General features: G+C 53.1%; 49 protein-coding genes and 1 riboswitch (2 of these 50 running past the window's edge). Of the genes, 21 read left to right on the top strand and 28 right to left on the bottom strand.

Annotated elements, in window-relative coordinates; all coding sequences use genetic code 11:
- From mutT to leuO, 24 genes are all read right to left on the bottom strand, one after another.
- On the bottom strand, positions 1-285 hold the 5' portion of the coding sequence (gene mutT, locus A9180_RS00765) for an 8-oxo-dGTP diphosphatase MutT (RefSeq protein WP_064525167.1). It extends 105 nt beyond the left edge of the window; the window shows 285 of its 390 coding nt (coding positions 1-285); the start codon lies at positions 283-285; its stop codon lies off the left edge, out of view.
- A gap of 59 nt (positions 286-344) precedes the next feature.
- Entirely contained in the window at positions 345-3,050 is a 2,706-nt protein-coding gene (gene secA, locus A9180_RS00770) for a preprotein translocase subunit SecA (RefSeq protein ID WP_064525170.1), read from the bottom strand.
- Between the two features lie 61 nt (positions 3,051-3,111).
- Complete coding sequence (gene secM, locus A9180_RS00775) at positions 3,112-3,624, bottom strand: secA translation cis-regulator SecM (protein WP_064525173.1); 513 nt, start codon at positions 3,622-3,624, stop codon at positions 3,112-3,114.
- Between the two features lie 230 nt (positions 3,625-3,854).
- On the bottom strand, positions 3,855-4,772 hold the full coding sequence (gene lpxC, locus A9180_RS00780) for a UDP-3-O-acyl-N-acetylglucosamine deacetylase (protein WP_000595482.1): 918 nt from the start codon (positions 4,770-4,772) through the stop codon (positions 3,855-3,857).
- A gap of 100 nt (positions 4,773-4,872) precedes the next feature.
- Positions 4,873-6,024: a cell division protein FtsZ gene (gene ftsZ / locus A9180_RS00785; RefSeq protein WP_064525175.1), complete on the bottom strand. Its 1,152-nt coding sequence runs from the start codon at positions 6,022-6,024 to the stop codon at positions 4,873-4,875.
- A gap of 60 nt (positions 6,025-6,084) precedes the next feature.
- On the bottom strand, positions 6,085-7,347 hold the full coding sequence (ftsA, locus tag A9180_RS00790) for a cell division protein FtsA (protein ID WP_000588474.1): 1,263 nt from the start codon (positions 7,345-7,347) through the stop codon (positions 6,085-6,087).
- Positions 7,344-8,174, bottom strand: a complete 831-nt coding sequence (ftsQ, locus tag A9180_RS00795) for a cell division protein FtsQ (protein WP_000075731.1) — start codon at positions 8,172-8,174, stop codon at positions 7,344-7,346. Before ftsQ ends, ftsA begins: the two co-directional genes overlap by 4 nt.
- 1 nt (position 8,175) lies before the next feature.
- A complete protein-coding gene (gene ddlB / locus A9180_RS00800) occupies positions 8,176-9,096 on the bottom strand; it encodes a D-alanine--D-alanine ligase (protein WP_064525179.1) in 921 nt (306 codons plus the stop codon).
- Positions 9,089-10,564: a UDP-N-acetylmuramate--L-alanine ligase gene (murC, locus tag A9180_RS00805; RefSeq protein WP_064525182.1), complete on the bottom strand. Its 1,476-nt coding sequence runs from the start codon at positions 10,562-10,564 to the stop codon at positions 9,089-9,091. Before murC ends, ddlB begins: the two co-directional genes overlap by 8 nt.
- Before the next feature lie 53 nt (positions 10,565-10,617).
- Positions 10,618-11,685 (bottom strand): undecaprenyldiphospho-muramoylpentapeptide beta-N-acetylglucosaminyltransferase, encoded by a 1,068-nt coding sequence (murG, locus tag A9180_RS00810; protein WP_064525184.1) that lies wholly within the window; start codon positions 11,683-11,685, stop codon positions 10,618-10,620.
- Complete coding sequence (gene ftsW / locus A9180_RS00815) at positions 11,682-12,926, bottom strand: cell division protein FtsW (RefSeq protein ID WP_064525187.1); 1,245 nt, start codon at positions 12,924-12,926, stop codon at positions 11,682-11,684. Before ftsW ends, murG begins: the two co-directional genes overlap by 4 nt.
- A complete protein-coding gene (gene murD / locus A9180_RS00820; protein ID WP_064525191.1) occupies positions 12,926-14,242 on the bottom strand; it encodes a UDP-N-acetylmuramoyl-L-alanine--D-glutamate ligase in 1,317 nt (438 codons plus the stop codon). The genes ftsW and murD overlap by 1 nt, the downstream gene beginning before the upstream one ends.
- A gap of 2 nt (positions 14,243-14,244) precedes the next feature.
- Entirely contained in the window at positions 14,245-15,327 is a 1,083-nt protein-coding gene (gene mraY / locus A9180_RS00825) for a phospho-N-acetylmuramoyl-pentapeptide-transferase (RefSeq protein ID WP_000964124.1), read from the bottom strand.
- Entirely contained in the window at positions 15,321-16,679 is a 1,359-nt protein-coding gene (murF, locus tag A9180_RS00830) for a UDP-N-acetylmuramoyl-tripeptide--D-alanyl-D-alanine ligase (RefSeq protein ID WP_064525194.1), read from the bottom strand. Before murF ends, mraY begins: the two co-directional genes overlap by 7 nt.
- A complete protein-coding gene (gene murE / locus A9180_RS00835; RefSeq protein ID WP_064525197.1) occupies positions 16,676-18,163 on the bottom strand; it encodes a UDP-N-acetylmuramoyl-L-alanyl-D-glutamate--2,6-diaminopimelate ligase in 1,488 nt (495 codons plus the stop codon). The genes murF and murE overlap by 4 nt, the downstream gene beginning before the upstream one ends.
- Positions 18,150-19,916 carry a peptidoglycan glycosyltransferase FtsI gene (ftsI, locus tag A9180_RS00840; protein ID WP_064525201.1) on the bottom strand — a complete coding sequence of 589 codons (1,767 nt, stop codon included), beginning with the start codon at positions 19,914-19,916 and terminating at the stop codon, positions 18,150-18,152. The genes murE and ftsI overlap by 14 nt, the downstream gene beginning before the upstream one ends.
- A gap of 15 nt (positions 19,917-19,931) precedes the next feature.
- The gene (ftsL, locus tag A9180_RS00845) at positions 19,932-20,297 is read right to left on the bottom strand and encodes a cell division protein FtsL (protein WP_000625658.1); all 366 of its coding nucleotides are present in this window, start codon (positions 20,295-20,297) and stop codon (positions 19,932-19,934) included.
- Complete coding sequence (rsmH, locus tag A9180_RS00850) at positions 20,294-21,235, bottom strand: 16S rRNA (cytosine(1402)-N(4))-methyltransferase RsmH (RefSeq protein ID WP_064525204.1); 942 nt, start codon at positions 21,233-21,235, stop codon at positions 20,294-20,296. Before rsmH ends, ftsL begins: the two co-directional genes overlap by 4 nt.
- A 1-nt stretch (position 21,236) precedes the next feature.
- The gene (mraZ, locus tag A9180_RS00855) at positions 21,237-21,695 is read right to left on the bottom strand and encodes a division/cell wall cluster transcriptional repressor MraZ (protein WP_064525207.1); all 459 of its coding nucleotides are present in this window, start codon (positions 21,693-21,695) and stop codon (positions 21,237-21,239) included.
- A gap of 600 nt (positions 21,696-22,295) precedes the next feature.
- Positions 22,296-23,300, bottom strand: a complete 1,005-nt coding sequence (gene cra, locus A9180_RS00860) for a catabolite repressor/activator (protein WP_064525210.1) — start codon at positions 23,298-23,300, stop codon at positions 22,296-22,298.
- 81 nt (positions 23,301-23,381) lie between these two features.
- Positions 23,382-23,468: a hypothetical protein gene (locus tag A9180_RS00865; protein ID WP_064525414.1), complete on the bottom strand. Its 87-nt coding sequence runs from the start codon at positions 23,466-23,468 to the stop codon at positions 23,382-23,384.
- Positions 23,469-23,479: 11 nt separating this feature from the next.
- Positions 23,480-23,971 (bottom strand): acetolactate synthase small subunit, encoded by a 492-nt coding sequence (gene ilvN, locus A9180_RS00870; RefSeq protein ID WP_010355142.1) that lies wholly within the window; start codon positions 23,969-23,971, stop codon positions 23,480-23,482.
- A gap of 2 nt (positions 23,972-23,973) precedes the next feature.
- Positions 23,974-25,698: an acetolactate synthase 3 large subunit gene (gene ilvI / locus A9180_RS00875; protein ID WP_064525213.1), complete on the bottom strand. Its 1,725-nt coding sequence runs from the start codon at positions 25,696-25,698 to the stop codon at positions 23,974-23,976.
- Between the two features lie 316 nt (positions 25,699-26,014).
- Complete coding sequence (leuO, locus tag A9180_RS00880) at positions 26,015-26,959, bottom strand: transcriptional regulator LeuO (RefSeq protein WP_064525214.1); 945 nt, start codon at positions 26,957-26,959, stop codon at positions 26,015-26,017.
- Positions 26,960-27,616: 657 nt separating this feature from the next.
- On the opposite strand from leuO, the gene leuL reads away from it, so the two are divergent.
- The 5 genes from leuL (at position 27,617) to leuD (ending at position 32,477) form a co-directional block, all read left to right on the top strand.
- Positions 27,617-27,703: a leu operon leader peptide gene (leuL, locus tag A9180_RS00885; protein WP_001300467.1), complete on the top strand. Its 87-nt coding sequence runs from the start codon at positions 27,617-27,619 to the stop codon at positions 27,701-27,703.
- 92 nt (positions 27,704-27,795) lie between these two features.
- On the top strand, positions 27,796-29,367 hold the full coding sequence (leuA, locus tag A9180_RS00890; RefSeq protein WP_064525216.1) for a 2-isopropylmalate synthase: 1,572 nt from the start codon (positions 27,796-27,798) through the stop codon (positions 29,365-29,367).
- Positions 29,367-30,458, top strand: coding sequence for a 3-isopropylmalate dehydrogenase (gene leuB / locus A9180_RS00895; RefSeq protein WP_064525219.1), 1,092 nt, complete (start codon positions 29,367-29,369; stop codon positions 30,456-30,458). Before leuA ends, leuB begins: the two co-directional genes overlap by 1 nt.
- A gap of 2 nt (positions 30,459-30,460) precedes the next feature.
- Positions 30,461-31,861, top strand: coding sequence for a 3-isopropylmalate dehydratase large subunit (gene leuC / locus A9180_RS00900; RefSeq protein WP_064525221.1), 1,401 nt, complete (start codon positions 30,461-30,463; stop codon positions 31,859-31,861).
- A gap of 10 nt (positions 31,862-31,871) precedes the next feature.
- A complete protein-coding gene (gene leuD, locus A9180_RS00905; RefSeq protein ID WP_064525224.1) occupies positions 31,872-32,477 on the top strand; it encodes a 3-isopropylmalate dehydratase small subunit in 606 nt (201 codons plus the stop codon).
- 105 nt (positions 32,478-32,582) lie between these two features.
- Here the strand turns inward: leuD and sgrT are convergent, their stop codons facing one another.
- The gene (sgrT, locus tag A9180_RS00910; protein ID WP_064525417.1) at positions 32,583-32,714 is read right to left on the bottom strand and encodes a glucose uptake inhibitor SgrT; all 132 of its coding nucleotides are present in this window, start codon (positions 32,712-32,714) and stop codon (positions 32,583-32,585) included.
- An 88-nt stretch (positions 32,715-32,802) separates the two neighbouring features.
- On the opposite strand from sgrT, the gene sgrR reads away from it, so the two are divergent.
- The 4 genes from sgrR to thiQ all read left to right on the top strand — a co-directional run bounded on the left by sgrR (position 32,803) and on the right by thiQ (position 37,873).
- Positions 32,803-34,458 (top strand): DNA-binding transcriptional regulator SgrR, encoded by a 1,656-nt coding sequence (gene sgrR, locus A9180_RS00915; protein ID WP_064525227.1) that lies wholly within the window; start codon positions 32,803-32,805, stop codon positions 34,456-34,458.
- 33 nt (positions 34,459-34,491) lie between these two features.
- Positions 34,492-34,591: riboswitch (TPP riboswitch) on the top strand.
- 30 nt (positions 34,592-34,621) lie between these two features.
- On the top strand, positions 34,622-35,605 hold the full coding sequence (gene thiB / locus A9180_RS00920; protein WP_064525230.1) for a thiamine ABC transporter substrate binding subunit: 984 nt from the start codon (positions 34,622-34,624) through the stop codon (positions 35,603-35,605).
- The gene (thiP, locus tag A9180_RS00925; protein WP_064525233.1) at positions 35,581-37,191 is read left to right on the top strand and encodes a thiamine/thiamine pyrophosphate ABC transporter permease ThiP; all 1,611 of its coding nucleotides are present in this window, start codon (positions 35,581-35,583) and stop codon (positions 37,189-37,191) included. Before thiB ends, thiP begins: the two co-directional genes overlap by 25 nt.
- Positions 37,175-37,873: a thiamine ABC transporter ATP-binding protein ThiQ gene (thiQ, locus tag A9180_RS00930; RefSeq protein WP_064525236.1), complete on the top strand. Its 699-nt coding sequence runs from the start codon at positions 37,175-37,177 to the stop codon at positions 37,871-37,873. Before thiP ends, thiQ begins: the two co-directional genes overlap by 17 nt.
- Before the next feature lie 111 nt (positions 37,874-37,984).
- Here thiQ and A9180_RS00935 read toward each other — a convergent pair whose 3' ends face one another.
- On the bottom strand, positions 37,985-38,749 hold the full coding sequence (locus A9180_RS00935; protein ID WP_064525239.1) for a DedA family protein: 765 nt from the start codon (positions 38,747-38,749) through the stop codon (positions 37,985-37,987).
- Positions 38,750-38,834: 85 nt separating this feature from the next.
- Positions 38,835-39,713 (bottom strand): arabinose operon transcriptional regulator AraC, encoded by an 879-nt coding sequence (gene araC, locus A9180_RS00940; protein ID WP_064525420.1) that lies wholly within the window; start codon positions 39,711-39,713, stop codon positions 38,835-38,837.
- A 337-nt stretch (positions 39,714-40,050) separates the two neighbouring features.
- Between araC and araB the strand changes: the two genes are divergently transcribed.
- The 6 genes from araB (at position 40,051) to rluA (ending at position 50,252) form a co-directional block, all read left to right on the top strand.
- Positions 40,051-41,751, top strand: coding sequence for a ribulokinase (gene araB / locus A9180_RS00945; protein ID WP_064525242.1), 1,701 nt, complete (start codon positions 40,051-40,053; stop codon positions 41,749-41,751).
- Between the two features lie 10 nt (positions 41,752-41,761).
- Positions 41,762-43,264, top strand: coding sequence for an L-arabinose isomerase (araA, locus tag A9180_RS00950; RefSeq protein WP_064525246.1), 1,503 nt, complete (start codon positions 41,762-41,764; stop codon positions 43,262-43,264).
- Between the two features lie 124 nt (positions 43,265-43,388).
- Positions 43,389-44,084, top strand: coding sequence for an L-ribulose-5-phosphate 4-epimerase (gene araD, locus A9180_RS00955; protein ID WP_064525250.1), 696 nt, complete (start codon positions 43,389-43,391; stop codon positions 44,082-44,084).
- A gap of 74 nt (positions 44,085-44,158) precedes the next feature.
- Positions 44,159-46,510, top strand: a complete 2,352-nt coding sequence (polB, locus tag A9180_RS00960) for a DNA polymerase II (RefSeq protein WP_064525253.1) — start codon at positions 44,159-44,161, stop codon at positions 46,508-46,510.
- Between the two features lie 164 nt (positions 46,511-46,674).
- On the top strand, positions 46,675-49,581 hold the full coding sequence (gene rapA, locus A9180_RS00965; protein ID WP_064525256.1) for an RNA polymerase-associated protein RapA: 2,907 nt from the start codon (positions 46,675-46,677) through the stop codon (positions 49,579-49,581).
- A gap of 11 nt (positions 49,582-49,592) precedes the next feature.
- Entirely contained in the window at positions 49,593-50,252 is a 660-nt protein-coding gene (gene rluA, locus A9180_RS00970; RefSeq protein ID WP_064525260.1) for a bifunctional tRNA pseudouridine(32) synthase/23S rRNA pseudouridine(746) synthase RluA, read from the top strand.
- A 116-nt stretch (positions 50,253-50,368) separates the two neighbouring features.
- Here rluA and djlA read toward each other — a convergent pair whose 3' ends face one another.
- Positions 50,369-51,184 carry a co-chaperone DjlA gene (gene djlA, locus A9180_RS00975; RefSeq protein ID WP_064525264.1) on the bottom strand — a complete coding sequence of 272 codons (816 nt, stop codon included), beginning with the start codon at positions 51,182-51,184 and terminating at the stop codon, positions 50,369-50,371.
- Positions 51,185-51,438: 254 nt separating this feature from the next.
- On the opposite strand from djlA, the gene lptD reads away from it, so the two are divergent.
- The 6 genes in view from lptD to apaH are tightly spaced (at most 52 nt apart) and all read left to right on the top strand, a layout consistent with a single transcriptional unit that may run on beyond the window.
- On the top strand, positions 51,439-53,796 hold the full coding sequence (gene lptD / locus A9180_RS00980; protein ID WP_064525266.1) for an LPS assembly protein LptD: 2,358 nt from the start codon (positions 51,439-51,441) through the stop codon (positions 53,794-53,796).
- 52 nt (positions 53,797-53,848) lie between these two features.
- Positions 53,849-55,135: a peptidylprolyl isomerase SurA gene (gene surA, locus A9180_RS00985; protein ID WP_064525269.1), complete on the top strand. Its 1,287-nt coding sequence runs from the start codon at positions 53,849-53,851 to the stop codon at positions 55,133-55,135.
- Positions 55,135-56,124, top strand: coding sequence for a 4-hydroxythreonine-4-phosphate dehydrogenase PdxA (gene pdxA / locus A9180_RS00990; protein ID WP_064525272.1), 990 nt, complete (start codon positions 55,135-55,137; stop codon positions 56,122-56,124). Before surA ends, pdxA begins: the two co-directional genes overlap by 1 nt.
- Positions 56,121-56,942, top strand: a complete 822-nt coding sequence (gene rsmA, locus A9180_RS00995; RefSeq protein WP_064525275.1) for a 16S rRNA (adenine(1518)-N(6)/adenine(1519)-N(6))-dimethyltransferase RsmA — start codon at positions 56,121-56,123, stop codon at positions 56,940-56,942. Before pdxA ends, rsmA begins: the two co-directional genes overlap by 4 nt.
- A 2-nt stretch (positions 56,943-56,944) precedes the next feature.
- Positions 56,945-57,322, top strand: a complete 378-nt coding sequence (gene apaG / locus A9180_RS01000) for a Co2+/Mg2+ efflux protein ApaG (protein WP_064525278.1) — start codon at positions 56,945-56,947, stop codon at positions 57,320-57,322.
- A 6-nt stretch (positions 57,323-57,328) separates the two neighbouring features.
- Positions 57,329-57,671, top strand: partial view of a bis(5'-nucleosyl)-tetraphosphatase (symmetrical) ApaH gene (gene apaH, locus A9180_RS01005; RefSeq protein WP_064525282.1) — the beginning only. The gene runs 506 nt beyond the window's last position; only the first 343 of its 849 coding nucleotides appear in the window; the start codon lies at positions 57,329-57,331; the stop codon falls past the right edge of the window.

Below are 57,671 nucleotides of genomic sequence, written 5' to 3' on the forward strand. Positions count from 1 at the left end.
CCATGGCTTCCCTTCCCAGCTTTCGACCAGCCAGAACCACAGAGTGATATGCCTGTCCGGGAACTCATATTCCAGTTTTTCAAATAGATAAAAATGTTGTGGGGTAATCCCGACTTCTTCCTGAAGCTCCCGCACCATCGCTTGTTCTGCCGTTTCTCCCGTTTCTATTTTACCGCCCGGAAACTCCAGCTTATTTGCCATGTGCGCATCTGCGGCGCGACGGGTTATAAAGATTTCGTTGTTTTCGTTGCGAATAATACCTACCGCGATTTGCAGTTTTTTCATTGTCTTAAGCCTATAAAAAAGGCGCAGAATCCTGCGCCTTTTATTTCAACAATTAGCTTTTATTGCAGGCGACCATGGCACTGCTTGTATTTTTTACCAGAACCGCACGGGCAAGGATCGTTACGTCCAACTTTACGGTCGCCGGTTTGCGCTGCCAACGCAGCTGCGGCTGCAGCGTCGTCATCCTGATGACTAAGCTGCTGCATTTGCGCTAAACGCTCAGCTTCCATACGACGCTGCTGCTCAAGCTCTTCAACTTCTTCCGGCATGCGTACTTGTACTTTGCTCAACGTGCTGATGACTTCATATTTCAACGATTCCAGCATCGCCGCAAACATGGAGAACGATTCACGTTTGTATTCCTGCTTCGGATCTTTCTGCGCATAGCCACGCAGGTGGATACCCTGACGCAGATAGTCCATCGCCGCCAGATGCTCTTTCCACAGGGAGTCAAGCGTTTGCAGCATCACTCCTTTCTCGAAGTGACGCATCATCTCAGCACCAACCACTTCTTCTTTACGCTGATACACTTCGATGGACTGCTCCAGGATACGCTCACGCAGCGTCTCTTCATGCAGTTCCGGCTCTTTGTCCAGCCACTCGGCAATCGGCAAATCAAGATCGAAGTCGTTTTTCAAACGCTCTTGCAGACCTGGAATGTCCCACATTTCTTCCAGTGACTGTGGCGGAATGTAGGCATCGATGGTCGCTTTGAACACATCTTCACGAATGCTGTTGATGGTTTCGCTCACATCGCTGACATCCAGCAGTTCGTTACGCTGGGAGTAAATGGCGCGACGCTGATCGTTAGCCACGTCATCGTATTCCAGCAGCTGTTTACGAATGTCGAAGTTACGGCTTTCAACTTTACGCTGGGCGTTGGCGATCGCTTTGGTTACCCACGGGTGCTCAATGGCTTCGCCTGGTTTCATACCCAGTTTACGCATCATGCCGGACACGCGGTCAGAGGCAAAAATACGCATCAGCGCATCTTCCATCGACAGGTAAAAACGGGAAGAACCGGCATCCCCCTGACGACCAGAACGGCCGCGCAGCTGGTTATCGATACGACGAGATTCGTGACGCTCAGTACCGATGATATGCAAGCCACCTGCCGCCAGTACCGCGTCGTGACGCACCTGCCAGTCGGCTTTAATTTTTTCAATTTGCTCTGCGGTCGGGTTTTCCAGCGCGGCAACTTCCGCCTGCCAGCTACCACCAAGCACAATGTCAGTACCACGACCCGCCATGTTGGTCGCGATGGTCACCGCAGCCGGATAGCCTGCCTGAGCAACGATTGCCGCTTCGTTGGCGTGGAATTTAGCATTCAGAACGTTGTGTTTGATACCGGCTTTGGTTAGCTCGTTTGATACCAGTTCCGATTTCTCGATAGAAATAGTACCAACCAGCACTGGCTGACCTTTCGCGGTACATTCTTTGATATCTTCAATGATCGCCTGAATTTTTTCCGCTTCGGTCATGTAGACCAGATCTGGCAGATCTTTACGAATCATCGGGCGGTTGGTCGGAACGACTACAGTATCCAGCTTGTAGATGGAACTGAACTCGAAGGCTTCGGTATCAGCAGTACCGGTCATCCCCGCCAGTTTTTCATACAGACGGAAGTAGTTCTGGAAGGTGATCGAAGCCAGCGTTTGGTTTTCGTTCTGGATCTGCACACCTTCTTTCGCTTCCACAGCCTGGTGCAGACCATCGGACCAGCGACGACCCTGCATGGTACGACCGGTGTGTTCGTCAACGATGATAACTTCGCCATCTTTAACGATGTAATCGACGTCGCGGGTAAACAGCGCGTGAGCACGCAGCGCCGCCGTTACGTGGTGCATCAGCATAATATTGGCCGGAGAGTACAGCGACTCACCTTCATCCATAATGCCTTCTTTCACCAGCAGCTCTTCAATAAGTACCAGACCACGTTCGGTCAGGTTCACCTGGCGAGATTTTTCATCCACCGAGAAGTGCCCTTCGCCCTGGAAGGTTTCGGAGTCTTCTTTTTCCTGACGGATCAGGTGCGGAATGATTTTATTTACGCGCTTATACATTTCCGAGCTGTCTTCTGCCGGGCCAGAAATGATCAGCGGTGTACGCGCTTCATCGATCAGGATGGAGTCCACTTCGTCCACCAGCGCATAGTGCAGTTTACGCTGTACACGTTCTTCAGGGCTGAACGCCATGTTGTCGCGAAGGTAGTCAAAGCCGTATTCGTTGTTCGTACCGTAAGTGATGTCAGCCGCGTAAGCTTCACGCTTTGCCGGTGCTGGCATGCCCGGCAGGTTAATGCCGACGGTCAAGCCGAGGAATTCAAACAGCGGACGGTTGTTTTCGGCATCACGTTGCGCCAGGTAATCGTTGACGGTAACAACGTGTACGCCTTTACCGGTTAATGCGTTCAGGTAAGCAGGCAGCGTTGCGGTCAGGGTTTTACCTTCACCAGTACGCATTTCCGCGATGCAACGTTCATTAAGAACCATACCGCCGAGCAACTGTACATCGAAGTGACGCATACCAAAGACGCGCTTACTGGCTTCACGTACGACGGCGAAGGCTTCCGGGATCAAGTTTTCCAGCACTTCGCCTTTTTCCAGACGCGCGCGGAACTCTGCCGTCTTCCCTTTCAGTTCTTCGTCGGAGAGTTTTTCCATCTCCGGTTCCATGGCATTGATAATGTTGACGACTTTGCGCATCCGGCGCAGGGTACGATCGTTACGACTACCGAAAACTTTAGTTAATAATTTGATTAGCATAATAAAATCTCAAACGCCCCGCATTACGGAGTAAATAAAATGAAGTAAAGGTTTCTCGTTGTTAGCAGAGGCGTTGAGGGCCAGCACGGATACCCTGCGCCTGGCTTATCCAGACGGACGTGCTGAAGTTTGCTTGAGGGGTAAAATGCGCATAATCAATGCGATAACCATTTTCAGACGGCTTGCCTTCCTGGGTCAGCAGCGCACTGAGCGTATCCAGTAAAGCAAGATGTTGCGCCTGAAGCGGTATAGATTCTTCGGCAACGGGCAGCGTTTGCGGCGCCATTGCAAAGGAGAGATGGCGGATTACCGTGCGAATAGCATGTTGATGCCAGTAATCAACGGAATAGTTCGAGTTCGGGCGGCGCGTGTTCGCTTCCAGCAAAGCCAACTGACTAAAGTTAACTTTGGCGGAAGGCTCGTGATTGCGCGTTGTCGCTTTTGCGGGCGCGTTTGGCTCGGCGGCGTTACTGAGCGCAGGCAAACCTAAACTCGCCGCGACCATCCCTAATAAGAGATGCGGCCAGAAGTAGCGTCTACCTAACTGTCGCCAGCGCGTCAGTATTCCACTCACGTTATTGCCATCCCGATCGTATTCAACGTTTTTAGCGCACAAATCTTATCATTAAAGCCAGAAGTCCACAGCAGTATTCAAGATAAGTAACACGTAAAAGTGCTTAAGAAAACAGCGTTCGCACCGATTTATTACGGTGCTGTAAAAACTCAAAAAAAAACGACTGGTTCACCTGGCCGGAGAGAGTGCCAGATTTGCCAGTCGAATTTTATACGACAGTATAGATGTCGTTATGCCAGTACGGCTGAAGGCGCTTTGAAGGCCAACGGCAGTTCTGCGTCGTCCTGGAAGGTCACATATTCCCAGGCTTCCTGTTTTGCCAGGACAGCCTGCAACAGTTTGTTATTCAGTGCATGACCGGATTTATAAGCGGTAAATGCACCGATAATGTTGTGACCACACATGAACAAATCACCGATCGCGTCGAGCATTTTGTGACGCACAAACTCGTCTTCAAAACGCAGGCCGTCTTCGTTCAGTACGCGATAATCGTCAACAACGATGGCACAATCGAAGCTGCCGCCCAGGCACAGGCCACGGGACTGCAGATATTCGATATCACGCATGAAACCAAACGTACGCGCACGGCTGATCTGGCGCATAAACGCATCAGCAGAGAAGTTCATCGCATAGCGTTGATTGCTGGAATCGATAGCCGGATGGTTGAAATCGATGGTGAAGTCCAGCGAAAAACCATTGTACGGCTTGAATTCGGCCCACTTATCGCCATCTTCGACGCGAACAGTCTCTTTGATGCGTACAAATTTCTTGGCGCAGTTCAGCTCGTCGATACCAGCATCAAGCAGCAGGTAAACAAACGGAGCGGCACTGCCGTCCATGATTGGGATTTCCGGCGCGTTAACTTCGATAACAATGTTATCGATGCCTAAGCCCGCGAGCGCTGCGTTCAGGTGCTCAACGGTTGAAATCCGTACATCATGCTCGTTGACCAGACACGTACAGAGCATGGTATCACGCACAGATTTGGCATCGGCCGGGAAATCTACCGGTGGATTCAAGTCGGTGCGACGATAGATGACCCCGGTGTTGGCCGGCGCAGGTCGTAAGGTCAGGGTGACTTTCTTGCCGGTATGTAAACCGACACCCGTCGCCTGAACGATACGTTTAAGTGTCCTTTGTTTGATCATCGTATTATCTCGCCAAATTATCTATCCAACCGAAGTGTACTATACATTCGGCAGGCCAGTTTAGCACAAAGAGCCTCGCAACCCAAATTCCAGCTAATTCTTAGTCAGCTTGCTTACGCAGGAATGCCGGGATATCCAGATAATCCGGCTCTTTCACGGTTTGTGGCGTATTGTCGTTCACCACTTTGGCCACAGGCTTCTGCTCTTGCGTCAGCGGCGCCATACCATGCTGCTGGTAGCGATCCATCACTGGCTGTTGAACTTGCTTATTGGTCACCAGGGTAATTTCAGGACGTTTGTCCATGCCAATGCCCGTCGCAACCACAGTTACACGCAGTTCGTCGTTCATATCCGGGTCAAGAGAAGTACCGATAACCACGGTCGCGTTGTCCGAAGCAAATGCACGGATGGTGTTACCTACGGTTTCGAACTCATCCAGACGCAGGTCGAAGCCCGCAGTGATGTTAACCAACACACCGCGCGCGCCAGACAGGTCGATATCTTCCAGCAACGGAGAAGAAATTGCCATTTCAGCCGCTTCTTCCGCACGGTCTTCACCGCTCGCCACGCCAGAACCCATCATTGCGTAGCCCATTTCAGACATCACAGTACGTACGTCTGCAAAGTCCACGTTCATCAGACCCGGGCGAGTAATCAGTTCGGCGATACCCTGAACAGCGCCTTTCAGCACATCGTTAGCTGCGCCAAAAGCGTCCAGCAGAGAGATACCGCGGCCCAGAACTTTCAGCAGTTTATCGTTCGGGATTGTGATCAGTGAGTCCACATGTTTGGACAATTCAGTGATCCCCTGCTCCGCAAATGCCATGCGCTTCTTGCCTTCAAAGTTGAAAGGCTTGGTCACGACAGCTACGGTCAGAATACCTAAATCTTTAGCCACTTCAGCAACAACCGGCGCTGCACCTGTACCGGTGCCACCGCCCATGCCTGCTGCAATAAAGACCATGTCTGCACCTTCCAGCGCCGCACGCAGTGCATCACGATCCTCATCAGCCGCATTACGGCCAACTTCTGGATTAGCGCCAGCTCCCAGTCCTTTGGTGATACCACTACCGATCTGAATCGTCTGCCCAACCGCTGTTTTACGCAGCGCCTGTGCATCGGTATTTACCGCGAAAAATTCAACACCTTCAATGCGCTCACGCACCATGTGTTCAACAGCATTACCGCCGCCGCCGCCGACGCCGATGACTTTAATCACCGCGTCGTTGGTAAGTTCCATTGGTTCAAACATAGTTTCTCTCCGATATGTGCCTGTCGCCTGAGGCCGTAATCACCGCCGGCCTCATAAAAATTAAAATTCTTTTCGCAGCCAACTATTGAGTCGCTTGATCCACGAGCCAACAGATGCTGTAACACGTTTTTCAACTTCCGCTTCACCGTTAAGATGTGACTCTTTCCCGTAATGAAGCAATCCCACCGCCGTTGAATAATACGGCTCCTGAGCGTAATCCGTTAACCCGGTGATATTCAGCGGCGCGCCGATACGCACCTGCGTATGAAACACGCGTTGAGCGCAGGCGGCAAGACCTTCGATCTGCGCCGCGCCACCGGTTAATACAATACCCGCAGCCAGGTGGTGCTTTACGCCTTGTTGGCGAAGCTTTTCCTGCAGCTGCAATATCTCTTCGTTGACCAGGTTGAGCAGCTCGGTATAGCGCGGCTCAATCACCTCCGCCAGCGTCTGACGTTGCAGACTACGCGGCGGACGACCACCTACGCTCGGCACTTCCACGCTCTCGTCTTTACCGACGATGGAACCCAGCGCGCAGCCATGACGAACTTTAATCGCTTCGGCGTCGCTTGGCGGTGTGCCAAAGGCATAAGCGATATCACTGGTCACGACATTGCCAGCATAAGGAATTACCTTGGTGTGACGCAATGCCCCGCCGGTATAAACGGCGATATCCATTGTACCACCACCGATATCGACGACGCAGACGCCCAGTTCACGTTCGTCTTCCGTCAATACCGAATAACTTGATGCCAGTCCGGCAAATATCAGTTGGTCAACTTTCAGGCCACAACGTTCAACGGCTTTCACAATGTTTTTTGCCATATCGTTGTGACATGTGATCAGGTGCACTTTTGCCTGCATCCGCACGCCAGAAAGCCCCACCGGATTTTTGATCCCTTCCTGATAGTCAATCGCATACTCTTGCGGGATCACATGCAGCACACGATGTTCATCACGCACGCGCACCGATTTCGCGGTATGGACGACATTTTCTACATCTTCTTGTGTCACTTCTTCTTCAGAAATAGGCACCATACCAATTTCATTCTGGCAGCTGATGTGCTTACCAGAAAGCGCCAGATATACCGAAGAGATCTGACAATCTGCCATCAATTCTGCCTGGTCAATGGCGCGCTGTACGCACTTGACCACGGATTCGAGGTCGTTCACCCCGCCTTTATCCATACCACGTGACGGGCAGCTGCCCACACCAATGATATTGACCATACCGTCGGGCAGAACTTCCCCTACTAAAGCGGCAACCTTCGCGGTACCAATCTCCAGTCCTACTACCAGTTTTCTGTCCGTCGCCTTGATCATTGTTGTTCTGCCTGTGCCTGATTTTGTTGCTGAGTAGATTCCTCTGGCGGCAAGGGCGCCCAGCCAACTGCCGCACCAGAGTCATAACGCAAATCAACGTAGCTAATCCGTTTGCCATCGGTTTGCGCCTGCTGCTGTAAAACCGGATAAAGTTCTACAAAGCGAGCCAAACGTTTCATCGTATCGCCCCGGCCAAGATTGAGCTTAATATCGTTATTCAGCGTCAACTGCCAGGAACGCCGCGCGGTCATCGCCGCTTCCTTCAGAGTAAATCTGTCCTTTGCCAGCATCTGCCCCATTTCGCGATAGCCCTGCAGCACTTCATTTGCGCTGCCTTCCGGACCATACAACATAGGGAGCACCTGCTTGCTGGTGCGATCTGGCGGCACGCTGAAGGTGTTTCCTTCAGCGTCAACCATATGCTGATCATTCCAACGCGCAATCGGCACATATTCAACCAGATGAATCTTCAATTCATCAGGCCACTGCTTTCTGACGCTCACCTGCTTAATCCACGGCAGGCGTTGTTCAATTTGCGTCTGGATGATGTTTACATCCTGGGTCATAAAGGTACCTGGCTCACCCAATGCCAGGATCGACTGCCGGATATCGTCATTACGCGTGTAATGGCGTTCACCGGTCAACACCAGCTTTGAGAGCGGCAGGCGTTGTGCATCTTCCATCCAGCCCAACACGACCCAGCCGCTCACCAACACTGTCGTTAAAACGGTCAGCAGGAAAAGGATCCCCGCCAGACGCGTTCCATTATTGCGGTGAGAAGAAATCTCTTCTTCACTGTTTCGCGTGTTCAGAGCAGCCTGCGACATATTAGTCCGCCAGTTCCAGAATTCGTACTACCAACTGCGAGAAGCTCATACCCGCCTGACGTGCCGCCATCGGCACCAGACTGTGACTGGTCATACCCGGTGAGGTATTAGCTTCCAGCAGATAAAACTGTCCATCGCTGTCCAGCATGACGTCTATACGCCCCCATCCTTTGCATCCTAAAGTCGTCCATGCTTTCAGCACTAATGCCTGCAAATTTGCCTCTTGAGCCGCTTCTAAACCTGCCGGGCAGAAATACTGTGTCTCATCAGAGAGATACTTCGCCTCATAATCATAGAAGGTTCCAGCGGGTTGAATACGTATTGACGGTAAAATTTCTTCACCGAGTATCGCAACCGTGAACTCCGGCCCACTTAGCCATTTTTCAATCAATACTTCTTCATCGTGCTGAAATGCCAATCTTAATGCATCTTGTAGAGCATTTTCTGCTACTACTTTTGACATTCCAACACTGGAACCTTCGCGGCTCGGCTTGACGATAAGCGGCAAACCTAAGGCAGAAATTTCTGCTAACTGCTTATCACTAAGGCCTTTTTCATACTCTGCGCGGGTTAACGCTACCCACGGCGCTACCGGTAAACCAGCGCCCTGCCAAAGCAGTTTGCTGCGTAGTTTATCCATTGAAAGCGCAGATGCCATCACTCCACTGCCGGTATAAGGCAAGCCCATCAGCTCGAGCATACCCTGCAGCGTACCATCTTCACCACCGCGACCGTGCAGAGCGATAAACACTTTCTGAAATCCCATCGACTTCAGTTGCGTTACGTCGATTTCTTTCGGGTCGACAGGATACGCGTCAATACCGCCTTCACGCAGCCCAGCTAACACTGCCGCGCCAGAATTCAGAGAAACTTCCCGCTCTGCGGAGGTCCCGCCCAACAGGACCGCGATTTTATCAGTCATGTTGCTCTTCCTCCGGAGTTTGCGGCTTCAGTTTGATTTCAGCTAAAGATCGGGCAATTTTTCCGATATTTCCTGCCCCCTGAACGAGGATCAGGTCGTTACCGGTTAATACTGGTGCTAGCATCTCGGCCACCTGCGCCGGGTCCGGCACCAGAATCGGATCAATTTTCCCACGGCCACGGATTGTACGACACAATGAACGACTGTCCGCTCCCGGAATAGGTGCTTCGCCCGCCGGATACACTTCCAGCATCAGCAGGGTATCCACCTGAGTCAGCACATTGGCAAAATCGTCATACAGGTCGCGGGTACGGGTGAAACGGTGCGGCTGAAACAGCATCACCAGGTTTTTATCCGGCCAACCTGCACGCGCCGCTTTAATAGTGGCGTCCACTTCGGTCGGATGGTGACCGTAGTCATCGACCAGCATTGCCGTACCGCTTTTACCGTTCACGGGTTCCAATGGAAATTCACCAAGGAAATCAAAGCGGCGCCCGGTCCCCTGGAAGCTCTCCAGCGCACGCAAAATAGCCTCGTCTTCAATCCCCTCTTCCGTGGCGACCGCAACGGCAGCGGCAGCGTTCAGGGCATTGTGACGACCTGGCGCATTCAGTGTAACGCGCATTGGCTCTTTGTCCTGACGCAGCAGCGTAAAGTGTCCCTGCGGGCCAATCTGCTGATAATCTTCTACGCGCACGTCGGCATCTTCGCTGAAACCGTAAGTAGTGGTCTGACGGCCTACACGCGGTAACAATTCGCGAATTACCGGATCGTCAACACACATCACTGCACGACCGTAAAACGGCAGGTTGTGCAGAAAATTAATAAAGGTCTGTTTTAAATTCTCAAAGTCGCCCTGGTAGGTATCCATATGGTCGGCTTCGATGTTGGTGACAATCGCCACCATCGGTTGCAAATGCAGGAACGACGCATCGCTTTCATCCGCTTCAGCAATCAGGTAACGACCATGTCCTAAACGTGCATGAACGCCCGCCGCTTTTACCAGCCCACCGTTAACGAAGGTTGGATCGAGGCCAGCTTCTGCGTAGATGCTGGAAACCATCGCGGTAGTCGTGGTTTTGCCATGCGTCCCGGCGATGGCGATGCCATGACGAAAACGCATTAACTCAGCCAGCATTTCAGCACGACGAATAACCGGGATACGAGCCTCATGGGCAGCAACAATCTCCGGGTTATCGGCAGAAATCGCGCTGGAAACAACGACCACACTGGCATCACGCACGTTTTCCGGGCGATGGTTGAAGTAAATCGTCGCTCCCAGATTCGTTAACTGTTGCGTGACCGGGTTTGGCGCTAAATCGGAACCACTGATCTGATACCCTTCATTGGCCAGAACTTCGGCAATACCGCCCATACCGGCACCACCGATGCCGACAAAGTGTATGTGCCGAACGCGACGCATTTCAGGCACGATGGAACGCAGTTTTGCCAATTGTTGTGTATTCATTCTTTACGCCATTAACTTCTCAAATTCATACGATGCAAAAGGCATCGCTACAATTACGCCCGGGCAGCCCGGCTCACTTCATTTGCCACTCGCTCGGTGGCATCCGGAATGGATGCAGCTCGGGCGCGTTCTGCCATGGTTAATAAGGTTTCTCGCGGCCACCCGGCCAGGGTGTTGGCGACGGCATCCACAGTAAGCTGCGGCTGCTCGATAATTTTGGCTGCGCCCGCTTTTTCCAGCGGCAGTGCATTCCAGTACTGCTGGCGGTCTTTATGTTGAAACGGCACAAACAACGCCGGTAGCCCTGCCGCAGCAATTTCACTCACCGTCAACGCGCCGGAGCGGCAAACGACGACATCCGCCCACGCATAGGCCGCCGCCATATCATCAATAAATTCCGTCACTTTATGCTGCGGTTGACCCGCTTCGGCATAAGCCTGCTCAACGGTTTGTTGCGAACCTTTGCCGCTCTGATGCCAGATGGTTACTGAATCGCCCAGTTTTGCTGCAACCTGCGGCATTGTCTGGTTAAGGATGCGCGCCCCCTGGGAACCACCTACAACCAGAACGCGAATCGGACCTTCACGACCAACCATACGCTGCTGTGGCAATGGCAGCGCCAGCACATCAGTACGCACCGGGTTACCAACAACTTCGGCATCAGGGAAAGCCCCCGGAAACGCCTGCATCACTTTGGTAGCAATTTTCGCCAGCCATTTATTGGTCAAGCCTGCAATGCCGTTTTGTTCGTGAAGTACGACCGGAATGCCCAACGACCATGCCGCCAAACCACCTGGCCCGGAAACATAGCCGCCCATACCGAGCACCACATCGGGCTTGTAAGCTTTCATAATCGCCCGCGCCTGACGCCAGGCATTAAAGATCCGCAGCGGAGCCGCGAGCAACGCTTTAATACCCTTGCCGCGCAGACCAGAAATACGAATAAAGTCGATCTCGATACCGTGCTTCGGCACTAAGTCCGCTTCCATACGATCGGCAGTACCCAGCCAGCGAACTTGCCACCCCTGGGCCATTAAATGGTGCGCAACAGCCAGTCCAGGGAACACGTGTCCGCCTGTACCACCTGCCATCACCATTAATCGCTTCCCTTTACCACTCATCGAGAACCTCGTACAAACGCCTGCGCTTTCTCCAGACGTGTTTCATAATCAATACGTAACAGCATCATGATAGCTGTCGACATAATCAGTAAGCTCGAACCACCGTAACTTATCAGCGGTAATGTCAGGCCTTTGGTTGGCAACATCCCCGCCGCCGCGCCTACGTTAACCAGTGCCTGGAAGCTAAACCAGATACCAATTGAACAGGCGAGAAAACCGGAAAAACGGTGGTCAATTTCTAACGCTTTACGGCCAATCGACATTGCGCGAAAAGCGACGAAGAATACCATTAAAAGCGCCAGCACCACACCGATATACCCCAGTTCTTCGCCGATAATGGCGAAAATAAAGTCAGTGTGCGCTTCTGGCAGATACTCTAGTTTTTGTACCGAATTGCCTAAACCTTGCCCCCACAGCTCGCCACGACCAAACGCCATCAATGATTGCGTTAACTGATAGCCGCTACCGAAGGGATCTTCCCACGGGTTCCAGAACGCAGTAACACGGCGGATACGGTACGGTTCGGCGAGGATCAGCAACACGACCGCTGAAATCCCCATGCCAATAATGGCAATGAACTGCCACAATTTTGCCCCTGCCAGGAACAGCATCGCCAGTGTGGTTACGAACAACACGACTACTGTACCAAGGTCAGGCTGCGCCAGCAGCAACACTGCCAGCACCAGAATCACGCCCATCGGTTTCAGGAAGCCGCGCAGGTTGTTACGTACTTCGTCGCCTTTGCGCACCAGATAGTTGGCGATGTAACAAAACAGCGACAGCTTGGTCAGCTCCGCAGGCTGAATACGCAGCAGGCCGAGATCGATCCAACGTGATGCCCCTTTAACTGAGCTACCTACCACCAGCACGATCATCAGCAGGATGATTGATCCAAGCAGCATCGTGGCGCTGTAACGTTGCCAGAACTCCATCGGCAGACGCAGTGTAATGATCGCCAGAATGAACGCCAGGATCAGATAAACGCCATCACGCTTCGCGAAGAAAAATGGATCGTTGGTTAAGCGCTGCCCAATGGGCATTGACGCCGAAGTCACCATGATAAAGCCGATCGCCGCGAGGCCGAAGGTCAGCCACAGCAAGGTGCGATCGTACATGATCAGGCTGTCGGTATCTTTTTCCCGCGAGCCCATCACCCAGCCCTTTAGCGCCGTGGAGATCCAGACCAGGATACTGATTCCGGGCAAGCGCGGCATTTTCAGGCGAGGGAGAGATAAACGCATCAACCTAACTCCTTCGCCAGACGGGCGAACTCATTGCCCCGTTGTTCAAAGTTCTTGAACTGATCGAGGCTGGCACAGGCTGGTGACAACAGCACCATATCTCCTGGCTGCACGCGTGGCGCCAGCAAGCGCATCGCCTGCTCCATGGTTTCGGTTTGCTCTGCCACTTCCGGGCGCAGCGCCGCTAACTGTGCGCCATCACGGCCAAAACAGTATAAACGCACGTTGTCGCCATTCAGATAGCGCGCCAGTGGACTGAAGTCCGCCGATTTGCCATTACCGCCCAGCAACAAATGCAGCGTACCGTCTACCTGCAAGCCGTTCAGCGCCGCTTCTGTACTGCCGACGTTGGTGGCTTTCGAATCGTTAATCCAACGCACGCCGTTGTGCTCCAGCACCACTTCAAAACGATGCGGCAGACCAGCGAACGTGGTTAACGCTTTCAGGCTGCTGGCGCGCGGTAAACCTGCGGCATCAGCCAGTGCCAGCGCCGCCAGCGCATTGGTATAGTTATGTTGCCCGGAAAGTTTCATCTCTTTCACGTTCAACACTTTCTCGCCTTTCACCCGCAGCCAGGTTTCGCCCTGCTGATGATTCAGGTGATAGTCACCCATGTTGACGCCAAAGCTGACGCAGCGTTCATCCGCACCGCGAATCGGCATCGTTAAGGCATCATCGGCATTGACGACACAAACTTTCGCATTTTCGTAAATACGCAGCTTTGCCGCACGATATTGCTGCAATCCAAACGGATATCTGTCCATATGATCTTCGGTCACGTTCAGAATGCTCGCCGCCACCGCCTGTAAGCTGGAGGTGGTTTCCAGCTGGAAGCTCGACAGTTCCAGCACGTACAGTTCACACTCAGCATCCAGCAACATCAACGCTGGCAGGCCAATGTTGCCACCCACGCCGACGTTAACACCTGCCGCTTTTGCCATTTCGCCCACTAAGGTGGTGACGGTGCTTTTGCCATTAGAACCGGTGATCGCCACAATCGGTGCCTGCGCTTCGCGGCAGAACAGTTCGATATCGCCAACAATTTCAATTCCGGCATCGGCAGCGGCGCTTAACGATGGATGCGCCAGCGCAATGCCGGGGCTGGCGACGATCAGATCGGCTGCCATCAGCCACTCGTCATTAAGACCGCCAGTGTGACGTTCCACCGTTTCGGGTAATTTATCCAGGCCAGGCGGTGTCATACGTGTATCCATAACGCGCGGCGTCACGCCACGAGCAAGGAAAAAGTCCACGCAGGAAAGCCCGGTGAGGCCCAGGCCGATAATAACGACATTTTTACCCTGGTAATCAGCCATGATTAACGTACCTTCAGCGTTGCCAGACCAATCAGGACCAGCATCAGCGAAATAATCCAGAAGCGCACAATGACGCGCGGTTCCGGCCAACCTTTCAGTTCATAGTGGTGATGAATCGGCGCCATGCGGAAAATACGTTGCCCGCGCAGTTTAAAGGAGCCGACCTGCAAAATAACCGACAGGGTTTCAACCACAAACACACCGCCCATAATCACCAACAGGAATTCCTGACGCAGCAGCACAGCGATAATGCCCAGCGCGCCGCCTAATGCCAGCGAACCGACATCACCCATAAAGACCTGCGCCGGATAGGTGTTAAACCACAGGAAGCCCAGCCCTGCCCCGACTATCGCGGTACAGACAATAACCAGTTCCCCGGCGTGCCGCAGATACGGTATATGCAAGTAGCTGGCAAAGTTCATGTTGCCGGTTGCCCAGGCCACCAGCGCAAAACCACCAGCGACAAATACGGTCGGCATAATCGCCAGTCCGTCGAGGCCATCGGTCAGGTTTACCGCGTTGCCGGTACCCACAATGACAAAGTAAGCCAGCAGGATGTAGAACAGCCCCAGTTGCGGCATCACATCTTTAAAGAACGGCACCACTAGTTGTGTTGCTGGTGTGTCTTTCCCGACAAGATACAGTGCAAAGGCCACCCCCAGCGCGATCACCGACATCCAGAAATACTTCCAGCGCGCAATCAGACCCTTGGTGTCTTTACGCACCACTTTGCGATAGTCGTCGACAAAACCAATGATGCCGTACCCCACCAGCACTACGAGTACGCACCAGACGTACGGGTTGGAAGGGTAAGCCCACAGCAGTACGGAGATCACAATCGCCGTCAGGATCATTATCCCACCCATGGTCGGCGTACCGCGCTTACTGAAGTGCGATTCCGGGCCATCGTTACGAACCACCTGACCAAAGGAGAGTTTTTGCAAATGGGCAATCATACGCGGGCCCATCCACAATGAGATGAACAGCGCGGTCAGCAGGCTGACGATGGCGCGAAACGTCAGATAGGAAAAGACGTTAAAGCCGGAATAATATTTGACCAAATGTTCGGCCAGCCAAACTAGCATGTCCCATTCTCCTGTAAAGCGCGTACCACCTCTTCCATGGCGGCACTACGTGAACCCTTAACTAAAATCGTAATCACCTGTTGCTCTGCAATCAGTGATTTAAGACGCGCAATAAGCGCAGTTTTATCAGCAAAATGTTCGCCAACGCCGCTGGCGGTACTAATGGCATGGCTTTGTTTACCCACGCTTAACACGCGGTCAATACCAGCCGCCTTCGCCGCTTCGCCTACCTGTACATGGCAGGCTTCGCTTTCAGCGCCCAGTTCCGCCATATCGCCAACCACCAGTACACGGTAGCCAGGCATCTCAGCCAGAACCTGTACAGCGGCGGTCATTGAACCGACATTGGCGTTGTAGGAGTCGTCGAGCAGCAACTGGTTTTCCGCCAGTTGAATCGGGAACAGACGCCCGGGAACGGCTTTCAGATTCGCCAGCCCCGCTTTGATAGCATCAAGCGTTGCGCCCACGGACATGGAGAGCGCCGCAGCTGCCAACGCATTAGCAATATTGTGACGCCCCGGCAACGGTAGCAGAACATCTACGCTACCCGTTGGGGTTTGCAGCGTAAATTCAGTGCCGTGCGAGGTCACATGGACATTGGTGGCAGTAAAGTCGCTGTTGGCGGCATTCGGTGAGAAGCGCCACACTTTGCGTGAGCCAATCACGCTTTGCCAGTTCAACCAGTCGTTGTTGTCAGCGTTCATAATGGCGATACCGTTTTCCGGCAGGCCGGTAAAGATTTCGCCTTTCGCTTTCGCAACACCCGCAAGCGAGCCGAAACCTTCCAGATGTGCCGCCGCCAGGTTGTTGACCAGCGCCGCTTCCGGGCGGGTCAGGCTAACGGTCCAGGCAATTTCGCCCTGATGGTTAGCGCCAAGCTCAATTACCGCGTAATCGTATTCTGGCGTTAAGCGCAACAGCGTCATTGGCACGCCGATGTCGTTGTTGAGATTGCCTGCGGTATAAAGCGTATTACCGCACTGGCTCAAAATCGCCGCAGTCATCTCTTTAACGGAGGTTTTACCGGAGGAACCGGTCAGAGCAACCACACGAGCCGGAACTTGCTGGCGAACCCATGCAGCCAGTTCACCAAATGCCAGGCGCGTGTCTTTAACGATTAACTGAGGCAGGTCGATGTCCAGCGGACGGCTGACCAATAGAGCGCCCGCGCCGCCAGCTTTTGCCTGGTCGGCAAAGTCATGGGCATCGAAACGTTCGCCTTTCAGGGCGACAAACAGACAGCCTGGCGTCAGTTTCCGCGTGTCAGTCGTTACGGCATCCAGGGTGACGTCAGCCCCTTTTAGTTCACCGTTGAGAATATCGGTAAGTTGGCTAAGGGTTACGCTAATCATGTGATCACCCCCAGCAGACGCGCCACCGTGACACGATCGGAGTAGTCCAGACGCTGGTTGCCAACAATCTGGTAATCTTCATGGCCTTTACCTGCGACCAGCACCACATCATTCTCTTTAGCCTGCATAACGGCGCAAGTCACCGCTTCGGCGCGGCCTTCCATCACTTTGGCATGTCCGGCGTCTAACATTCCCGCCAGAATATCGTTGATGATGGCACGCGGTTCTTCAGTACGCGGGTTGTCATCCGTTACCACCGCCACGTCGGCAAACTCTTCAGCAATCGCCCCCATCAGTGGACGCTTACCTTTATCACGATCGCCGCCGCAGCCGAAGACGCACCACAGCTTGCCCGCACAGTGCAGACGCGCCGCCTGCAAGGCTTTTTCCAGTGCATCCGGGGTGTGAGCATAATCCACAACCACCGTCGGTTTGCCCGGTGCAGTGAAAACTTCCATACGTCCGCAAACCGGTTGCAGACGCGCGGCGGTTTTCAGCAGTTCAGCCAGCGGATACCCCAGTGCCAGCAGCGTCGCCAGCGCTAACAGTAAGTTACTGACGTTGAATGCCCCCATCAGGCGGCTTTCAATTTCGCCATCGCCCCAGCTTGAGCTAAAGCGAATGGTTGCGCCGCTGTCGTGATAGTTCACTTCGGTCGCTTTCAACCAGCGGCCATGAGAGTTCAGGTTGATATGGTCTTCCATCGACACCGCAACTGCATCCGGCAGTTTTGCCAGCCAGCGACGGCCCACTTCGTCATCGGCGTTGACTATCGCCTGACCGCTGTGATGTTCGGAGTAAAGCAGCCATTTTGCGGCTTCGTAATGTTCCATATCACCATGATAATCAAGGTGATCGCGGCTTAAGTTAGTAAAGACTGACGCCGCAAATTTCAATGCCGCCACACGGTGCTGTACCAGCCCGTGGGAGGAAACTTCCATTGCGCAAAAAGTCGCCCCCTGATCCACCAGCCCCGCCAGCTCATGCTGAACGTCGACTGCCGAACCGGTCGTGTTTTCCGTTGGAATAACTTTACCCAGCAGGCCGTTACCTACGGTACCCATCACTGCACTGGTTTCGCCAAGCAGTTGGCTCCACTGCGCCAGCAGCTGAGTAGTGGTGGTTTTGCCGTTGGTACCCGTTACGCCCACGAGACGTAAATTGTCAGAGGGTTCATGGTAAAAGCGGCCCGCCAGCGCTGATAAACGCTCATTGAGCTGGCTGAGATAGATGACCGGTACACCGTGCATTTCACGGATTTCACCGTCGGTCGCCTCATCTTTTGCCTCTGCAATAATGGCAGCCACACCTTGCGCTATCGCCTGCGGGATATATCGACGCCCGTCCGCCTGATGACCTACTACAGCTACAAAAAGATCGCCCGACGCAGCCACACGGCTGTCGAGTGTCATCTCTCGCAGTGCTCGCGAAGGTGCGTCTGGCACCCACGGAGCAAGAAGGTCGCGCAAATTACGATCTGCCACCTGTCCCCTCGCCTTGATTAATCACAAATTCGTTTTTATCACCCGTTGTCAGCGCATCCGGTTCGATGTTCATGGTGCGCAATACGCCGCCCATGATGGCACCAAAGACCGGCGCGGAAACGGCGCCGCCGTAGTATTTACCCGCCTGCGGATCGTTGATAACAACAACCAGCGCGAAGCGCGGCTGACTCGCAGGCGCTACGCCTGCGGTATAAGCAATATATTTATTGATGTAGCGACCGTCCGGCCCGACCTTTTTCGCGGTACCGGTTTTAATGGCGATACGATAGCCTTTAATCGCCGCCTTCACGCCGCCGCCGCCCGGTAGCGCCACGCTTTCCATCATATGCACCACAGTGCGCACAATGGATTCCGGGAAGACGCGTTCGCCGGGAACCGGGGGGTCAACCTTGGTAATCGACAGTGGGCGATAGATGCCATAGCTGCCAATGGTTGCGTAGACTCGCGCTAACTGTAACGGTGTTACCATTAGCCCGTAGCCGAAAGAGAAGGTGGCCCTCTCTATGTCAGACCACCGTTGCTTTTGAGGATATAAGCCACTGCGTTCTCCGACCAACCCCAAATTGGTCGCTTTTCCCAGTCCAAAACGTGAGTAAGTATCTACTAACGCTGAGGACGGCATCGCTAACGCCAGCTTGGAAACACCGACGTTACTCGACTTCTGTAATACCCCGGTCAGGGTTAATTCGCTATAGCGCGCCACGTCTTTAATTTCGTGGCCGTTAATTCGATAAGGAACGGTATTCAGCACCGAGTTTTCCCGCACCACACCACGTTGCAACGCGGTCATCACCACCATCGGTTTGACAGTAGAGCCCGGTTCAAACACGTCGGTAATGGTACGGTTACGCATCGCCTCTTTTGGCGTGCCACTCAGATTGTTGGGGTTGTAAGACGGGCTATTGGCCATCGCCAGCACTTCGCCGGTGTTGACATCCACCAGCACGGCGCTGCCGGATTCAGCCTTGTTAAAGGCCACGGCGTTGTTCAGTTCGCGATAAACCAGCGCCTGCAGGCGTTCATCAATACTCAACGCCAGGTTGTGCGCCGCCTGGCTGTCGGTAGAAGAAATATCTTCAATTACGCGACCGTAACGGTCTTTACGCACAATACGTTCACCCGGTTGCCCGGTAAGCCATTTATCAAAACTTTTCTCGACGCCCTCAATCCCCTGGCTATCGACGTTGGTAAAGCCAATGAGGTGAGCGGTCACTTCGCCAGACGGATAGTAACGACGAGATTCTTCACGCAGATGAATCCCCGGCAGTTTCAGTTTTTTGATGTAGTCTGCCATGTCAGGGTTAACCTGACGTGCCAGATAGATAAAACGTCCTTTCGGGTTGGCGTTAATGCGGGCGGAAAGTTGATCCAGCGGAATATTGAGCGCGTTAGCCAGCGCCTTCCAGCGGTCACCGACGCTAATGCCGCCGGCTTCATGCACTTCTTTCGGGTCAGCCCAGATCGCTTTTACCGGCACACTCACTGCTAACGGGCGACCAGAACGGTCGGTAATCATGCCGCGGGAGGTGGAGACTTGCTGAACGCGAAGAGAGCGCATGTCGCCCTCTTTCACCAGCATATCCGGGGAGATTACCTGCAACCAGGCAACGCGCCCCAGCAGGAAAGCCAGTGCCAATAAAATACAGCCGCATAACAACGCAAAACGCCAACTGATAAAGTTGGCATGTTCTTCCTGACGTTTTGGTTTCTGCGTTTTCGCCGCTGCTTTCATGCGTCGCGTTTATCCTTATTTTTGCACTACGATATTTTCTTGTGATGGATCAACATGCTGCATTTGCAGCTTCTCTGTGGCGATCCTTTCCACCCGGCTATGGTCGCCGAGCGCATTCTCTTCAAGAATGAGGTTGCGCCATTCAATGTCTAAAGCGTCTCGCTCCAGCACCAGTTGTTCGCGCTGTGCGGTCAGCAAACGGGTATGGTGCGCCGTGGTCACCACCGTCACCGCCGTCAAAATAATGCAAATGAACAGGCAGAGCGGCAGCTTCCCAAACCGCAAAAGATCGTCACCGATAACGCCAGGCAAGGCATGGCGCTCGTGGCTTCCCATCGATCCTTTAACTTTGCTTAGGGCTTCTGTCACTCTGCTGATCATGCGTTCGTCCTCTCTGCAATACGCAGAACTGAACTACGGGCACGAGGGTTCTCTGCCACCTCTTCTTCGCCCGGCATCAACTTACCTAGTGCTCGCAACTGACGGCCACCCAGTTTTTTGAGCTGCTCTTCAGTCATCGGTAATCCTGCCGGAACTTGTGGACCGCGACTGTTTTCACGCATAAAGCGTTTCACAATACGATCTTCCAGCGAATGAAAACTGATGATCGAAAGCCGCCCGCCTGGGGCCAGCACGTTAAGCGAGCTTTTTAGCGCCTGCTCTATCTCCTCCAGTTCACTGTTCACCCAAATGCGCACCGCCTGGAAGGTACGGGTCGCGGGATGTTTGAATTTGTCTTTCACCGGCGTTGCCGCAGCCACCACTTCCGCCAGTTCTTTAGTGCGGGTCATTGGCTGCTCACGGTTACGTTCGACGATGGCGCGCGCAATACGTTTAGCAAAACGCTCTTCGCCATACGTTTTTAATACCCAGGCAATATCGGACTCTTCCGCGGTTTGTAGCCATTCGGCGGCGGACTGGCCGCGCGTCGGGTCCATACGCATGTCCAACGGGCCATCGCGCATAAAAGAAAAACCGCGTTCAGCATCATCGAGTTGCGGTGAAGAGACGCCAAGATCGAGCAGAATGCCGTCGATCTTGCCGATAAGATCGCGCTCGGCGACATATTCGCCCAGCGCAGAGAAAGGTCCATGAATGATGGAGAAGCGCGGATCATCAATAGTCTTCGCGACGGCAATAGCCTGCGGGTCGCGATCGATTGCCAGCAAGCGTCCCGTTTCGCCAAGTTGCGAAAGAATCAGACGTGAGTGACCACCGCGACCAAAAGTTCCATCAATGTAGATACCGTCAGGACGGATATTGAGGCCATTTACGGCTTCGTCCAGCAGTACCGTGGTATGTTTATAGTTTTCCATCATTTTATAGAGACAAGTCCTGCAGTCGCTCCGACAAGTTTTCGGTAACAGACTGTTCAGCGTCGATATCTTCCCTGACCTGTTGATGCCAGGTCGTTTCATCCCACAGTTCGAACTTATTGAACTGCCCGACCAACATCACTTCTTTCGTCAGCCCGGCATGCTGCCGCAACACAGGGGCGATTAATAATCGACCTGCGCTATCCAGCTGACACTCACTGGCATGCCCTAACAGAAGACGTTGAACACGACGTTCAACAGGGTTCATGCTCGAAAGACGCGATAATTTGTGCTCGATAATTTCCCATTCAGGAAGGGGGTAAAGCAGCAGGCACGGGTGATGAATGTCAATGGTACACACCATTTGACCGGCAGCACTCCCGAGCAGTTCTTCCCGATAACGGGTAGGCACCGATAAGCGCCCTTTACTGTCGAGATTGACTAACGTTGCTCCCCGGAACATGCCAGTCTCCCCCCGATTACCACTTTATCCCACAAATTCCCACTAAAAGGAGTTTACGGAGCGGAGGAAAAGCTTGTCAAGCCAGGAACATTCCTTACCGAAGCAAAAAACCCAATGTTTACGGCTAATATCTGCATTGTTTAAAAATCGCACAACAAACGAAGCAAATTAACGTCATGAATAGTTGTAAGAAAAAATCCCATTCATCATTACCGTTTTAAAAACGACTCAATTTTCCTTAATGGAAATATAAAGTGTCAGTTTGCGACGCGAGCGGCATTTTAGGACATATCTCCCCCGGATAACAGTCCCTGTTGCACGTGCGCCATGCCTGATGCCAGCGACTTTGGACAAAAGTTTAGAAAAGTGTTTGTTTAATCGGCAATTGCCGATTTGCTTGTAACAAAATAATGCAATTGCAATCTACCGTTACGACTTAATTATCATTCAGCGCAGCGATTGGAGTTAATTGGCGGGATATTCAGGAGGGCTTATGGATAATTGTCCAGAATAGTCTTATTTACATTATGGATATCGATGTCCAATTACGTACTCAATGCGCCAGAGGTAAAATCCACTGGCGCATCTTTTTCGTAATGTTTATCTGCGGCTTAGTACACCACGACGATAGAGATTACGTTTAATGCGTGTTAAGCCTGGTTTTGGTTTGCGCGGCTCGTCCAGACTGGCGAGCACAATCTCCAGTACGCGTTCCGCAACGTCGCGATGACGCTGGGCTACCGCCAATACCGGACACTGTAAGAAGTCGAGCAATTCGTTGTCGCCAAAGGTCGCAATTGCCAAATCAGAAGGCAATTTGCCATCGCGGCGCAGCGTGACATCCATAACTCCTTGCAACAACGCAAATGAGGTGGTGAACAGCGCCTGCGGCATCGGATGCGTTTCCAGCCATTTTTCGAACAACTGGGCAGCGGTTTCCCGCTCATAACTGTTGGCGTAAAGGAAATGCACTTCGCGCGGATCATCTTTCCAGGCAGTACGGAAGCCCTGCTCGCGCAGGAAGCTGACAGAAAGCTCCGGCAACGCACCAAGATAAAGCACCGTCTCGGCAGGAAACTTACGTAACTCTTCGGCCAGCATTTCTGCATCATCCTGGTCGGCACCAACAACGCTGGTGAAGTGTTCACGATCGAGGGCGCGGTCCAGCGCGACTATCGGGAACGGGTCGTTAGCCCAGCGTTGATAAAAAGGATGCTCCGGCGGCAGCGACGTCGAAACAATGATGGCATCGACCTGACGCTGCAAAAGATGCTCAATACAGCGCATTTCGTTGTCTGGCTGATCTTCGGAACACGCGATCAGTAGTTGATAACCACGTTGTCGCGCCTGACGTTCAAGATAATTAGCGATACGGGTGTAACTTGTGTTCTCCAGATCGGGGATCACAAGGCCAATCGAACGTGTGCGTCCAGCACGAAGCCCAGCAGCCACGGCATTCGGGTGGTAATTGTGCTCACGCACCACTGCCATGACTTTTTCAACGGTTTTGTCGCTCACACGGTATTGCTTCGCTTTGCCGTTAATAACATAGCTTGCAGTGGTCCGCGACACTCCCGCCAGCCGAGCGATTTCATCCAGTTTCACAATTGCCCCTTGAGTAAAATGTAAAAACCATACCCATTGTACTGGCATGGGTTAAATTCATTAACATCTAAGCGCAGAAAATTAACTGCGGCAACTGCTTTTATTCCAGGTTCCCACTGAATTCGCAAAAAAAGCCCAACGTGAGATGTTGGGCTGTAAATTACGCATTGAGATCATTCTCAACGCATTATTTTATCGCCGCGCGAAAGTCCGACTACGCCGGAGCGAGCAACCTCCACAATTTTCGCCACATCGCGAATCGATGCTAAAAATGCATCAAGCTTATCGCTGGTTCCCGCTAATTGAACGGTATAAAGCGACGGCGTGACATCAATGATTTGCCCACGGAATATTTCCGTATTGCGCTTCACTTCGTCACGTCCGTAGCCACTGGCCTGAATTTTCACCAGCATGATTTCCCGCTCAACATGCGCCCCCTGCCCCAGTTCGCTAACGCGCAGCACATCGACCAGCTTGTGTAGTTGTTTTTCAATCTGCTCCAACACTTTTTCATCGCCCACGGTCTGGATAGTCATACGCGATAATGTCGGATCGTCGGTGGGCGCAACGGTCAGGCTTTCAATGTTATAGCCACGCTGGGCAAAAAGGCCGATCACACGGGATAACGCACCTGATTCATTTTCGAGTAAGACTGATAATATCCGGCGCATAATCAGGTTCTCTCCGTTTTGCTTAACCACATTTCATCCATTCCGCCGCCACGAATCTGCATCGGGTAGACGTGCTCGCTGCCATCAACGGTGACATCAACAAACACCAGGCGATTATTGCGTACCTGTTCCAGCGCCTCGCCAAGTTTACTTTCCAGCTCATCCGGGCGCGAAATCTGGATCCCAACATGGCCATAGGCTTCCGCCAGACGAACGAAATCTGGTAGCGACTGCATATAAGATTGTGAATGGCGGCCGGAGTAGATCATGTCCTGCCACTGTTTCACCATCCCCAGATAGCGGTTATTGAGATTCACCACCAGCACCGGCAGTTCATATTGCAAAGCGGTGGACAGTTCCTGAATGTTCATCTGAATGCTGCCGTCGCCAGTAACGCAGACCACGGTTTCCTCCGGCAAGGCCATTTTGACACCCAGCGCCGCAGGCAAACCAAAGCCCATAGTGCCGAGACCACCGGAGTTGATCCAGCGGCGCGGTTTGTCGAAAGGATAATAAAGCGCAGCGAACATCTGGTGCTGCCCGACGTCGGACGTGACATATGCATCACCTTTCGTCAGCCGCCAGAGTGTCTCAATCACCGCTTGCGGTTTAATCTTTTCGCTCTGAGTGTCATATTTAAGGCACTGGCGAGCGCGCCACTGTTCAATCTGCTGCCACCAGTCACGGATGTCATCCAACGGTTGGTGAGCCGTTTCTTGTGCCAGCAGCTCCAGCATTTGATCCAGCACCAACCGCGCATCGCCAACGATCGGGATGTCGGCGGTAACGGTTTTTGAGATCGACGTCGGATCAATATCAATATGTAAAACCGTTGCATTCGGGCAGTACTTGGCCAGATTGTTAGTGGTGCGATCGTCAAAGCGCACGCCGACGGCAAAAATAACATCGGCATTATGCATGGTCATATTGGCTTCGTAGGTACCGTGCATTCCCAGCATCCCCAGCGCCTGACGATGCGTTGCCGGAAATGCCCCCAGCCCCATTAATGAAGAGACGACGGGAAGATTAAGTTGCTCAATAATCTGTTTGAGTTGTTGATGGCAACTCGCCGTCACTGCGCCGCCGCCAACGTAAACGACCGGTTTTTTTGCTGCCACCAGCGTCTGCAATGCGCGTTTAATCTGCCCCTTATGACCCAGTGTTGTCGGGTTATAAGAGCGCATACTGACCGACTCCGGCCAGACGTAGGGTAATTTGTTCGCCGGATTAAGAATATCTTTCGGTAAATCAACCACTACAGGCCCTGGACGACCACTTGCCGCCAGCCAGAATGCTTTTTTCAGCACCTGGGGAATGTCTTCCGTTTGCTTAACCAGGAAACTGTGTTTTACCACCGGGCGGGAAATTCCCACCATGTCGCACTCCTGAAAGGCGTCGTAGCCTATCAGCGAGGTCGCTACCTGACCGGAAAGGACAACCAAGGGAATGGAGTCCATATAAGCAGTAGCGATACCGGTAATCGCGTTAGTCGCCCCAGGACCCGACGTCACCAACACGACCCCCACTTCCCCGGTTGCGCGTGCCAGGCCATCGGCCATATGCACCGCCGCTTGCTCATGACGAACCAATACGTGATCGATCCCCCCCACGGTATGCAATGCATCGTAAATATCAAGGACCGCGCCTCCGGGATAACCGAATACTTGTTTAACGCCCTGATCGATAAGCGATCGGACGACCATCTCGGCTCCAGACAACATCTCCATGGCCTGCCTCACTGTTTGGCGGAAAAATGTGTAAAACACATTAACCGTCCGATCTTGCTTAAGCAATTGGCAGGCAGAGTCACAAACGTGAAGAAATAAGAATAAACAGGAGGAAAGGAGAAAAGAAACGATAAAATACTCCAGAATAAAGGAGTAAATTGAGAATAAATTGGCTAAATTCGACTACTTACAGCAATTTCTCTATTTTTTAAATTATTCATGAAATCTGGCGAACATGCATTTAGAACAAAATTCTACATTTAATAAAAAAAGCAGAATAAACCAGAAAGGAATACCTGATTTATTCTGCTTATGTTTAACGTTTACATATAGAGACTAATTGCTCTTCCATCCACTGATGGCCTTTATCGCGCCCGGCAGCTTCATGCCAGGAGAGATAACAGGTTCTGCTATTCTGTTTTAATGGCAGCGGTAAGACCTGCAACTCTAAAGATTCAGCAAACTCCTCTGCCAACCAACGAGGTGCAATGGCAACCAGTTGCGTTTGAGAAACCACGCTAAGGACGCTCATCATTGCCATTCCCTGATAAGCAATACTCGCTTGTTTATCTACTGTGTCATACCACGGCTGACTAAATGAGGCGAAACGATCGAGCGAAACCGCCGCATGTTGCTCGTTATAAACATCATGTTTCAGTAATGGACCTTTGATATGCGGATGGTTCTTACTGGCTACCAGCACCATTTCATCTTTAAATAACGGCACACTGGTAAATTCAGGGCGGTGGAAATCTTCATAACTAATAACGAACTCCGTTTCCTGATAGCGCAACTGATGTTCGGTGTTCTGATTTAATGAAGACTTGAACATAACATGTATATTTGGCGCAATCTTCTCAATGTGATTATAAATCTGCGAGGTCAGAATGCTGTCTAACGGGCTGCAAACACAGAGATGGAATACCCGCTCGCTACTGGCAGGCTCAAAACCTGAACCTGGTAATTCGTTTTGCACTAATTGCAGCGCCTGACGCACAGAACCAAAAAGTTGAAATGCGCGAGCGGTCGGCTGGATACCACGGCCATAACGAACAAACAATTCGTCATTAAACATCACCTTCAGGCGTGCAACAGCGTTACTGACTGCAGGCTGTGACATTCCCAGAACATGCGCGGCACGAGTTATGTTCTGCTCCTGCATCACTGCATCAAAAACGGTTAATAAATTCAAATCGACCATACGCAGCTGTGGCTTGCTTAACTCTGCAATCTCTGGCTGTTCTGTTTTTACCTCTGACATACTTAACTCCACTGTCACACTTAACTCCCTTTCCCTTATTGGAATGCAGAGAAATAATCCTGAATAATATGATTTACCATGCATATAAAATAAGAAAAAGGAAAATGCGTAAAATTAGGAAAACATAAAGATACGGGTTCTGATAAAAACAGAATCCACTGCCGTACGGAGAGTTATTCACCACAGCATAATAATCCATAATGTTTTTGTTGCGTAAACAATCTAATCATAACTATAGCGAATACTCAATCATCCGCAAAATGGATTAAACGTGCTAATTTAATCATTGTTTTATATGTTTAATGCGTTAATTCTTAACATCAATTACATATTAATATTCAGCAGATAAATATAAAATATTCATAAAACGAATAACTCAAAACAAATCATCAGGATAAGAACGTTTTCGCCCACGCTTTACCCTCTTTTGGTTCGTTGATTAAATGCAATAATCTATGCGGAAATATGTCCATCTATGAAAAATGTATGTCGTTAAGTAGAAATTAATATCGACTGTTATAGATTACACAGCACAATTAGCTAATTTGGCACGAGAAAAATCACGGCTGAAAGGTCGCTTTTCTTACTACAGGGTTGACATCCGTTTTTGTATCCAGTAACTCTAAAAGCATATCGCATTCATCTGGAGCTGATTTAATGACTCACATCGTTCGCTTTATCGGTCTACTACTACTAAACGCATCTTCTTTGCGCGGTAGACGAGTGAGCGGCATCCAGCATTAAGCCAGCACGCAGTCAAACAAAAAACCCGCGCCATTGCGCGGGTTTTTTTATGCCCGAAGCGAGGCGCTCTAAAAGAGACAAGGACCTAAACCATGAGCCAGCAAGTCATTATTTTCGATACCACATTGCGCGACGGTGAACAGGCGTTACAGGCAAGCTTGAGTGCGAAAGAAAAACTGCAAATTGCGCTGGCCCTTGAGCGTATGGGTGTTGACGTGATGGAAGTCGGTTTCCCCGTCTCTTCGCCGGGTGATTTCGAATCGGTGCAAACCATCGCCCGCCAGGTCAAAAATAGCCGCGTATGTGCGTTAGCCCGCTGTGTGGAAAAAGATATCGATGTGGCGGCTGAATCTCTGAAAGTCGCCGAAGCCTTCCGTATTCATACCTTTATTGCCACCTCCCCAATGCATATCGCCACCAAGCTGCGCAGCACGCTGGACGACGTGATCGAACGCGCTATCTATATGGTGAAACGCGCACGTAATTACACCGATGACGTTGAATTTTCTTGTGAAGATGCCGGGCGTACACCGATTGCCGACCTGGCGCGAGTGGTTGAAGCGGCAATTAACGCCGGCGCCACCACCATCAACATTCCGGACACCGTGGGCTACACCATGCCGTTTGAGTTCGCCGGAATCATCAGCGGCCTGTATGAACGTGTACCGAACATCGATAAAGCGATCATTTCCGTGCATACCCACGACGATTTAGGCCTGGCGGTAGGCAACTCACTGGCGGCGGTACATGCCGGAGCGCGGCAGGTAGAAGGCGCAATGAACGGGATCGGTGAACGCGCCGGTAACTGTTCACTGGAAGAAGTGATCATGGCGATCAAGGTACGTAAAGATATTCTCAACGTCCACACCGCCATTAATCACCAGGAGATATGGCGCACCAGCCAGTTAGTTAGCCAGATTTGTAATATGCCGATCCCGGCAAACAAAGCCATTGTTGGCAGCGGCGCATTCGCACACTCCTCCGGTATTCACCAGGATGGCGTACTGAAAAACCGCGAAAACTACGAAATCATGACACCAGAATCTATTGGTCTGAACCAAATCCAGCTGAATCTGACCTCCCGTTCGGGCCGTGCGGCGGTAAAACATCGCATGGATGAGATGGGATATAAAGAAAGTGAATATAATTTAGACAACCTGTACGACGCGTTCCTGAAACTGGCAGATAAGAAAGGGCAGGTATTCGATTACGACCTGGAAGCGCTGGCTTTCATCGGTAAGCAGCAAGAAGAACCGGAGCATTTCCGTCTGGATTACTTCAGCGTGCAATCCGGCTCTAATGACATTGCCACCGCCGCCGTCAAACTGGCCTGCGGCGAGGAAGTAAAAGCGGAAGCCGCCAATGGTAACGGCCCGGTCGATGCGGTGTATCAGGCGATTAACCGCATCACTGACTATAACGTCGAACTGGTGAAATACAGCCTGACTGCCAAAGGCCACGGTAAAGATGCGCTGGGTCAGGTGGATATCGTCGCCAACTATAACGGTCGCCGCTTCCACGGCGTCGGCCTGGCTACCGATATTGTCGAATCCTCCGCCAAAGCAATGGTGCACGTACTGAACAATATCTGGCGTGCCGCAGAAGTCGAAAAAGAGTTGCAACGCAAAGCTCAACACAACGAAAACAACAAGGAAACCGTGTGATGTCGAAGAATTACCATATTGCCGTATTGCCCGGAGATGGGATCGGGCCGGAAGTGATGACCCAGGCGCTGAAAGTGCTGGACGCCGTGCGCAACCGCTTTGCGATGCGCATCACCACCAGCCATTACGATGTTGGCGGCGCAGCCATTGATAACCACGGTCAACCGCTGCCGCCTGCAACAGTTGAAGGCTGTGAGCAAGCCGATGCCGTGCTGTTTGGCTCAGTAGGCGGCCCGAAGTGGGAACATTTACCGCCAGACCAGCAACCAGAACGCGGCGCGCTGTTACCTTTGCGTAAACATTTCAAATTATTCAGCAACCTGCGCCCGGCGAAACTGTATCAGGGGCTGGAAGCGTTCTGCCCGCTGCGCGCTGACATTGCCGCTAACGGCTTCGACATCCTGTGCGTGCGCGAACTGACCGGCGGCATCTATTTCGGTCAGCCAAAAGGCCGCGAAGGTAGCGGACAATATGAAAAAGCGTTTGATACCGAGGTGTATCACCGTTTTGAGATCGAGCGCATTGCGCGCATCGCGTTTGAATCTGCTCGCAAGCGTCGCCACAAAGTGACGTCGATCGATAAAGCTAACGTGCTGCAATCCTCTATTTTATGGCGGGAAATCGTCAATGAGATCGCCATTGAATACCCGGATGTCGAACTGGCGCATATGTATATCGACAACGCCACCATGCAGCTGATTAAAGATCCATCACAGTTTGACGTTCTGCTGTGCTCCAACCTGTTTGGCGACATCCTTTCTGACGAATGCGCGATGATCACCGGTTCGATGGGTATGTTGCCGTCCGCCAGCCTGAACGAGCAAGGTTTTGGTCTGTATGAACCGGCGGGCGGCTCGGCACCAGATATCGCAGGCAAAAATATCGCCAACCCGATTGCGCAAATTCTGTCGCTGGCGCTGCTGCTGCGCTACAGCCTGGATGCCGATGATGCGGCTTCCGCCATTGAACGCGCGATTAACCGCGCATTAGAAGCAGGCATTCGCACCGGAGATTTAGCCCGTGGCGCTGCCGCCGTTAGTACCGATGAAATGGGCGATATCATTGCCCGCTATGTGGCAGAAGGGGTGTAATCATGGCTAAGACGTTATACGAAAAATTGTTCGACGCTCACGTAGTGTATGAAGCCGAAAACGAAACCCCGCTGTTATATATCGACCGCCATCTGGTGCATGAAGTGACATCACCGCAGGCGTTTGATGGTCTGCGCGCCCACGGTCGCCCGGTGCGCCAGCCGGGCAAAACCTTCGCCACGATGGATCACAACGTTTCAACTCAGACCAAAGATATTAATGCCTGCGGTGATATGGCGCGCATCCAGATGCAGGAGCTGATCAAAAACTGCAAAGAGTTTGGCGTCGAACTGTATGACCTGAATCACCCGTATCAGGGGATTGTCCACGTGATGGGACCGGAACAAGGCGTCACCTTACCAGGGATGACCATTGTCTGCGGCGACTCGCACACCGCCACCCACGGCGCATTTGGCGCACTGGCGTTTGGCATCGGCACTTCCGAAGTTGAACACGTGCTGGCAACGCAAACCCTGAAACAGGGGCGTGCTAAGACCATGAAAATTGAAGTCCAGGGCAAAGCCGCGCCGGGCATTACCGCAAAAGATATCGTACTGGCGATTATCGGTAAAACGGGCAGCGCAGGCGGCACCAGGCATGTGGTGGAGTTTTGCGGCGAAGCAATCCGTGATTTAAGCATGGAAGGTCGTATGACCCTGTGCAATATGGCAATCGAAATGGGCGCGAAAGCCGGTCTGGTTGCACCTGACGAAACCACCTTTAACTATGTCAAAGGCCGTCTGCATGCGCCGAAAGGCAAAGATTTTGACGATGCCGTCGCCTACTGGAAAACCCTGCAAACCGACGAAGGCGCAACTTTCGATACCGTTGTCACTCTGCAGGCAGAAGAGATCGCCCCGCAGGTGACCTGGGGAACTAACCCAGGCCAGGTGATCTCCGTGAACGACAACATTCCCGATCCCGCTTCATTTGCCGATCCGGTGGAACGTGCGTCGGCAGAAAAAGCACTGGCCTATATGGGACTGAAACCGGGTATTCCGCTGACCGAAGTCGCTATCGATAAAGTGTTTATCGGTTCCTGCACCAACTCACGTATTGAAGATTTACGCGCAGCGGCGGAAATCGCCAAAGGGCGGAAAGTCGCCCCAGGCGTACAGGCGCTGGTGGTTCCCGGTTCCGGTCCGGTAAAAGCCCAGGCGGAAGCGGAAGGTCTGGACAAAATCTTTATCGAAGCCGGTTTTGAATGGCGCTTGCCAGGCTGCTCAATGTGTCTGGCGATGAACAACGACCGTCTGAATCCGGGCGAACGCTGTGCCTCCACCAGCAACCGTAACTTTGAAGGCCGCCAGGGGCGCGGTGGACGTACGCATCTGGTCAGCCCGGCAATGGCTGCCGCCGCTGCCGTTACCGGTCATTTCGCCGACATTCGCAACATCAAATAAGGAAACCATCATGGCAGAGAAATTTATCAAACACACTGGCCTGGTTGTTCCGCTGGATGCCGCCAATGTCGATACCGATGCGATTATCCCGAAACAGTTTTTACAGAAAGTGACGCGTACTGGTTTTGGCGCGCATCTGTTTAACGACTGGCGTTTTCTGGATGGAAAAGGCCAGCAACCAAACCCGGAGTTCGTGCTGAACTTCCCGCAATATCAGGGCGCGTCGATTTTGCTGGCGCGGGAAAACTTCGGCTGTGGCTCCTCACGTGAGCACGCGCCGTGGGCGCTGACCGATTACGGTTTTAAAGTGGTGATTGCGCCCAGTTTCGCCGATATTTTCTATGGCAACAGCTTTAACAACCAACTGCTGCCGGTGAAATTAAGCGATGCCGAAGTGGATGAGCTGTTTGCGCTGGTGCAAGCCAATCCGGGGATTCATTTCGATGTGGATCTGGAAGCTCAGGAAGTGAAAGCGGGTGATAAAACTTATCGCTTTGCTATTGATGCCTTCCGCCGCCACTGCATGATGAACGGTCTGGACAGCATCGGGCTGACCTTGCAGCACGACGACGCCATTGCCATTTATGAAGAGAAGCAACCGGCGTTTATGCGTTAGTTTGTACGCCGTCCGGCTCAATCGCCAAAAAGAAAAAAGCCAGCAGGTATTCACTGCTGGCGTGGCGATTAACACCAATACTCAGTCACACATGATGTCCGCAAATCAGTAGTCAGAATCACTCCCCTCCCACTGCATCAGCTCTTCAAGCATGATTAATCGTTGTGGAACGCTTAACCAACGCAACCAGCACAACGTCGCTGTCGCGGTAAAATAGTGCTGATAAAACTGACGCATGGGACACCTCCTTGCTTCATCGTTAAGAATTATTGACTTAATATAGGGAAAATTAAATTGCTGACTTTTGCGCAGGAGTTCCCCTTTTATGCCTTCTGGTCGTCTGCAACAACAGTTCATCCGCCTGTGGCAATGCTGCGAGGGTAGATCGCAGGACACGACGCTCAACGAACTGGCAGAGTTATTGAGCTGCTCCCGCCGTCATATGCGCACCCTGCTCAACACCATGCAGGATCGCGGCTGGTTAACATGGGAAGCGGAAGTCGGGCGCGGTAAACGCTCGCGTCTGACATTCCTCTACACCGGGCTGGCGCTTCAGCAACAACGGGCGGAAGACCTGCTGGAGCAGGATCGCATTGACCAGTTGGTGCAGCTAGTCGGTGACAAAACTGCCGTGCGGCAAATGCTGATTTCTCATCTGGGACGCAGCTTCCGCCAGGGTCGGCACATCCTGCGTGTCCTCTACTATCGTCCGTTGCGCAACCTGCTACCCGGCAGCGCATTGCGCCGTTCTGAAACCCATATCGCCCGGCAAATCTTCAGTTCGCTCACGCGCGTAAATGAGGAAAATGGGGAACTGGAGGCAGATATAGCCCACCACTGGCAGCAAATTTCCCCACTCCACTGGCGCTTCTTTTTGCGCCCAGGGGTCCATTTTCATCATGGCCGTGAACTTGAAATGGACGATGTGATCGCCTCATTGAAACGGATCAATACGCTGCCGCTCTATTCCCACATTGCTGAAATTGTGTCGCCGACGCCCTGGACGCTGGATATCCATCTCACGCAGCCGGACCGCTGGTTGCCGTTATTGCTGGGGCAAGTTCCGGCGATGATCCTGCCACGTGAATGGGAAACCATCAGTAACTTTGCCAGCCATCCCATCGGCACCGGTCCATATGCGGTAATGCGTAACAGCAGCAATCAACTGAAAATTCAGGCATTCGACGATTTCTTCGGTTATCGGGCGCTAATCGACGAAGTTAACGTCTGGGTCTTGCCGGAAATTGCCGACGAGCCAGCCGGAGGGCTGATGCTGAAAGGACCACAGGGCGAGGAAAAAGAGATTGAAAGTCGCCTGGAGGAAGGCTGCTATTATTTACTGTTCGACAGTCGGACTCATCGCGGGGCGAATCAGCAAGTCAGAGACTGGATAAGCTATGTGCTTTCGCCGACCAATCTGGTTTATTTCGCCGAGGAACAGTACCAGCAACTGTGGTTTCCGGCCTATGGGCTGCTCCCCCGCTGGCACCATGCCCGCCCCACGCATTGCGAAAAGCCTGCCGGGCTGGAACATCTCACCCTGACATTTTATCAGGATCATATTGAACATCGGGTCATTGCCGGGATCATGCAGCAGATTCTGGCGAGTCATCAGGTTACGCTGGAAATCAAAGAGATCAGCTACGATCAGTGGCACGAAGGTGAGTTCGAAAGCGACATCTGGCTTAACAGCGCCAACTTTACGCTGCCGCTGGATTTTTCACTGTTCGCGCACTTGTGCGAAGTGCCGCTGCTGCAACACTGTATTCCTCTCGACTGGCAAGCCGACGCCGCCCGCTGGCGTAATGGTGAGATGAATCTGGCGAACTGGTGCCAACAGTTGGTCACCAGCAAAGCGATGGTGCCGCTTATCCATCACTGGTTGATCATTCAGGGGCAACGCAGTATGCGCGGCCTGCGTATGAATACCCTCGGCTGGTTCGATTTTAAATCAGCGTGGTTTGCGCCGCCGGATCCATGATTGCTGGTTGATAACAAAATCACTACACTAACGCCGTTCTCAACGGGGTGCCACGCAGACGCGTGCGCTGAGAAAATACCCGTCGAACCTGATCCGGATAACGCCGGCGAAGGGATTTGAGGCTCCTTCTCAAGTCCTTTGCCACTCTTTTTTGAGGTGCAAAGTGTTAAAAAAATGTCTTCCCCTGCTGTTGCTGTGCACAGCGCCCGTTTTCGCTAAACCCGTTCTGACTGTTTATACCTACGACTCCTTCGCTGCCGACTGGGGGCCAGGTCCGGTAGTCAAAAAAGCCTTTGAAGCCGACTGTAATTGCGAACTGAAACTGGTGGCGCTGGAAGATGGCGTCTCACTGCTCAACCGTCTGCGGATGGAAGGCAAAAACAGCAAAGCTGATGTGGTGCTGGGGCTGGATAACAATTTGTTAGATGCAGCCAGCAAAACCGGACTGTTCGCCAAAAGTGGCGTGCCAGCGGATGCCGTTAACGTTCCCGGCGGCTGGAATAATGACACTTTCGTACCATTTGATTACGGCTACTTCGCCTTCGTCTATGACAAGAACAAACTGAAAAATCCGCCGCAAAGCCTGAAAGAACTGGTTGAGAGCGATCAGAACTGGCGGGTGATTTATCAGGATCCACGCACCAGTACGCCGGGCCTGGGTCTGCTGCTGTGGATGCAAAAAGTCTATGGCGATGACGCCCCACAAGCCTGGCAGAAGCTGGCGAAGAAAACCGTCACAGTCACCAAAGGCTGGAGCGAAGCCTACGGCCTGTTTTTAAAAGGCGAAAGCGATCTGGTATTGAGCTACACCACTTCTCCGGCTTATCACATTCTCGAAGAGAAAAAAGATAACTACGCCGCCGCGAACTTTAGCGAAGGCCACTATCTGCAAGTGGAAGTTGCCGCCCGCACCGCTGCCAGCAAGCAGCCGGAGCTGGCGCAAAAATTCCTTCAGTTTATGGTTTCTCCGGCTTTCCAGAATGCGATCCCAACCGGCAACTGGATGTATCCGGTGGCAAACGTCGCGCTACCTGCCGGATTTGAACAACTGACCAAACCGGCCACCACGCTGGAGTTCACGCCCGCCGAAGTGGCGGCACAACGTCAGACATGGATTAGCGAATGGCAACGCGCCGTCACCCGTTAATTCCCGGCTGGTTAATTCCAGGTGTAAGCGCCGCCACGCTGGTGGTGGCGGTTGCGCTGGCGGCCTTTCTCGCCCTGTGGTGGAACGCGCCGCAGGGTGACTGGTCGGCCATCTGGCAGGATAGCTACCTGTGGCATGTGGTGCGCTTCTCCTTCTGGCAGGCGTTTCTCTCGGCGCTGCTATCTGTCGTACCGGCGATATTCCTTGCCCGCGCCCTCTATCGCAGGCGCTTTCCTGGACGCCTGGCGATGTTGCGTCTGTGCGCAATGACCTTGATCCTCCCGGTGCTGGTTGCCGTTTTCGGCATTCTTAGCGTCTATGGCCGCCATGGCTGGCTGGCATCGCTCTGGCAATCGCTTGGTCTGGAGTGGACCTTTTCGCCCTACGGCCTGCAAGGCATTTTGCTGGCGCACGTATTTTTTAATCTGCCGATGGCGAGCCGTTTATTACTTCAGGCACTGGAAAACATTCCCGGCGAACAACGTCAACTTGCCGCCCAGCTTGGGATGCGCGGCTGGCATTTTTTCCGCTTCGTTGAATGGCCGTGGTTACGGCGACAAATCCCGCCGGTTGCTGCGCTTATCTTTATGCTCTGTTTCGCCAGCTTCGCCACCGTGCTGTCGCTGGGGGGCGGTCCACAGGCGACCACTATCGAACTGGCAATCTATCAGGCGCTGAGTTACGACTACGATCCCGCCCGCGCGGCGATGCTGGCATTGATCCAGATGGTGTGCTGCCTTGGGCTGGTGCTGCTGAGTCAGCGATTAAGTAAGGCCATTGCGCCCGGCACCACGTTGCTGCAAGGCTGGCGCGACCCGGACGATCGTCTGCATAGTCGCATTTGCGACACTGTGTTGATCGTACTTGCGCTGCTGTTGTTGCTGCCGCCGTTACTGGCGGTGATTGTCGATGGTGTAAATCGCCAATTGCCGGAAGTGCTGGCGCAACCCGTGCTGTGGCAGGCGCTGTGGACCTCGTTGCGTATTGCACTGGCGGCAGGCGTATTGTGCGTGGTGCTGACCATGATGCTGCTATGGAGCAGTCGCGAACTGCGGGCGCGGCAAAAAATGCTGGCGGGTCAGACGCTGGAAATGAGCGGCATGTTGATCCTCGCTATGCCGGGCATTGTGCTGGCAACGGGCTTCTTTTTACTGCTCAACAACACTATTGGCCTGCCACAATCTGCTGACGGCATTGTGATTTTCACCAATGCGTTAATGGCGATCCCTTATGCGCTGAAGGTGCTGGAAAATCCGATGCGCGATATTACCGCCCGCTACAGCATGTTGTGTCAGTCACTGGGTATTGAAGGATGGTCGCGCCTAAAAGTGGTGGAACTGCGCGCGCTGAAACGCCCGCTGGCGCAGGCGCTGGCCTTTGCCTGTGTGCTGTCGATTGGTGATTTTGGCGTGGTGGCATTGTTCGGTAATGATGACTTCCGCACTTTGCCGTTTTATCTCTACCAGCAAATTGGCTCTTACCGCAGCCAGGACGGCGCGGTTACCGCGTTAATTCTGCTGCTGCTCTGTTTTCTGCTCTTTACCGTGATTGAAAAACTACCGGTGCGAAATGTTAAAACTGACTGATATCACCTGGCTTTATCACCATTTGCCGATGCGTTTTAGCTTAACGGTGGAACGCGGCGAGCAGGTGGCGATCCTCGGACCAAGCGGCGCAGGTAAAAGTACTCTGCTGAATTTGATCGCCGGTTTTCTGACGCCAGCCAGCGGTTCGCTGACTATCGACGGCGTAGATCACACAACTATGCCGCCATCACACCGTCCGGTATCGATGCTGTTTCAGGAGAACAACCTGTTCAGTCACCTGACGGTCGCGCAAAACATCGGGCTGGGGCTTAATCCGGGCTTGAAGCTGAACGCGGTACAGCAAGAGAAAATGCACGCTATCGCCCGTCAGATGGGGATTGATAATTTAATGGCACGGTTGCCGGGCGAGCTTTCTGGCGGTCAGCGTCAGCGAGTGGCGTTAGCGCGTTGTCTGGTACGCGAACAGCCGATTTTATTGCTCGATGAACCGTTCTCCGCGCTCGATCCGGCGCTACGCCAGGAGATGCTGACGCTGGTGAGCACGAGCTGCCAGCAGCAAAAAATGACGCTATTGATGGTGTCGCACAGTGTGGAAGATGCGGCAAGGATTGCCACGCGCTCGGTGGTGGTCGCCGACGGACGCATCGCCTGGCAGGGGAAAACCGATGAGCTGTTGAGCGGTAAGGCAAGTGCTTCGGCGCTGTTGGGAATTATGGCTTAAAATGCTGTCGGATGCGGCGTGAACGCCTTATCCGACCTACGGATAGTGCGTTTTGTAGGCCTGATAAGACGCAGCAAGCGTCGCATCAGGCGCCCCGCACAAGACTATGCCCTATCCCCCAACAACTTTACGTAATATATCGATATACACCGGCATTAACGGATGGCGAATTAACACCACCAGCGCCACTACCCCGACACCAGAAATTAGCGGCGTCAGCCACAGCAGATGACCACGCGACAAATAATGACTTAAACGATCGGTTACCTTGCCGCTGCGCCATAATCGCCAGCACAGCCAGCCGCCAACCCACAAAAACACCGCCGTCGCCAACAGCAACCACTTAAACTCACCGCTCTGCATCCCGGCAGGGATATCGATCGCCGCGCCCGCCAGAATCCCCGGCAGGAAGTAAAACGGTGGCCATAGCAGGCAGCCGATAATATTCGGCGTGATAAATTTCGCCACGGGCAAATCCAGCATCCCCGCCACCATTGGCACTAGCGGGCGCGTCGGGCCGACAAAACGACCAACCAGAATGGTAAACATGCTGTGTTGATGCAGCGCATGTTCGGTTTTATCGAGCAGTGCTTTGTTTTTCTTGAGAAAGGACCAGCGATGCAGCGGCTTTTTAAACCGCCAGCCCAGCCAGAAAGAGATCCAGTCGCCCATCAGGCAGCCAACAATCCCCGCCAGCCAGGCGTGCCAGAAACTTAACTCGCCGCTGCCAATCAGCGCTCCCAGCCCCGCCATCAGCACCGTACCGGGCAGAATCAAACCGACCAGCGCCAGTGACTCCAGAAAGGCCACCAACACCACCGCCATCAATGAATACACAGTGGATTGGGTAATAAAGTGTTCCAGCAATGCTTGCATAATGTGCCTGTCAAAGGGACGAAGCAGGGATTCTGCAAACCCAGTGCTACTCCGTCAAGCCGTCAATCGTCTGATTCGTTACCAATTATGACAACCTGAGAGCTACATCATTCACTTTTTCTTCACAACCGGCACGGAACTCGCTCGGGCTGGCCCCGGTACATTTTTTAAATACCCGCGAGAAATAGAGCTGGTCATCAAAGCCAACATTGCGCCCGACGGTGGCGATAGGCATACGAGTCGTGCTCAATAGCAGCTTCGCCTGACTGATGCGTTGGTCCTCGCGCCAGCTTAAGACGCTAATCCCTAATTGCTGACGGAACAGATGCGACAGACGCGACGGAGACAGGCAAACATGCTGCGCGACGCTGGCGATATCAAAATTGCTGTCCGCAAGGTGATCGCTGATGTACTGGCAAGCCTCGCGTACCCGATTATCCATTGGCGGATGTAGCGACTCATTAATGGCTTCCATGCGCCGCAGTAACAATTGCTCAAGAAGATTTATCGCCAGCAATTCCGAATAGCGCCCTTCCCCTTGTCCGGCATTGATAATTTGCCCGAACAAATCGCTGAAATGCGGCTGATGCGCTTCATCCGGGCGAAAGAAACCGGTATTGGCAAATATCGACGGCCAGTTAAGCCATTCGTGCCAGTATGCGCGGGGACGAAAGTAAACCCACTGGTGATACCATTCGCGGGCCTCCGGATGACGACCGTAGTGATGAATTTCTCCCGGCGGAAATAGCAAAATATCGCCTGGTCGGCAGACAAATTCTCGCCCCTGGTTTTTCACTACGCCCTGTCCGCGAATGGTGAGATTGAGAATATAGCCTTTCATTCCCAGCGGTCGGTCGATAAAAAAATCGAGATAACCGTTGGCTTCAATCGGCGTTAACCCCGCCACCAGATGGGCGTTGAACGAGTAACCCGGCAGCAGGGGATCATTTTGCGCTTCAGCCATACTTTTCATACTCCCGCCATTCAGAGAAGAAACCAATTGTCCATATTGCATCAGACATTACCGTCACTGCGTCTTTTACTGGCTCTTCTCGCTAATCCAACCGGCAACCCCGCTTGTGAAAAGCACTTTGTAACAAAGGGAGCCGAAAGCCATAACAAAACGCGTAACAAAAGTGTCTATAATCACGGCAGAAAAGTCCACATTGATTATTTGCACGGCGTCACACTTTGCTATGCCATAGCATTTTTATCCATAAGATTAGCGGATCCTGCCTGACGCTTTTTATCGCAACTCTCTACTGTTTCTCCATACCCGTTTTTTTGGATGGAGTGAAACGATGGCGATTGCAATTGGCCTCGATTTTGGCAGTGATTCTGTGCGAGCTTTGGCGGTGGACTGCACCACCGGTGAAGAGATCGCCACCAGCGTAGAGTGGTATCCCCGTTGGCAGGAAGGGCAATTTTGTGATGCCCCGAATAACCAGTTCCGTCATCATCCACGTGACTACATCGAGTCAATGGAAGCTGCCTTGAAAACCGTGCTGGCAGCACTTAGTGCCGAACAACGCGCAGACGTGGTCGGCATTGGCGTCGACAGTACCGGCTCCACTCCTGCGCCAATCGACGCCGACGGCAACGTGCTGGCGCTACGTCCGGAGTTTGCCGAAAACCCGAACGCGATGTTCGTTTTGTGGAAAGACCACACGGCGGTTGAAGAAGCAGAAGAGATCACCCGCTTGTGTCATACACCGGGCAAAACTGACTACTCCCGCTATATTGGCGGTATTTATTCCAGCGAATGGTTCTGGGCTAAAATCCTGCATGTGACTCGCCAGGATAGCGCCGTGGCGCAATCTGCCGCATCCTGGATTGAACTGTGCGACTGGGTGCCAGCCCTGCTCTCCGGCACCACTCGTCCGCAGGATATCCGTCGCGGACGTTGCAGCGCCGGGCATAAATCTCTGTGGCACGAAAGCTGGGGCGGTTTACCGCCAGCCAGCTTCTTTGACGAACTGGACCCGCTCCTCAATCGCCATTTGCCTTCCCCGCTGTTCACTGACACCTGGACTGCCGATATTCCGGTTGGCACTTTATGCCCGGAATGGGCGCAGCGTCTCGGCCTGCCTGAAAGCGTGGTGATTTCCGGCGGCGCGTTTGACTGCCATATGGGCGCGGTCGGCGCGGGCGCACAGCCTAACGCACTGGTAAAAGTTATCGGTACTTCCACCTGCGACATTCTGATTGCCGACAAGCAAAGCGTTGGCGAGCGTGCAGTGAAAGGCATTTGCGGTCAGGTTGATGGCAGCGTGGTTCCTGGATTTATCGGTCTGGAAGCCGGTCAATCAGCATTTGGTGATATCTACGCCTGGTTTGGTCGCGTACTTGGCTGGCCGCTGGAACAGCTCGCCGCCCAGCATCCGGAACTGAAAGAGCAAATCAAAGCCAGCCAGAAACAACTGCTTCCGGCGCTGACCGAAGCATGGGCCAAAAATCCGTCTCTGGATCACCTGCCGGTAGTGCTCGACTGGTTTAACGGTCGTCGCACGCCAAACGCTAACCAGCGCCTGAAAGGGGTGATTACCGACCTGAACCTCGCTACCGACGCTCCGCTGCTGTTCGGCGGTTTAATTGCCGCTACCGCTTTTGGCGCGCGCGCAATTCAGGAGTGCTTCACCAACCAGGGGATCGCCGTAAATAACGTGATGGCGCTGGGCGGCATCGCGCGCAAAAACCAGGTGATTATGCAAGCCTGCTGCGACGTGCTGAATCGCCCGCTGCAAATTGTTGCCTCTGATCAGTGCTGCGCGCTTGGTGCTGCGATTTTCGCTGCCGTCGCTGCGAAAGTGCATGCCGACATCCCAACAGCACAGCAAAAAATGGCCAGTGCGGTAGAGAAAACCCTGCAACCGCGCAGCGAACAGGCACAACGCTTTGAACAGCTTTATCGCCGCTATCAGCAATGGGCGGTAAGCGCCGAACAACACTATCTTCCAACTTCCGCCCCGGCACAGGCTGCCCAGGCCGTTCCGACTCTATAAGGACACGACAATGACGATTTTTGATAATTATGAAGTGTGGTTTGTAATTGGTAGCCAGCATCTGTATGGCCCGGAAACCCTGCGTCAGGTCACTCAACATGCCGAACATGTCGTTAATGCGCTGAATACGGAAGCGAAACTGCCCTGCAAACTGGTGCTGAAACCGCTGGGTACCACGCCAGACGAAATCACCGCAATTTGCCGCGACGCCAATTACGACGATCGTTGTGCAGGTCTGGTCGTATGGCTGCACACCTTCTCCCCGGCCAAAATGTGGATCAACGGCCTGACCATGCTCAACAAACCGTTGCTGCAATTCCACACCCAGTTCAACGCGGCGCTGCCGTGGGGCAGCATCGACATGGACTTTATGAACCTGAACCAGACCGCGCACGGCGGTCGCGAGTTCGGTTTCATCGGCGCGCGTATGCGTCAGCAACATGCCGTCGTTACAGGTCACTGGCAGGATAAACAAGCACATGAGCGTATCGGCTCCTGGATGCGTCAGGCGGTATCTAAACAGGATACCCGTCATCTGAAAGTTTGCCGCTTTGGCGATAACATGCGTGAAGTGGCGGTCACTGACGGCGATAAAGTTGCCGCACAGATTAAGTTCGGTTTCTCCGTCAATACCTGGGCGGTTGGCGATCTGGTGCAAGTGGTGAACTCCATCAGCGATGGCGATGTTAACGCGCTGGTCGATGAGTATGAAAGCAGCTACACCATGACACCTGCCACTCAAATTCACAGCGAGAAACGGCAGAACGTACTGGAAGCGGCGCGTATTGAGCTGGGGATGAAGCGTTTCCTGGAACAAGGTGGCTTCCACGCTTTCACCACGACTTTTGAAGATTTACACGGTCTGAAACAGCTTCCTGGTCTGGCCGTACAGCGTCTGATGCAGCAGGGCTACGGCTTTGCGGGCGAAGGCGACTGGAAAACTGCCGCCCTGCTTCGCATCATGAAGGTGATGTCAACCGGTCTGCAGGGCGGCACCTCCTTTATGGAGGACTACACCTATCACTTCGAGAAAGGTAATGACCTGGTGCTTGGCTCCCACATGCTGGAAGTCTGCCCGTCGATCGCTGCAGAAGAGAAACCAATCCTCGACGTTCAGCACCTCGGTATTGGCGGTAAAGACGACCCGGCCCGCCTGATCTTCAATACCCAAACCGGCCCCGCGATTGTCGCCAGCCTGATTGATCTCGGCGATCGTTATCGTCTGCTGGTTAATTGCATCGACACGGTGAAAACACCGCACTCCCTGCCGAAACTGCCGGTGGCGAATGCGCTGTGGAAAGCGCAACCAGATCTGCCAACCGCTTCAGAAGCGTGGATCCTTGCCGGTGGCGCGCACCATACCGTCTTCAGCCATGCGCTGAACCTGAACGATATGCGCCAGTTTGCCGAGATGCACGACATTGAAATCACGGTGATTGATAACGATACCCGCCTGCCAGCGTTTAAAGACGCGCTGCGCTGGAACGAAGTGTATTACGGATTTCGTCGCTAATTAGCCGCATCCGGCATTCAACGCCTGATGCGACGCTAGCGCGTCTTATCAGGCCTACGATTGCGAGCCGGAGGCTGATTTGTAGGCCGGATAAGCAAAGCGCATCCGGCACGAAGGAGTTAACATGTTAGAAGATCTCAAACGTCAGGTTTTAGAAGCCAATCTGGCGCTCCCAAAACACAACCTGGTCACGCTGACCTGGGGCAACGTCAGCGCCGTTGATCGCGAGCACGGCGTCTTTGTGATCAAACCATCCGGCGTCGATTACAGCATCATGACCGCCGACGATATGGTCGTAGTCAGCATCGAAACCGGTGAAGTTGTTGAAGGTACGAAAAAGCCCTCCTCCGACACGCCAACTCACCGGCTGCTCTATCAGGCATTTCCTTCGATTGGCGGCATTGTTCACACCCACTCCCGCCACGCCACCATCTGGGCGCAGGCAGGTCAGTCAATTCCGGCTACCGGCACCACTCACGCCGACTATTTCTACGGCACCATTCCCTGCACCCGCAAAATGACCGACGCAGAAATCAACGGCGAATATGAGTGGGAAACTGGTAACGTCATCGTCGAAACCTTCGAAAAACAGGGTATCGACGCGGCGCAAATGCCCGGCGTGCTGGTCCATTCTCACGGCCCATTTGCGTGGGGTAAAAACGCCGAAGATGCAGTGCACAACGCCATCGTGCTGGAAGAAGTCGCTTATATGGGGATTTTCTGCCGCCAGCTAGCCCCGCAGTTGCCGGACATGCAGCAAACCTTGCTGGATAAACACTATCTGCGTAAGCATGGCGCAAAAGCCTATTACGGCCAGTAATGACTGTATAAAACCACAGCCAGCCAAACGAAACCAGGCTATACTCAAGCCTGGTTTTTTATTGGATTTTCAGCGTGGCGCAGGCAGGTTTTATCTTAACCCGACACTGGCGGGATACCCCCCAGGGAACTGAAGTTTCCTTTTGGTTAGCGACGGACAACGGGCCGTTGCAGGTTACGCTTGCGCCGCAAGAGTCCGTGGCGTTTATTCCCGCTGATCAGGTTCCCCGCGCTCAACAAATTTTACGCGGTGAGCAAGGCTTTCGCCTGACGCCTCTGGCATTAAAAGATTTTCACCGCCAACCAGTGTATGGCCTTTACTGTCGCGCCCATCGCCAGTTGATGAATTACGAAAAGCGCCTGCGTGAAGCTGGCGTTACCGTTTACGAGGCTGATGTGCGTCCGCCAGAACGCTATCTGATGGAGCGCTTTATCACCTCTCCGGTGTGGGTCGATGGTGATTTACGTGAGGGCGCTATCGTTAATGCCCGTCTGAAACCGAATCCCAGCTATCGTCCGCCGCTCAAGTGGGTTTCTATTGATATTGAAACCACTCGCCACGGTGAGCTGTATTGCATCGGCCTTGAAGGCTGCGGGCAGCGCATCGTTTATATGTTGGGGCCAGAGAATGGCGACGCCTCCGCGCTCGATTTCGAGCTGGAATACGTCGCCAGCCGCCCGCAGCTGCTGGAAAAACTCAACGCCTGGTTTGCAAATCACGATCCCGATGTGATCATCGGCTGGAACGTGGTGCAGTTTGATCTGCGGATGCTGCAAAAACATGCCGAGCGTTACCGCATTCCGTTGCGTCTGGGGCGCGATAACAGCGAGCTGGAGTGGCGCGAGCACGGCTTTAAAAACGGCGTCTTTTTTGCCCAGGCCAAAGGTCGGCTAATTATCGACGGTATCGAGGCGCTGAAATCTGCATTCTGGAATTTCTCTTCGTTCTCGTTGGAAACCGTTGCCCAGGAACTGTTGGGCGAAGGTAAATCGATTGATAACCCGTGGGATCGAATGGACGAAATCGACCGCCGTTTCGCCGAAGATAAGCCCGCACTGGCGACTTATAATTTGAAAGATTGCGAACTGGTGACGCAGATCTTCCATAAAACTGAAATCATGCCGTTTTTACTCGAACGAGCAACGGTGAACGGTCTGCCGGTAGACCGCCACGGGGGTTCGGTGGCGGCGTTTGGTCATCTCTATTTTCCCCGTATGCACCGCGCTGGTTATGTCGCGCCCAATCTCGGCGAAGTGCCGCCGCACGCCAGCCCTGGAGGCTATGTGATGGATTCACGACCAGGGCTTTATGATTCGGTGTTGGTGCTGGACTACAAAAGCCTGTACCCGTCGATCATCCGCACCTTTCTGATTGATCCCGTCGGGCTGGTGGAAGGAATGGCGCAGCCCGATCCAGAGCACAGTACCGAAGGATTTCTCGATGCCTGGTTCTCGCGGGAGAAACATTGCCTGCCGGAGATTGTGACTAACATCTGGCACGGGCGCGATGAAGCCAAACGTCAGGGTAATAAGCCGCTGTCGCAGGCGCTGAAAATCATTATGAATGCCTTTTATGGCGTACTTGGCACCACCGCCTGTCGATTCTTCGATCCGCGCCTGGCGTCGTCGATCACCATGCGTGGTCATCAGATCATGCGGCAAACCAAAGCGTTGATTGAAGCGCAGGGCTACGACGTGATCTACGGCGATACCGACTCAACGTTTGTCTGGCTGAAAGGCGCACACTCCGAAGAGGAAGCGGCGAAAATCGGTCGTGCACTGGTGCAGCACGTTAACGCATGGTGGGCGGAAACGCTGCAAAAACAACGGCTGACCAGCGCACTGGAACTGGAGTATGAAACCCATTTCTGTCGTTTTCTGATGCCGACCATTCGCGGAGCCGATACCGGCAGCAAGAAGCGATATGCCGGGCTGATTCAGGAGGGCGACAAACAGCGGATGGTGTTTAAAGGGCTGGAAACCGTGCGCACCGACTGGACGCCACTGGCCCAGCAGTTTCAGCAGGAACTCTATCTGCGCATCTTCCGTAATGAACCGTATCAGGAATATATCCGTGAAACCATCGATAAACTGATGGCTGGCGAACTGGATGCGCGACTGGTTTACCGCAAACGACTACGTCGTCCGCTGAGTGAATATCAGCGAAATGTGCCGCCTCACGTACGCGCCGCCCGTCTTGCCGATGAAGAAAACAAAAAGCGCGGTCGCCCCTTGCAATATCAGAACCGCGGCACCATAAAGTACGTATGGACCACCAACGGCCCGGAGCCGCTGGACTATCAACGTTCACCGCTGGATTATGAACACTACCTGACCCGCCAGCTTCAGCCAGTGGCTGAAGGAATACTCCCCTTTACAGAGGATAATTTTGCTACACTAATGACCGGGCAACTTGGGCTATTTTGAGCAAAAAAAAGAGTTCGCCAGATGCCATTTTGATGCGTGACGAATGCTTTGCCATCCAGTACCATAGCGCCCTTTCCATTCCTGGACCTGAATAACACCACTACCGCATAAGTACGGTAGCGGGTGGTTATTGCCTGCAATTAAAGATATAGAGCCGAACACATATGCCTTTTACACTTGGTCAACGCTGGATCAGCGATACAGAAAGCGAATTGGGACTTGGAACCGTTGTCGCGGTGGATGCGCGAACTGTCACTCTGCTTTTCCCATCTACTGGTGAAAACCGTCTGTACGCACGCAGTGATTCCCCCGTGACCCGCGTGATGTTCAACCCTGGTGATACCATTACCAGCCACGACGGCTGGCAGATGCAAGTCGAAGAAGTAAAAGAAGAAAATGGCTTGCTGACCTATATCGGTACTCGCCTGGATACTGAAGAGTCCGGCGTGGCCCTGCGTGAAGTTTTCCTTGATAGCAAACTGGTGTTCAGCAAACCACAGGACCGTCTGTTTGCCGGGCAGATTGACCGTATGGATCGCTTTGCGCTGCGTTATCGCGCACGTAAGTATTCCAGCGAACAGTTCCGTATGCCGTACAGCGGCCTGCGCGGTCAGCGTACCAGTCTGATCCCCCATCAGCTCAACATCGCGCATGATGTCGGTCGCCGTCATGCGCCGCGTGTCCTGCTGGCTGACGAAGTTGGTTTAGGGAAAACCATTGAAGCCGGGATGATCCTGCATCAGCAACTGCTCTCTGGCGCTGCTGAACGTGTGCTGATTATCGTGCCAGAAACTTTGCAGCATCAGTGGCTGGTTGAAATGCTGCGCCGCTTCAACCTGCGTTTTGCCCTGTTTGATGATGAGCGTTATGCCGAAGCCCAGCACGATGCCTACAACCCGTTCGACACCGAACAGCTGGTCATTTGCTCGCTGGATTTTGCCCGTCGCAGCAAACAGCGTCTGGAACACCTCTGTGAAGCCGAGTGGGACCTGCTGGTTGTCGATGAAGCGCATCACCTGGTGTGGAGCGAAGATGCACCAAGCCGTGAATATCAGGCCATTGAACAACTGGCAGAGCATGTGCCTGGCGTTCTGCTGCTGACCGCGACCCCGGAACAACTGGGGATGGAAAGCCACTTCGCCCGTCTGCGTCTGCTGGACCCGAACCGTTTCCACGATTTCGCGCAGTTCGTTGAAGAACAGAAGAATTATCGTCCGGTTGCGGACGCCGTTGCCATGCTGCTGGCAGGTAACAAACTGAGCAATGACGAACTGAACATGCTCGGCGAGATGATCGGCGAGCAGGATATCGAGCCGCTGTTGCAAGCAGCGAACAGCGACAGTGAAGATGCCCAGAGCGCCCGTCAGGAACTGGTTTCCATGCTGATGGATCGCCACGGCACCAGCCGCGTACTGTTCCGTAACACGCGTAACGGCGTGAAAGGCTTCCCGAAACGCGAGCTGCACACCATTAAGCTGCCACTGCCGACGCAGTATCAGACGGCTATTAAAGTCTCCGGCATTATGGGCGCACGTAAAAGTGCGGAAGACCGCGCCCGCGATATGCTCTACCCGGAGCGTATTTATCAGGAATTTGAAGGCGATAACGCTACCTGGTGGAACTTCGACCCGCGCGTAGAATGGCTGATGGGCTACCTGACCAGCCATCGCTCGCAGAAAGTGCTGGTGATCTGCGCCAAAGCTGCCACTGCGCTGCAACTGGAGCAGGTACTGCGTGAACGTGAAGGTATCCGCGCCGCAGTGTTCCACGAAGGCATGTCGATTATCGAACGTGACCGCGCTGCCGCCTGGTTTGCCGAAGAAGACACCGGCGCGCAGGTACTGCTGTGCTCGGAAATCGGTTCTGAAGGCCGCAACTTCCAGTTCGCCAGCCACATGGTGATGTTCGATCTGCCGTTCAACCCGGATCTGCTGGAGCAGCGTATTGGTCGTCTGGATCGTATCGGTCAGGCGCACGATATTCAGATCCATGTGCCTTATCTGGAAAAAACCGCTCAGTCGGTGCTGGTGCGCTGGTATCACGAAGGTCTGGATGCGTTCGAGCACACCTGCCCGACCGGACGCACTATTTACGATAGCGTGTACAACGATCTGATTAACTACCTGGCTTCACCGGATCAAATCGAAGGCTTTGACGATCTGATCAAAAACTGCCGCGAGCAGCATGAAGCCCTGAAAGCACAGCTGGAACAAGGCCGTGACCGCCTGCTGGAGATCCACTCCAACGGCGGTGAAAAAGCCCAGGCACTGGCAGAAAGCATTGAAGAGCAGGATGACGATACCAACCTGATCGCCTTCGCTATGAACCTGTTCGATATTATCGGTATCAATCAGGACGACCGCGGCGACAACATGATCGTGCTGACGCCGTCCGATCATATGCTGGTGCCGGACTTCCCGGGCCTGTCGGAAGACGGTATTACCATCACCTTCGACCGTGAAGTGGCGCTGGCACGTGAAGATGCACAGTTTATTACCTGGGAGCATCCACTGATCCGCAACGGTCTGGATCTGATCCTCTCTGGCGATACCGGTAGCAGCACGATTTCACTGTTGAAAAACAAAGCGTTGCCGGTAGGTACGCTGTTGGTGGAGCTGATTTACGTGGTTGAAGCCCAGGCGCCGAAGCAGTTGCAGCTCAACCGCTTCCTTCCGCCGACGCCGGTACGTATGCTGCTGGATAAAAACGGCAACAACCTGGCGGCACAGGTCGAGTTTGAAACCTTTAACCGTCAGCTTAACGCAGTCAACCGCCACACCGGCAGCAAGCTGGTAAACGCGGTACAGCAGGATGTTCATGCCATCCTCCAGTTGGGTGAAGCGCAGATCGAGAAGTCTGCCCGTGCATTGATTGATGCAGCGCGTAACGAAGCCGACGAAAAACTGTCTGCCGAGCTGTCTCGTCTGGAAGCACTGCGTGCAGTGAACCCGAACATTCGTGACGACGAACTGACCGCTATTGAAAGCAACCGTCAGCAGGTGATGGAAAGCCTGGATCAGGCAGGCTGGCGTCTGGATGCCCTGCGTTTAATCGTTGTGACGCATCAGTAACGGAGCCAATGATGGGGATGGAAAACTACAATCCGCCGCAGGATCCCTGGCTGGTTATCCTGTATCAGGATGATCACATTATGGTGGTCAACAAGCCGAGTGGTTTGTTGTCTGTGCCGGGGCGTCTGGAGGAGCACAAAGACAGCGTGATGACGCGTATTCAGCGTGATTATCCTCAGGCGGAATCGGTGCATCGTCTGGATATGGCCACCAGCGGCGTGATTGTAGTGGCGCTGACCAAAGCCGCGGAACGGGAATTAAAACGCCAGTTCCGCGAGCGCGAGCCGAAAAAGCAGTATGTGGCCCGCGTCTGGGGGCATCCATCCCCTGAAGAAGGTCTGGTGGATCTGCCACTGATTTGCGACTGGCCAAACCGCCCGAAACAGAAAGTCTGTTACGAAACGGGTAAGCCTGCGCAGACGGAATATGAAGTGGTGGAGTATGCGGCGGATAACACGGCAAGAGTGGTGTTAAAGCCGATTACCGGGCGTTCGCATCAGCTACGTGTACATATGCTGGCGCTGGGTCATCCGATTCTCGGCGATCGTTTTTATGCTTCACCAGAAGCAAGAGCAATGGCACCGCGTTTGTTGCTGCATGCCGAGATGCTAACGATTACCCATCCGGCATATGGCAATAGTATGACGTTTAAGGCGCCAGCGGATTTTTAATAGTCACGCAGGCGCAGTTCGGTAAGCCGGATAAGGCGTTTACGCTGCATCAGGCAATTGTGCACCAATTGCCTGATGCGACGCGGGCGCGTCTTATCAGGCCTACAATTTAAATCTTACTTAAATCCCTTCTGCTGCTTAATCAGTTCATACGCCTGCTGAATTTCCTGCGCTTTCTGCTTTGCCATCTCCATCATCTCTGGCGGCAAACCTTTCGCCACCAGCTTATCGGGATGGTGTTCGCTCATCAGCTTACGATAGGCACGTTTAATGGTGGTCGCCTCATCCGTTGGCTTCACGCCCAGCACATTACAGGCATCTTCCAGAGTTGGACCACGCTGCGCTTGCTGCCAGTTACCACCGCCAGACTGCTGTTGATAACCGCCGCCAAACTGCGCGCCGCCCTGCATCATGCGCAGAAACTGATCAAACTGGGCGCGGGAGATCCCCAATTCTTCGGCAATCACATACAGCACAGCCCGTTCATTCGGATGCAACGAACCATCGGCAAATGCCGCCTGAATCTGGATCTCCAGAAACATTCGAATTAAATCAAAACGCCCGAAGCAGACGCTGCGGAACTGACGCATCTTTTCGCGCAGTGGGTAATTGTCTGATTTTCCCACCCGGAACGCATTTTGCGCCGCAGTACGGGAAGCGCCGTGTAAATTCATCCGATCCATGAGCAATGTGGCGACATGGATATCAGCCTCGGTAACGCGACCTTTGGATTTGGTTAAATGCCCCATCACTTCAAAAGTGGTGGCAAAAAACAGCGCCTGACGCTCGCGCTGGTTGGCGAACCACGCCATTTTGCGGCTACGGGCTTTATCAAACATATGGCCAATTAACAGGCCTAACACTACGCCCCAAAAGCCGCCGCCCATCAGTAAGGCCACGGCCACGCCAATAATTTTTCCCCAATACTGCATATATTCCCCAAATCGACACACGGATATCAGGGCTATCTCCCACAATATAAAGGTGCTTTTACCGTTTTTCGGCTGCGGTCAATTGTGGGACATCGCCTATAATTTGCATTATCATACCTGTCATTCAATGCCGTGCCTAACACCACTGACGCTATTCGGACAGGATTAACACTAGCGTAGAGATGACGAGTACGTTAGTCTCTGACCGTTTGTCACGCGCAACGTTACCGATGATGGAACAATAAAATCAACGTATGAAAAAACGTATCCCCACTCTCCTGGCCACCATGATTGCCACCGCCCTTTATAGTCAACAGGGACTGGCAGCCGACCTCGCCTCACAGTGCATGTTGGGCGTGCCAAGCTATGACCGTCCTCTGGTACAGGGCGATACCAATGACTTACCCGTGACGATTAATGCTGACCATGCAAAGGGGAACTACCCCGATGACGCCGTATTTAGCGGCAACGTGGATATCATGCAGGGTAACAGCCGTCTGCAGGCCGATGAAGTACAGCTTCATCAGAAAGAGGCGCCAGGACAACCGGAGCCGATACGTACCGTTGATGCGCTCGGTAATGTCCATTACGACGATAACCAGGTGATCCTCAAAGGGCCAAAAGGCTGGACGAATCTGAACACCAAAGACACCAACGTCTGGGAAGGTGATTATCAGATGGTAGGGCGTCAGGGGCGCGGTAAAGCAGACCTGATGAAACAGCGTGGCGAAAACCGCTACACCATTCTGGATAACGGTACTTTTACCTCCTGTCTGCCAGGTTCTGATACCTGGAGCGTGGTGGGTAGTGAAATTATTCATGACCGCGAAGAACAAGTCGCAGAGATCTGGAACGCTCGTTTTAAAGTGGGTCCGGTTCCGATCTTTTACAGCCCCTATTTACAGTTGCCGGTAGGTGACAAACGCCGTTCTGGTTTCTTAATCCCGAACGCTAAGTACACCACCACCAACTACTTTGAGTTCTACCTGCCGTATTACTGGAACATCGCGCCAAATATGGATGCCACCATCACGCCGCATTATATGCATCGTCGTGGCAACATTATGTGGGAAAACGAATTCCGTTATCTCACCCAGGCTGGCGCAGGCTTGATGGAACTGGACTATCTGCCTTCGGATAAAGTCTATGAAGATGAACATCCGGAAGATAGCAATTCACGCCGTTGGTTGTTCTACTGGCAACACTCCGGAGTGATGGATCAGGTTTGGCGCTTTAACATCGACTACACCAAAGTCAGCGACCCGACCTATTTCAACGATTTTGATAATAAATATGGTTCCAGTACCGATGGTTACGCCACGCAAAAATTCAGCGTCGGCTATGCGGTGCAGAACTTTGACGCCACGCTTTCGACTAAACAATTCCAGGTTTTTGATGATACCAGTGGCAACAGCTATGCCGCTGAACCGCAGTTAGACGTCAACTACTACCATAACGATCTCGGTCCGTTTGATACCCGAATTTATGGTCAGGCAGTGCATTTTGTTAATACAAACAGCAATATGCCAGAGGCCACCCGTGTTCATCTGGAGCCGACGATTAACCTGCCGTTATCTAACACCTGGGGCAGTATCAATACCGAAGCGAAGCTGCTGGCTACCCATTATCAGCAGACCAATCTCGACTGGTATAACAGCAACCCACAAAACAATAAGTTGGCAGATTCTGTTAACCGCGTAATGCCGCAATTTAAAGTTGACGGCAAAATGGTCTTCGAACGTGATATGGAAATGCTCGCGCCGGGTTACACCCAGACGCTGGAGCCGCGCGCGCAATACCTGTATGTGCCGTATCGCGATCAGAGCGACATCTATAACTACGACTCCTCCTTGCTGCAATCGGACTACTCGGGCCTGTTCCGGGACCGGACTTATGGCGGTCTTGACCGTATTGCTTCCGCGAACCAGGTGACGACCGGCATCACAACTCGCGTATATGATGATGCAGCCGTTGAACGTTTTAATATTTCCGTTGGTCAAATCTACTATTTCACGGAGTCTCGCACCGGCGATGACAACATAACATGGGAGAATGACGACAAAACGGGCTCACTGGTATGGGCAGGCGATACCTACTGGCGCATCTCCGAGCGCTGGGGATTGCGTGGCGGCATTCAGTACGATACTCGTCTGGATAACGTAGCCACCAGTAACACCAGCATTGAATACCGTCGGGATGAAGACCGTCTGGTGCAGCTGAACTACCGCTACGCCAGCCCGGAATATATTCAGGCTACGCTGCCTAAATACTATTCGACTGCCGAGCAGTATAAGAATGGCATTTCGCAGGTAGGTGCAGTCGCTAGCTGGCCAATCGCCGATCGTTGGTCGATTGTCGGGGCGTACTACTACGACACCAACGCGAACAAGCAAGCCGACTCAATGTTAGGCGTGCAATACAGCTCCTGCTGCTATGCGATTCGCGTCGGTTATGAGCGTAAGCTGAACGGTTGGGATAACGATAAGCAACATGCGATATATGACAACGCAATCGGCTTTAACATCGAACTTCGCGGCCTGAGTTCCAACTACGGTCTGGGTACGCAAGAGATGCTGCGTTCGAACATTCTGCCGTATCAAAACTCTTTGTGATTTGTTGATTTACCACGTAATCCGCAGTGCGGTTAATTGAAATGGAAAAAGTATGAAGAACTGGAAAACGCTGCTTCTCGGTATCGCCATGATTGCGAATACCAGTTTCGCTGCCCCCCAGGTAGTCGATAAAGTCGCAGCCGTCGTCAATAACGGCGTCGTGCTGGAAAGCGACGTTGATGGATTAATGCAGTCGGTGAAAATGAACGCTGCCCAGGCAAGGCAGCAACTTCCTGATGACGCTACGCTGCGCCACCAAATCATGGAGCGTTTGATCATGGATCAAATCCTCCTGCAGATGGGGCAGAAAATGGGGGTAAAAATCTCCGATGAGCAGCTTGATCAGGCGATTGCAAACATTGCCAAACAGAACAACATGACGCTGGATCAGATGCGCAGCCGTCTGGCTTACGATGGTCTGAACTACAACACCTATCGTAATCAGATCCGCAAAGAGATGATTATCTCGGAAGTGCGCAACAACGAAGTGCGTCGTCGCATCACTATCCTGCCACAGGAAGTTGAAGCTCTGGCGCAGCAAGTTGGTAATCAAAATGATGCCAGCACTGAGCTGAACTTAAGCCATATTCTGATCCCGCTGCCGGAAAACCCGTCTTCTGAACAGGTGAATGAGGCGGAAACTCAGGCGCGCGCCATTGTCGATCAGGCGCGTAACGGTGCAGACTTCGGCAAACTGGCTATCGCTCACTCTGCCGATCAGCAAGCGCTGAACGGCGGTCAAATGGGCTGGGGCCGCATTCAGGAGCTGCCGGGGATCTTCGCCCAGGCATTAAACACCGCGAAGAAAGGCGACATTGTTGGCCCAATTCGTTCCGGCGTTGGCTTCCACATTCTGAAAGTTAACGACCTGCGTGGCGAAAGCAAAAATATCTCGGTGACCGAAGTTCATGCTCGCCATATTCTGCTGAAGCCGTCGCCGATCATGACTGACGAACAGGCCCGCGTGAAACTGGAACAAATTGCTGCAGATATCAAGAGTGGTAAAACCACATTTGCTGCGGCAGCGAAAGAGTTCTCTCAGGATCCGGGCTCTGCAAATCAGGGCGGCGATCTCGGTTGGGCTACGCCAGATATTTTCGATCCAGCCTTCCGTGATGCGTTGACCCGCATGAATAAAGGTCAAATGAGTGCACCGGTTCACTCTTCATTCGGCTGGCATTTAATCGAACTGCTGGACACCCGTAACGTCGATAAAACCGATGCGGCGCAAAAAGATCGTGCATACCGCATGCTGATGAACCGTAAGTTCTCGGAAGAAGCAGCAAGCTGGATGCAGGAACAACGCGCCAGCGCTTATGTGAAAATTTTGAGCAACTAATGGTTAAACCCCAACGTGTTGTGATCACTCCCGGCGAACCCGCCGGGATTGGCCCGGACTTAGTTGTCCAGCTTGCACAACGAGAGTGGCCGGTAGAACTGGTTGTTTGTGCCGATGCCTCTCTCCTTACCGACCGGGCAGCAATGCTCGGTTTGCCGCTCACCCTCCGCCCTTATTCCCCCGACTCCCCTGCGCAACCACAATCTGCGGGAACGCTGACGCTACTTCCTATTGCACTACGCGCACCTGCCACTGCGGGACAATTAGCAGTTCAGAATGGGCATTATGTGGTGGAGACGCTGGCGCGCGCGTGCGACGGTTGCCTGAAAGGTGAATTTGCCGCGCTGATCACCGGGCCTGTGCATAAGGGCGTCATTAACGACGCTGGCATCCCGTTTACCGGTCATACCGAGTTTTTCGAAGAACGCTCGCAGGCGAAAAAAGTGGTGATGATGCTGGCGACCGAAGAACTTCGCGTGGCGCTGGCAACAACGCATTTACCGCTGCGCGATATTGCTGACGCCATCACCCCTGAGCTTCTGCACGAAGTGATTGCTATTTTGCATCACGATTTGCGTAGCAAATTTGGTATTGCCGAACCGCGCATTCTGGTCTGTGGGCTGAATCCGCACGCGGGCGAAGGCGGTCATATGGGTACGGAAGAGATAGACACCATCATTCCCGTTCTCGACGAGTTCCGGGCGCAAGGGATGAAACTCAACGGGCCGTTGCCTGCCGATACCCTGTTTCAGCCGAAATATCTCGACAACGCCGACGCTGTGCTGGCGATGTACCACGATCAGGGTCTTCCCGTGCTAAAATACCAGGGCTTCGGGCGCGGTGTGAACATTACGCTGGGCCTGCCCTTTATTCGCACATCAGTGGACCACGGCACCGCGCTTGAACTGGCGGGACGTGGCAAAGCCGATGTCGGCAGTTTTATTACGGCGCTTAATCTCGCCATCAAAATGATTGTTAATACCCAATGAATAATCGAGTCCACCAGGGCCATTTAGCCCGTAAACGCTTCGGGCAAAACTTTCTCAACGATCAGTTCGTGATCGACAGTATTGTTTCTGCCATTAACCCGCAAAAGGGCCAGGCAATGGTCGAAATCGGCCCCGGTCTGGCTGCTTTAACCGAACCGGTTGGCGAACGACTGGACCAGCTGACAGTCATCGAGCTTGACCGTGACCTGGCAGCGCGCCTGCAAACGCATCCGTTCTTAGGCCCGAAACTGACTATTTATCAGCAGGATGCGATGACCTTCAACTTCGGTGAACTGGCAGAGAAAATGGGCCAGCCGCTGCGTGTTTTCGGCAACCTGCCATATAACATCTCCACGCCGTTGATGTTCCATCTGTTTAGCTATACTGATGCCATTGCCGACATGCACTTCATGTTGCAAAAAGAGGTGGTGAATCGTCTGGTTGCAGGACCGAACAGCAAGGCGTATGGTCGATTAAGCGTCATGGCGCAATACTATTGCAACGTGATCCCGGTGCTGGAAGTGCCGCCATCAGCCTTTACACCACCACCCAAAGTGGATTCCGCCGTCGTACGTCTGGTTCCGCACACGACGATGCCTTATCCGGTTAAAGATATTCGCGTGTTGAGTCGTATCACCACTGAAGCCTTTAACCAGCGTCGTAAAACCATTCGTAACAGCCTCGGCAACTTGTTTAGCGTCGATGCGTTAACGGGAATGGGGATCGACCCGGCGATGCGAGCGGAAAATATCTCTGTCGCGCAATATTGCCAGATGGCGAACTATCTGGCGGAGAACGCGCCTTTGCAGGAGAGTTAACGATGATCAATTCGCCCCGAGTGTGTATTCAGGTTCAAAGTGTTTACATTGAAGCGCAATCTTCACCTGATAATGAACGTTACGTTTTTTCTTATACTGTAACCATACGCAACCTGGGGCGAGCGCCAGTGCAGTTGTTGGGACGTTACTGGCTGATCACCAACGGCAATGGCCGTGAAACCGAAGTCCAGGGCGAAGGTGTGGTGGGCGTCCAGCCGCATATCGCCCCTGGCGAAGAATACCAGTACACCAGCGGTGCGATTATTGAAACGCCGCTGGGCACCATGCAGGGTCACTACGAAATGATCGATGAAAACGGCGTTCCGTTCCGCATCGATATTCCCGTATTCCGACTCTCCGTTCCAATACTCATTCATTAAAATAATATGGCGACATACCTTATTGGCGATGTTCATGGCTGTTACGATGAACTGGCAGCATTGCTACACAAAATAGAATTTACCCCTGGGAAAGATACCCTCTGGCTGACGGGTGACCTGGTCGCGCGCGGCCCTGGTTCGCTGGAGGTCCTGCGCTACGTGAAATCCTTAGGCGATAGCGTGCGTCTGGTACTGGGCAATCACGATTTACATCTTCTGGCGGTATTCGCCGGAATCAGCCGCAACAAACCGAAAGATCGCCTGACTGCGCTACTGGAAGCGCCTGATGCCGATGAGCTGCTTAACTGGCTGCGCCGTCAGCCTTTGCTGCAAATCGATGAAGAAAAAA

The organism is Escherichia sp. B1147, assembly GCF_001660175.1.
Taxonomy (GTDB): Bacteria; Pseudomonadota; Gammaproteobacteria; order Enterobacterales; family Enterobacteriaceae; genus Escherichia; species Escherichia whittamii.

Excerpts from the sequence above, each read along its gene's own strand:
- ddlB (WP_064525179.1), bottom strand. The coding sequence starts at position 9,096 with ATGACTGATAAAATCGCGGTCCTGTTGGGCGGGACCTCCGCAGAGCGG.
- araC (WP_064525420.1), bottom strand. The coding sequence starts at position 39,713 with ATGGCTGAAGCGCAAAATGATCCCCTGCTGCCGGGTTACTCGTTCAAC.
- thiP (WP_064525233.1), top strand. The coding sequence starts at position 35,581 with ATGGCAACGCGCCGTCACCCGTTAATTCCCGGCTGGTTAATTCCAGGT.
- ilvN (WP_010355142.1), bottom strand. The coding sequence starts at position 23,971 with ATGCGCCGGATATTATCAGTCTTACTCGAAAATGAATCAGGTGCGTTA.
- pdxA (WP_064525272.1), top strand. The coding sequence starts at position 55,135 with ATGGTTAAACCCCAACGTGTTGTGATCACTCCCGGCGAACCCGCCGGG.
- secA (WP_064525170.1), bottom strand. The coding sequence starts at position 3,050 with ATGCTAATCAAATTATTAACTAAAGTTTTCGGTAGTCGTAACGATCGT.
- apaG (WP_064525278.1), top strand. The coding sequence starts at position 56,945 with ATGATCAATTCGCCCCGAGTGTGTATTCAGGTTCAAAGTGTTTACATT.
- leuO (WP_064525214.1), bottom strand. The coding sequence starts at position 26,959 with ATGTCAGAGGTAAAAACAGAACAGCCAGAGATTGCAGAGTTAAGCAAG.
- mraZ (WP_064525207.1), bottom strand. The coding sequence starts at position 21,695 with ATGTTCCGGGGAGCAACGTTAGTCAATCTCGACAGTAAAGGGCGCTTA.
- sgrT (WP_064525417.1), bottom strand. The coding sequence starts at position 32,714 with ATGCGTCAGTTTTATCAGCACTATTTTACCGCGACAGCGACGTTGTGC.
- ftsL (WP_000625658.1), bottom strand. The coding sequence starts at position 20,297 with ATGATCAGCAGAGTGACAGAAGCCCTAAGCAAAGTTAAAGGATCGATG.
- ftsZ (WP_064525175.1), bottom strand. The coding sequence starts at position 6,024 with ATGTTTGAACCAATGGAACTTACCAACGACGCGGTGATTAAAGTCATC.
- A9180_RS00935 (WP_064525239.1), bottom strand. The coding sequence starts at position 38,749 with ATGCAAGCATTGCTGGAACACTTTATTACCCAATCCACTGTGTATTCA.
- rluA (WP_064525260.1), top strand. The coding sequence starts at position 49,593 with ATGGGGATGGAAAACTACAATCCGCCGCAGGATCCCTGGCTGGTTATC.
- leuL (WP_001300467.1), top strand. The coding sequence starts at position 27,617 with ATGACTCACATCGTTCGCTTTATCGGTCTACTACTACTAAACGCATCT.
- mraY (WP_000964124.1), bottom strand. The coding sequence starts at position 15,327 with ATGCTAGTTTGGCTGGCCGAACATTTGGTCAAATATTATTCCGGCTTT.
- lpxC (WP_000595482.1), bottom strand. The coding sequence starts at position 4,772 with ATGATCAAACAAAGGACACTTAAACGTATCGTTCAGGCGACGGGTGTC.
- thiQ (WP_064525236.1), top strand. The coding sequence starts at position 37,175 with ATGTTAAAACTGACTGATATCACCTGGCTTTATCACCATTTGCCGATG.
- ftsQ (WP_000075731.1), bottom strand. The coding sequence starts at position 8,174 with ATGTCGCAGGCTGCTCTGAACACGCGAAACAGTGAAGAAGAGATTTCT.
- lptD (WP_064525266.1), top strand. The coding sequence starts at position 51,439 with ATGAAAAAACGTATCCCCACTCTCCTGGCCACCATGATTGCCACCGCC.
- ftsW (WP_064525187.1), bottom strand. The coding sequence starts at position 12,926 with ATGCGTTTATCTCTCCCTCGCCTGAAAATGCCGCGCTTGCCCGGAATC.
- A9180_RS00865 (WP_064525414.1), bottom strand. The coding sequence starts at position 23,468 with ATGCGTAATTTACAGCCCAACATCTCACGTTGGGCTTTTTTTGCGAAT.
- rsmH (WP_064525204.1), bottom strand. The coding sequence starts at position 21,235 with ATGATGGAAAACTATAAACATACCACGGTACTGCTGGACGAAGCCGTA.
- ftsA (WP_000588474.1), bottom strand. The coding sequence starts at position 7,347 with ATGATCAAGGCGACGGACAGAAAACTGGTAGTAGGACTGGAGATTGGT.
- araD (WP_064525250.1), top strand. The coding sequence starts at position 43,389 with ATGTTAGAAGATCTCAAACGTCAGGTTTTAGAAGCCAATCTGGCGCTC.
- murD (WP_064525191.1), bottom strand. The coding sequence starts at position 14,242 with ATGGCTGATTACCAGGGTAAAAATGTCGTTATTATCGGCCTGGGCCTC.
- djlA (WP_064525264.1), bottom strand. The coding sequence starts at position 51,184 with ATGCAGTATTGGGGAAAAATTATTGGCGTGGCCGTGGCCTTACTGATG.
- rapA (WP_064525256.1), top strand. The coding sequence starts at position 46,675 with ATGCCTTTTACACTTGGTCAACGCTGGATCAGCGATACAGAAAGCGAA.
- leuB (WP_064525219.1), top strand. The coding sequence starts at position 29,367 with ATGTCGAAGAATTACCATATTGCCGTATTGCCCGGAGATGGGATCGGG.
- rsmA (WP_064525275.1), top strand. The coding sequence starts at position 56,121 with ATGAATAATCGAGTCCACCAGGGCCATTTAGCCCGTAAACGCTTCGGG.
- ilvI (WP_064525213.1), bottom strand. The coding sequence starts at position 25,698 with ATGGAGATGTTGTCTGGAGCCGAGATGGTCGTCCGATCGCTTATCGAT.
- araB (WP_064525242.1), top strand. The coding sequence starts at position 40,051 with ATGGCGATTGCAATTGGCCTCGATTTTGGCAGTGATTCTGTGCGAGCT.
- murF (WP_064525194.1), bottom strand. The coding sequence starts at position 16,679 with ATGATTAGCGTAACCCTTAGCCAACTTACCGATATTCTCAACGGTGAA.
- leuC (WP_064525221.1), top strand. The coding sequence starts at position 30,461 with ATGGCTAAGACGTTATACGAAAAATTGTTCGACGCTCACGTAGTGTAT.
- leuA (WP_064525216.1), top strand. The coding sequence starts at position 27,796 with ATGAGCCAGCAAGTCATTATTTTCGATACCACATTGCGCGACGGTGAA.
- murC (WP_064525182.1), bottom strand. The coding sequence starts at position 10,564 with ATGAATACACAACAATTGGCAAAACTGCGTTCCATCGTGCCTGAAATG.
- araA (WP_064525246.1), top strand. The coding sequence starts at position 41,762 with ATGACGATTTTTGATAATTATGAAGTGTGGTTTGTAATTGGTAGCCAG.
- sgrR (WP_064525227.1), top strand. The coding sequence starts at position 32,803 with ATGCCTTCTGGTCGTCTGCAACAACAGTTCATCCGCCTGTGGCAATGC.
- murG (WP_064525184.1), bottom strand. The coding sequence starts at position 11,685 with ATGAGTGGTAAAGGGAAGCGATTAATGGTGATGGCAGGTGGTACAGGC.
- surA (WP_064525269.1), top strand. The coding sequence starts at position 53,849 with ATGAAGAACTGGAAAACGCTGCTTCTCGGTATCGCCATGATTGCGAAT.
- ftsI (WP_064525201.1), bottom strand. The coding sequence starts at position 19,916 with ATGAAAGCAGCGGCGAAAACGCAGAAACCAAAACGTCAGGAAGAACAT.
- leuD (WP_064525224.1), top strand. The coding sequence starts at position 31,872 with ATGGCAGAGAAATTTATCAAACACACTGGCCTGGTTGTTCCGCTGGAT.